This window comes from Myxococcus xanthus (assembly GCF_013116825.1).
Classification (GTDB): Bacteria; Myxococcota; Myxococcia; order Myxococcales; family Myxococcaceae; genus Myxococcus; species Myxococcus xanthus_B.
In genome coordinates this window covers 1-57,671 of the sequence record NZ_JABFNS010000022.1, presented here as the reverse complement: position 1 = coordinate 57,671, position 57,671 = coordinate 1, and the positions used below count along the sequence as shown (strand labels likewise).

The following is a 57,671-nucleotide window of genomic DNA, read 5'->3' as shown; positions in this document are numbered from 1 at the left end:
GGGGCGGGGTTCCGGACCGGCTGCAGCAGTCGGACATCATGGCGGTGGTGCTGGCCAACAAGCCGGCCATCGTGAAGTGCGTCAACGAGCAGAAGAAGAAGGACCCGTCGTTGAGCGGCAAGCTGGTGATGCGCTGGACCATCCAGACGAGTGGCAAGACGAGCGCGGTGTCGTGCCGCACGGATGAGTTCCGCACCACCTACATGGCGAGCTGCATCTCCGGGCTCATCAAGAGCTGGTCCTTCCCGCGTCACAAGCGGCAGGGTGAGCCCATCGACTTCCCGTTCACCTTCTGAAAAGTGGGGGCGTGCACTGAGGCTATCGCGACATGAACGTCGCGATGGCCTCCGCTCACGCTGTCTGCTTGCGCGAAGGGTGAATTTCGAGGCCGAGCAGCCGTCCGGGTGGCGTCGACACTCGTTGACACGTCCGGACGGGCGGGACTAAGCCTCACTTGCTCGCAGGGTTGTTGGGGCCTGTAATCAGTGGCCGGAGGCCCCCCGGGCGGCGTTCCAAACAAGAGGAAATCTCAACATGCAGCTTCGCAAGATGATGTTGGTGCTCACTGCGCTTGGCGCGATGAGCGGTCTCATGGCTGGTTGCGGTGACGACTCAACGTCCCCGGGTGCGTGCTCCAGCAATGACGAGTGCGGAGAGTCGGAAATCTGTCACCCGACTGCCCAAGTCTGCGTGCAGACCTGTAACTCTGGTTCGGACTGCCCCTCCACGGCGAAGACCTGCGCCCCGCTGGGCGGCACGGGTCCCAACGCCACCACGAACATCTGCCAGTGCTCCACGGACGTGCTCTGCAACGGCGGCACGGACTCCGAGTCCACGGGCCTGGTCTGCTCCGAACTGGACAACGTCTGCGTGACGGCTTGCACGTCCAACGCCGAGTGCACTGGCGACCGGACCTGCAACACGACCACCGGCCAGTGCGAAGAGGGTGACACCGGGCCCACGAGTTGCTCCGGTGAGGGCCGCTCCTCCTGTGGCTACGGTCTGATCTGCACCAGCAGCACCTGCTCCGAGCCGCCCGCTCCGACGTGCCAGAACTACACCGCGTACCCCAACAAGGCGGCGGATGTCGGCACCACCGGCCCCATTATCTTCAACATGAAGACCGTCAGTGCGGTGGCGGGCACGGCCGCCTGGTGTCCGGGTGGGAAGCGGCTGCGTCTGTCTGTTTCTGCGTACACCGATGCTGCGTCGCCGTTCCCGCAGACTGCTCCAGAACTGGGCGGCTTCTACTACGTGAAGACGGATGGATCGCGAATCAGCCCAGTCATCAGCAATGGGGAAAATGACTACGTCATCACTCAGAACGGTACCCGCGCTGACATCATCGTCAACCTGTGTGTTGCGGCTGACAGCACCACCACTTTGGTTGGCTACCACTTCGTGGACGGCAACTTCTTCTGCTTCCGGGCGAACTACTAGGACTTGATTGCGGACTCCCCGGAGCTTTGGGTGTGGTGCGGCGATTCGCAGCATGCTCACAGCACGGGCCACGATGAATCTTCTCCGCGCCCGACCGTTTCATCATGGGAGCGCGGATAGTTCGGCGTCTTGATAAGGAGAGAACATGCGGTACACCAAACTGATTCGGACGATGACTCTCGGGCTGGCCCTGGCTGCCCCGACGGCGATGGCCAACGATGTCGCTGTCAAGCTGAAGTGCCCGGCCGGCGCGACCCAGGTCGGTACGAAGGCTGAAGGCCTTTCCTGCGCGAAGGTTGATGCCGCGCAGGGGACCCAGATCGCGCACGGCGAGTACGTCGCGTATCACCCGAACGGGGTGATGGCGGCGCAGGGGCAGTTCGAGAATGGGTTGAAGGTGGGCGTCTGGACCTTCTTCGACGTCGCTGGAAACAAGCGGGGCACCACTGAGTTCAAGGATGGCGGCTGGGATGGCAAGCGCACCGTTTACTTCTCCAACGGCAAGCCCCAGCGCATTGAAGAGTACAAGAGCGGCAGGAAGCACGGTTTGACGCAGGAGCTGTCCAAGGACGGCAAGGTCGTCAGCAAGGCTCACTACGACCACAACCGCCTCGTCTCTGCTCAGTAGGCAGGTGACTTCATTGCGGTAACAAGGGCCTCTCCCTTTGGAGAGGCCCTTTGTTTTTGAGGCCTTCCCCAGCCGGGGCGACTCAGTTAGGAAGTTGCGTGTGAAGCCCCCCTCCCTTGCCCCTGCCTTGCCCGATATTCCCATCCGACCGGTGGGGCAGATGGGCCTGCGCGAACTCGAACGGATCCGGCTAATCCTTCGGGGAGGCTCGGTCATCGACTGGCGGAGGATGTATTTTCAGACCCGGGACGAGGTAGATGCCTTTCTGCGACTGCTTCAACTGGATTTGTCGCAGTCCTTCGATGAAGTCTGGGCGCGTCAGGTCCTCGCAGAGGCCGTCGAGTATCTCCGGAAGACGTTCAACTACCGCGTGTCCAATGTGGTGGCACAGCCGGAAGAGATTCATGACCTTTTCCTTTTTGCGTCGGGAGTAAAGGGCTCTTCCCGGCATCGGCGAATTGCATGCGTCGTCCTCAAGGTGATGCACGTCATTCAGCACATCGAAGGACGGGATTTGCTGTTCCGCCTGGCTATTTCAGAAGCCGAACTGGCGGAAGTGGTGACGGCGAAGGTCTTGAGTGTCGCCACGGAGATGCAGGCCAAGGGATTGCCTGTCGTGGAGTTTGCTCACTCCATCAAGACGCAGGACTCACTCATCACGAAGTTGCTGGCAAAGAAGGAGACGGTTGCTGCGCAGGTATATGACCGGACTCGATTCCGTGTGGTGACAAAGGGGCGCGAGGACTTGCTTCCTGTTCTCTACTACCTCACCCAGCGCCTCTTCCCCTTTCACCTCGTCGTTCCAGGGCAGACCGAGAACACGCTGCTACCGTTCAAGCAGGTGCTCGCTGAGAACCCTCATTTCGAGCAGTTCATACCCAAGCTGCAGCTCGACCGTGATTTCGAGGACCGAGAAGGTCCCGGCAAAAACATCTATTCGGGCAACTCGTATCGGGCATTGAACTTTGTGGTGGATATCCCCGTTCGAATGGATGCGTATCTTCCCACCCCCGAAGAGGACGGCCGTCAGCGCAAGGGGAGGATCGTTATTTCATTGGTTGAGTTCCAAATCGTCGACGAGGAGACGGCTCGGATTAATGAGATGGGAGAGAACTCTCACGATGCCTATAAGCGAAGGCAGAAGAAGCGAGTTCTCAAACGCCTGAGCCAAGGCCTTGTGGTCCCCAAGCGTCAAACGTGACAAGTCCCTGAACTTCGAACTGATGAAGAGGAGCACTCACGGCCGACTCTTGCCAAGCGTTCGGCCATGAGCGCCTCCATTACATCATTGATTGTAACGATAGATATGAATGTCGGTGCTGGTTGAGCCTGCTTCGTGCCAGGCCAACCATGGGCGGCTTTGGCGATCCATGTCGAACGTGGGCCGATGTGCCTGGGCACCACTCCCTGTCATGGAGCGCAAAGGCGGACCGATGGGCTCCCAGGTGGCGGCGCGTTGGCGGGAGACATAGATGGAACGCTGGGAGTTCGCGACGCCGCTCCATGCCACCGTGGGAATGCCGTTGTCGCCAATGGCGAGCGATGGCTCGGTATTGTTTGTCGAGTCGTGACTGAGGAGCACCGGCTCGGCCCACTCGCTACCTGTCCAGCTCGAGAAGTGAATCGAGCCATCTCCTGTGTTTTTATGCACTTCTTTCCATGCGACGGACGGCACTCCAACTGCTGAGGTGGCGATGCTGGGGGTGACCGCGGCTACTGACTGGGGCGCGGTGATGATGCTGCTCCCCATTGCTCCCGAATGGTTCAAGAGCACTCCAATGACACGGGTCTCATGCTGGGCATGGTAGGCGTCGTATGAGACGAATACGTTCGTGCCGTGTGCGCTGATGGTCGCGCTTCCAGTCGTGTCATAGTCCAATGGACGATGTACGTCGATGGTCGTCCAGTTCGCCGCGCCTGCGCTAAGTTCAAAAGCAACGATCCGGGGAATGCCGAATTGATGTGTTGCGTAGACGTAAATGTTCCCGGTGTTTGTTGTTGTTATGCTGGGTTCTGCGATGTACCTGTCTTCGGTTCCCGTAATGGGAAAGGCAGGTAGGTCCTCCCAGAAGGTGTTGTTCCAACGCCGCGCATATAGGTTTTCCCCGCTGCCAACGCCCGTCGCTTCCTGCCAGGCGATTAACACCCTTCCCGAGGCATCAAGATGCAGAGTGGGGTTCTCTGCATGAGTTGCAGTGCCAGCAAGTCCACTCAGGGCTTCGCCCAAGTGGACCCAGGTCGCCCCGTTCCAGCGGGCCACGTGGATGTTCTTGGCTGAGCCATCAAACTCAGACCAGGCGACGACGGGCAGGTCATCTGCATCCAGCTTGAGTACTGCATTCTCTGCTGGTGTCGAACCAGTTCTTGCACTGAGAGCCCCGCCAACGGGGAGCCAGACAGGGACTGTGAACTGCCATTCGGTGGTGGACTGCAGCACATTGCCCGCCAGGTCCAGAATGGGCTGACTGCCGGTTCCGAGCTTCACCAGGACTGTGCTGGGGGCAGGAAGGGGCGTGGTGGGCGTAATCATCAACGTCGTTCCGTCGGCGGAGAGGCTGACGCTTGTCTCAATCCGAGTGTTGCCGTGAGCGAGAACTTCCACGTTGTCTGGAGATATGCTCGCAGGGCGCATTGGCTCGCTGAACGTCGCCTCCAAGGAGGCACGCGCGCTGACCTGAGCATCGCTCGATGCAGGCGCGCGGCTTGAGACCTGAGGAGGCGTGCGATCCACGATCACCGTCCGTGCGATGCTCGTGAAGGTTGTGCCGCCTCGCGTGGCTCGCGCCACAAGTTGGAACGCTCCCTCGGGCATCCCCCGGGTGTCCCACGTATAGGTGTACGGCGGCGCCGAGACACGCGCGAGAAGTTGCGTGTCGCGGTGGAACTCGACAGTCTCGGCTGCGCCCCCCTCAATCGTTGCTTCCAACGGCAAAGCTCCGTTGGTGTAGGTGGCAGAGTCCGCTGGGGCGGGAGCCGCCCATCGCACGACCAGGTCTCCGGCCGGCACGACGGTGAGCTTGAGCGAGACTGTCCGGAAATCGTTGCCAGATGCTGCGCGGACCGTGATCGTCGTTTCTCCAGCCGCCGCGCTGGGGGAGACCTGGAGGGTCAATGTGGCGGTGGTCTCCCCAACGGGAATTGCTGTGGGCTGGGCGGTGATGCCGGGAGGCGGTTGCTCCAATGCTACGGAAATCCTGTCCGAGTATCCCTCGGCCCGAACGATAGCGACCTCAATGGGGCGACTCCCGCCCTGGAGTGCGGAGTCCTCGCTGGGGCTCAGGCTCAGTGTGAACTTCGTCGTGGGCTGTGCTCCTCCGTCCGGGGTTGGGTCGGGCTCGACCTCTGGGACGTTGATGCACGCAGTGGACAGGGTGATTGCGGTTAACAGCAAGGCGCAGGGGAGTCGGGACATGAGTCGGATGCTTGGCAAAGAGCGTTCCAGGAGCCGCGATGGTTGTTGAGGATGCCTGCGCCCGGCGAAGCAGTGGCCTCTCCGAGCAGCCCAAAGGCGAGTTGTGCAGGGCGTCGCGTTCGAGCCTCGGACGCATACCACGCCTCGTGGCAGCCCCGTCCTCGCCGGCGGATTCCAGTCTGAACGCGCGGATGCGCCCCGAAAACACGAACGCCCGCGCTCCCAGCACGAAGGCGGGGAGGCGGGCGTGGGCACCGGGGCCGTGGGGGCCTACTTCTTCTTCCGGTTCTTCTTCTTGTTCTCCTTCTCCCGCTTGCGGCGCTCCTTGATGGCGTCGCGGTCCTCGCTCTTGCCGGCGGCGGAGGGCGGCGCGTAGCCCATCAACCGGGCCTTGGCCATGGCGGCCTGGCCCATGGGCGGCGTGTAGCCGGGAGCAATCTGCGGCAGCTGCATGGGCATGCCCATGCCGGGCATGCCGCCGCTCATCATCTTCTCCATCATCTTCGGGTCGCCGCCGAACATGCTGGAGAGGTCCATGTTCTTCATCTGCGACAGCTGACCCAACTGCTTGAAGCCGGGGATGCGGCCCAGGAGGCCCGGGTTCTGCCCGATGGTGCCCATGACCTGCTGCATCATCCCGAACTTCTGGAGCAGCTCCTTGACCTCTTCGACCTTCCGGCCGCTGCCCTTGGCGATGCGGTTGATGCGGCTGTTGTTGACGGTATCCGGCCGCAAGCGCTCCTTCGCCGTCATCGAGTCGTACATCGACTCAATCTTCGTGAGCTCCTTTTCGTCCGGGTTGAGGTGCTCGGTGAGGTCGCCGAAGAGGGGGAACTTCTCCAGCAGGTCCTTGAGCGGTCCCATCTTCCGGACCATGCGGATCTGCTCGACGAAGTCCTTCATCGTGAACTGGCCGGACAGGAGCTTCTTGGCATCCTCCTCGGCCTTCTTCTCGTCGACGACCTTCTCGAAGTCCTTCATCAGGCCGACGATGTCGCCGAACCCGAGGATGCGGCCCGCGAGGCCGGCTGGGCGGAACTCCTCCAGCTTGTCCATGGACTCGCCCATGCCGAGGAACTTGATGGGCTTGCCCGTGACTTCCTTGATGGACAGCGCGGCGCCGCCGCGGGCGTCACCGTCCAGCTTGGTGAGGATGAAGCCGTCCAGCGTCAGCCGCCGGTCGAACTCCGCCGCCGTGCGCACGGCGTCCTGACCAATCATCGCGTCGCACACCAGCAGGATGTTGTCCGGCTGGACGTTGCCCTTGATGGACTCCAGTTCGGCCATCAGGGACTCGTCGATGGCGAGCCGGCCGGCGGTGTCGATGATCACCACGTCGCACTTCTGCTCGCGCGCGGCGGCGTAGCCCCGCTTGGCGAGCTCGGGCGGCTGGATGCCGGGCTCGTGGTAGACGGGGACCTTGAGCCGCTCGCCCAGGACCTTGAGCTGGTCCACGGCGGCGGGGCGGTAGATGTCAGCGGCGACGAGCAGGGGCTTGCGCCCTTCCTGGAGGAGCCGGCTGGCGAGCTTTCCGGTCGTGGTCGTCTTACCGGAGCCTTGGAGGCCCACCATCATGATGCCGGACAGCTGGCCCTTGGGCTTCAGCTTCAAGCTGGTGTCGACAGGCCCCATGAGGGCCTCCAACTCGTCGTGGCAGATCTTGATGAAGTGGTCCATCGGGCTGACCTTGCGCTTCTGGCCAGCCGTGTCGGTGATGGTCGTCTGCACCAGCTCGCCCACGGACTTCTCGCGGACGCGGGCGACAAACTTCTTCACGACGTCGAAGGCGACGTCGGCCTCGAGCAGGGAGACGCGGATGTCGCGCAGCGACTCGTCGACCAGCTCCGGGGTGAGCTCGCTCTTGCCGGCGAGGCGGTTCTTGGCGGCGCGGAAGCCCTTGGTTACGGTCTCGAGCATGGGGGGCGCTTTATAACAGGGTCAGGCGAGATGCGACGGTGGAGCACACCCGGCCGTCGAACTGTGAAGAGAAGGGGCCCGGAACCGGCCTTCCATGTGGCGAATCCGACCCGGGGCCCTGGATTCTTCAACGCTCTTGAGGGGTTGGCGCATCCCTGAGCACCCTGGCGCGGGCCTCGAGGCACCGCGGGGCGCGAAATGAGGCGCCCAGGCCTGCCAGGAGCCCCAGCGGCAAGGGAGGAGAGCCCGGGGCTGCACGAGGCCTTTGCCGGAGATAGGACAGGCCCTGTAGGGTGCTGCCCGCAGTGGGGCACGAGTGGCGGAACTGGCAGACGCAGCGGACTTAAAATCCGCTGGCCCGTAAGGGCCGTCCGGGTTCGATCCCCGGCTCGTGCATGGACTCCGGGCGGCTCCCGGAGGAGGCTCCGGGGACGCACACTTGGTTTCCGGCAAGGTCCTCATGAACGCCACCTCGCGCCGCCGTTTCCTCCTTCAGTCAGGCCTTCTCGTGGCGGCCTCGGCCATCGGGTGTCGTCGCTCGGAGGCTCCCGCGGTCATCCTGAAGCCGCAGCGCAACGTGGTGCAGACGCTCGAAGGTGTCCCCGCGACGGACGGAGCCGGCGTTCGCTTGACGCGGGTCATCGGGCAGCCCTCGCTGCGGAACCTCGACCCGTTCCTCATGCTCGACCGGTTCCACTCCGATGACCCCGGGGCCTACATCAACGGCTTCCCGAATCACCCCCACCGGGGCTTTGAGACCGTCACGGTCATGCTCGAGGGGCGAATGCGCCACCGGGACAGTCGTGGCAACAGCGGGCTCATCGCCGGAGGTGGCTCCCAGTGGATGACCGCGGGCCGTGGTCTCATCCACTCGGAGATGCCGGAGCAGGTGCAGGGGTTGATGTCCGGCTTCCAGCTCTGGCTCAACCTCCCCGCGAAGGAGAAGATGTGCCCGCCCGCCTATCAGGACCATACGCCCGAGCAACTCGCGGAGGAGCGCCTGTCTCCCTCGGGGAGCCGCGCGCGTGTCATCGCGGGCCACATGAACGGCCTCCAGGGCCCCGTGCGTGAGCGCCCCACGCAGCCGCTCTTGCTGACCCTGACGCTCGAGGACGACCGTCCTTTCGAACTCGACACACCGTCGGACCACACCGCCTTCGCCTTCGTGTCCTCGGGCGAGGTCGACTTGGGACCTGAAGACACGTCGAAGCCGGTGCGCGAGGGCTCGCTGGCATTGCTCGGCCCGGGGAGCCGGGTTCGTGTGCGCGCGAGGAATCGCCGGAGCGAGTTGCTCATCGCCGCGGCGATGCCCCTGCGTGAGCCCATCGTCCAGTACGGCCCGTTCGTCATGAACACCCGCGAGGAGATCCAGCAGGCCTTTGACGACTATCGCGCGGGAGTGCTCGACCAGGGGTGATGGTCGTCAAGCCACGGCCGACCGACCACAGAAGTCCAACACCTCCTCGAAGGGCCAGCCCTCCAGCGCGCCGAACAACTTGTGGCCGCCGAGCTTCGCTCGCGTGAGGGCGGGGCTGCTCAATCCACAAAGGAACCTGGCGGCCTGCCTCGGGTGCCCGAGCGACTCGGGGTGTTTCGCGGCCAGGGTTCGGAAGCCCGCCACGTCGAGGCCCGCGGGCAGTGCCGGCTTCCGGCGCACTGCGGGAAGCACCTGGGCCTCCCCGGTCCGGCAGAAGGTGCAGTGCCCACACGGCTGCTCCCTCCGCTGACCGAAGTGGGCGACCAGCGCATTGCTCTGGCACCCCGCATGGGTGACGAGCTTCAGCACGTCCCGGACACGCGTGACCTCCTGGGCCTCGCGCTGCTGAAACCGCTGATGGAGGAGTGCGGTGAGCGCTGCAGCGTCCTCCTGGGATCGCAGCCGAGTGAAGCGCTGACGCGGCTCGGAGACCTGGAGCGACACGAGCCCTTGTTCCTCGAGATATTCGATGGCTCGGACCACGCGCTCGCGGGGCTGTCGAAGCGAGTTCGCCACCTCGGCCGGATCGAGCGAGTACCAGGTGCGTCCTTTCTTCGCCCGGGCAAAGACGTCGCGCAGGAACTGCCCCCGCTCTCCCTGGAAGCGCCCCACGAGCGCGTCGATGGGCATGAGCGGCTGTACCTTGTAGCCCGCGTAGTACGGCGTGCCCTGCCTCAACACACCTTCGAGCTCCAGGTAGGTCAGCGCCGTGCGGAGCACGAGCGGCCGCACATCATGCCGGGTGGATAGCGCGAACATGTCGACGCTCAGTTCGGGACCCAGGCCGAGCAACTCGGTCACCAGGCCTTGAATTGCTTCCCGCGTGGGAGTGTCCCCGTGCGCGAAGTTCTCCAGGCTGGGGACGTCGTCCGGACACGCGAAGAGCTCCACCACCGATGGCGCTCCATCGCGCCCAGCCCGGCCGATTTCCTGACTGTAGCTCTCCAGGCCCTTGGGCAGGTTGTAGTGATACACGGCCCGTACATCCGCCTTGTCGATGCCCATCCCGAACGCGATGGTCGCCACGACGATGCCATTCGCGGAGGCCATCCAGGCTTCCTGCACCCGCTCTCGGACCTCGGGCTCCAGTCCCGCATGGTAGGCGCTGGCGGGGAGACCTTCGGCGGAGAGGAAGGCGGCCACGCGCTCGGCGGTCTTCTGCTGCGTGACGTAGACGATGGTGGGGCCGTGCGCTCGGGAACCGAGCCGCGCCAGGAGTAGCGCGTCGCGGGCCTCGGCGTGAACCGGGGTGGTCTCCAGCGTGAGGTTCTGCCGGTAGAAACCCGTGACGACCGCGTTCTCCTCGGGGATCCCGAAGCCCTGGCAGATGTCCCTCACGACGGAGGGCGTCGCCGTGGCGGTGAGCGCGAGGACGCGCTCGGCCGACAGCTCCCGTGCCGCCTTCGCCAGCTTCAGGTAATCCGGCCGGAAGTTGTGGCCCCACTCCGAAACACAGTGCGCCTCGTCCACCGCGAACAGGGAGATGCGCAGCTCACGGAGCAGGGCGGTGAAGCGCTCGTTGTTGAAGCGTTCAGGCGCCACGTACAAGAGCTTGAGCGAACCATCGCGCAGCGCCTGCGTGACTCCCTGTGAGTCGTCCACCGACAGCGAGGCGTCCAGCCGCGCGGCACGAATGCCCTGCCGGGCCAGGGCGTCAATCTGGTCCTTCATCAGCGCGATCAGCGGGGAGACGACCACCGTGATGCCCTCCAGCAGCAGCGCCGGAAGCTGATAGCAGAGCGATTTGCCGCCACCTGTGGGGAACACCGCGAGCGCCGCGGCTTTCGGACCGAGCAGCGCATCGAGGACCTCACGCTGGCCAGGGCGGAAGTCCGTCAGGCCGAACCGCTCGCGCAGAACGGTACCGAGTGAGCTGTGTCGTGCGCCATCTGCCCTGTGCATGAAGCTCCTCCAACTCGCGAACTCCGGCAACCCACGCCCTCCATGGGCCCAGTCCAGCGACTCCGTCCCTGCTCACCGAGGGCAGAGCGTAGCCACGAAGTCCACGAAGACGCGAACGATGCGTGCCGCTGAATTGGCCACCATCGCTCATGCGGTATCGCCGGCTCGGGGATAGGCTGCGGCGCCATGACCTACCAACGCAACCCCGTGAAGGCGCCCCGTGTGTCGGGCCTGGCGCTCAAGGCTTTCGTGAACGCGCTCGAGAGCGGCGTCGGGTCGGTGATGCTGGACAAGCTGACGCGGGACAGCGGCATCGAGCGATGGCGTGAGCTGCCGGCGGGGGATGCGCCGCCGCTCCAGTTCCCATTGCCCCAGGGCACCGCCCCCACGGAGCCGCAGACGCCCACGGAGCAGGCCGCGCGTGCCATCGCCGCGTCCGCCAGTCCACCGGAGCGTGAGAGCGTCGCGGCCTATGTCCGCGCCTACCGCGAGGGCGCCACGGACCCGGTGGCCGTGGTGAATCGAATTCATGAGTCCATCGCCCGCATGGACAGTGGGAAGCAGCGCCTGGGCTTGTTCATCGCCCGCAAGCCGGACGAGGTGCACCGGGCCGCGGAGGCATCCTCCGAGCGGCTGCGCGAGGGGCGTCCGCTGAGCGTGCTCGACGGCATTCCCGTCGTGCTGAAGGACGAGGTCGACCTGGCCGGGTTCCCCACGACGCTGGGCACGCGGTTCCGTACGCAGGTGGCCGCCGCGGACTCGACGGTGGCGGCCCGGCTCAAGGCCGCGGGCGCCATCATCCTCGGCAAGGCCAACATGAACGAGATTGGCATCAACCCCATCGGGTTGAATCCCCATCACGGCGCCGCTCGCAACCCCTGGGACACGGGCCGCATCACCGGTGGCAGCTCCAGTGCCTCCGCCGCCGCCGTGGCCGCCGGCCTGTGCCCCTTGAGCATCGGGGCCGACGGCGGCGGTTCCATCCGCATCCCCGCGGCCCTTTGCGGCATCGTGGGCCTCAAGGCGACGTGGGGCCGCATCCCGGAGACGGGCGTACCGCCGCTGTGCTGGAACGTGGGGCATGTGGGGCCCATGGGGCTCACCGTGGACGATGTCGCCGCGGCGTATGCGGTGCTCGCGGGGCCGGATGGACACGACCTCGTCTCACAGGGGCAGTCGCCGCATCACCTGTCTGGCTACGAGGACGACGGCCTGAGCGGCGTGCGGCTGGGCATCTGCTGGGACTACTTCGAGGACGCAGACACGGACGTCGTCGCCCGCTGCAAGGAAGCCGTGGCCGCGCTGTCGGCCGCGGGCGCGCGCGTGGTGGAGATTCCGCCTCCTGACCTCAACACCGTGCTGTGGACGCACAGCTGCATCATCCTGAGCGAGATGTCGGAGGTGATGCTCCCCCACGTGAAGGCGCATCCGTCGGAGTTCGGGCTCGACACGCGCACCAACCTGGCCATTGGCCGGCACTTCCGGGCCACGGACCTGGTGCATGCCCTGCGGCACCGGCATCGCCTGACGCGTGAGCTGCTGGCGCAGATGGCGGGCGTGGACGTCCTCGTCACGCCCACGACGGCCACCACGGCGCCCCTCATCCCGGAGGCGGCGCTTCCGGATGGTGAGTCGAACCTGCCTGTCGTCGATGCCCTGATGCGCTTCGTGCGCCTGGCCAACCTGACGGGCTTCCCCTCGCTGTCGGTGCCAGCAGGCTTCGACGAAGAGGGGCTCCCGGTGGGTGTCCAGCTCACAGGCCGCCCCTACGAGGAGCACCTGCTGCTGCGCCTGGGCCGCGTGGTGGAGCAGGCCTCGGAGTACCGCGTCCCGCCTGTTCATCTGCGCGCACTTCGGTGAACGCTGCGGATTGAAGGGCTGAAAAACAAGAAAAACGTGCAAGTGTGGCTCCGCGTGCTCGCGGGGCCACCCACGGGCCACGCATTCGACACAGCCCGCGTCACTCCGGGCGCCGCTCCCTGGCGTCCTCGCGCGGGCGGGAGGAATGGCTTCGTGCAACCCAGTAACTCCGCCGTCTCGCCGTTTCGTCGCTTCACCGCTCCGGCCGCGCTGATGCTCGCGGCGGCCCTCACGACTGCCTGCGGCCCCTCGGAGCCGCCCGCCCCGACGGAGGCCGAGGCGCTCGGCAGTCGCACCGACGCGCTGACCGAGCTCGTCTCCAATGGCACCTTCAGCGGCGGCACCGTGTCGCCCTGGTGGAGCGGCCCCAATACACAGTCCCGCGTGGAGAACGCCCGCCTGCGCGTGGACGTGGGGGGCGGGACGGCCAACCCCTGGGACGCGCTGATTGGCCAGGATGACATTCCGCTGGTGAATGGCCGGGCGTACACGCTGTCCTTCACCGCTTCTGCTTCGGTGACGACGACGGTCCGCGTGACGGTGCAACTGGAGAGCGCGCCGTACACCGCGCCGCTGGACCGGCAGATTACGTTGGACGGCACGTCACGGCACTTCACGTTCCCCTTCACGTCGACGCTGGCCACGCAGGCGGGACAGGTCACCTTCCAGATGGGAGGCCGCGCGACGGGGTTCAGCGCGTTCATCGATGACATCTCGCTCACCACGGAGGACGGCGGCGGGGGCGGCGGGCCGCTGGCGATGACGAGCGGCTTCTACATCGACCCGAACTCCAACCCCGCCAACTGGGTCCGGGCCAACAGCGGGGACTCGCGCGCCGCGCGCATCCAGTCCTCCATCGCGAACAACCTGGCCGCGCGCTGGTTCGCCGCTTGGAGCGGAGACATCACCACGGCGGTGTCCAGCTTCGTCTCGGCCGCGGACGCGGCGGACAAGCTGCCCGTGCTGGTGGCGTACAACATCCCTGGCCGGGACTGCGGGAGCCACTCGGGTGGAGGCGCGGGGTCGCCGGAGGCGTACCGGACGTGGATTTCGTCCTTCGCCGCCGCCATTGGCAACCGTCCCGCCGTCGTCATCATCGAGCCGGACGCCGTCGCCCAGCTCGACTGCCTGGCGAATGACGCCGAGCGGCAGACGCGCATCAGCCTGATTCGCTACGCCACCGAGCAGTTCAGGGATCGCGCGCCGAACACCTGGGCCTACCTGGACGCGGGCAACGCCCTGTGGATCAACGCGGACACCATGGCCCAGCGGCTGGAGAACATGGGCGTGCGCAACGTGCGGGGCTTCGCGCTCAACGTGTCGAACTTCTACACCACCGCGCAGTCGGCCTCGTACGCGGGCTCCGTCAACAGCTCGCTGAGCAGTCGGTACGGCTACACCAGGCCCTTCGTGGTGGACACCAGCCGCAACGGCAATGGCTCCAACGGGGAGTGGTGCAACCCCGCCGGCCGGAAGATTGGCACGCCGAACCAGGTGGGCGTGGGCGGCGTGGAGATGACCCTGTGGATCAAGGTCCCCGGGGACTCCGACGGCCAGTGCGGCGTCGCGCCCAACACACCCGCCGGCACGTTCATGCCGGACGTGGCCCTGCGGATGATTGACGGCCTCTGAGCGGCGCACGGGGGCGCCGCACGGACGTCAGTGCGGCGCCACCACCTCGGTGGAAGACACCGTCGTGGTGCGCGACACCTTGGGGAAGAACAGCCCCGCGGCGAAGGCGGCCACGGTGAAGGCGCAGATGAGCCAGAAGTTGATGCTCAGCCCGGTGCCCAGCGCGCCGCTCAGCGTCGCCAGCAGGTCCGCGGGCAGGTCCTGGCCATGGTCGGGGCTCATCAAGGCGTTGGCCGCCGAAATCGGCACCGTCGGGTCCTTGAGCAGCTGCGACACCATGACGCCGCCCATCAGCCCCACGCCGATGGCGCCGCCGATGGTGCGGAAGAACATGTTGCTGGCGGTGGCCACGCCCCGCAGCTCCCAGCCCACGCTGGTCTGCACGGCGATGAGCAGCGCGGTGGACGCGAAGCCCATGCCGATGCCGAACAGGCCCATGGCCACCTCCGGCACCAGCTTGGGCGCCTGGGGCCCCAGGAGCAGCGCCATCAGCGTCGTGCCCACCACCGTCAATCCCAGCCCGCCCACGATGAGCGGGCGGAAGCCCGTCTTGAGCAGCAGCTTCCCGGCCACGAGGGCGGCCAGCGGCCAGCCGACAATCATCGGCGTAATCATCCCGCCGGCCTCGGTGGGCGTTCCGCCCAGGACGCCCTGGACGAAGAGCGGAACGTAGGTGGTGGCCCCGAACATCGCCGCGGAGAAGAGCGCTCCCGCGATGGAGGAGATGACGATGGCCGGCACCTTGAAGATGGACATGGGGATGATGGGCTCGGCCGCCTTGCGCTCCACGGCGACGAAGGCCGCGAGCAGCACCGCCGCCACGGGCAGCCCCCACAGATTCACGCCCACACCCTGCACGCCGACGAGCAGCGCCACCACCCAGCCGGTGAGCAGCGCGGCACCCGCGTAGTCCAGCTTCTGGGGCTTCCGCTCCACGCGCTCATGGAAGTAGCTCAAGAGCAGGACGAGGCAGCCCACGCCCACCGGGACGTTGATGAAGAAGACCCAGTGCCACGTGAGGTACTTCACGATGAAGCCACCGGTGATGGGCCCGATCAGGCCCGCGATGCCCCACACCGCGCTGAACGCGCCCTGGACCTTCGCGCGCTCCTCCAGCGTGTAGATGTCCCCGATGATGGTGAGCGCCACCGGCTGCATGGCGCCCGCGCCCAGGCCCTGGAGCGTCCGGAAGCCGATGAGCATGGCCATGGACGTGGACAGGCCACTGGCGATGGAGCCCACGAGGAACAGCACGATGCCGAACAGGAGCACGGGCTTGCGACCGTAGAGGTCCGCCAGCTTCCCGTAGATGGGCACGGTGATGGTGGAGGACAGCATGTACGCGGTGAAGACCCACGCGTAGTGCTGGATGCCGCCCAGCTCGCCCACCACCGTCGGCATGGCCGTGGAAACGACAGTGGCTTCCAAGGCGGCCATGAAGAGGCTCAGGGCCAGGGCCAAGGTGGTGAGGGGACGATGAGTGGTTCGCATGAAGGCGCCGGCGCGGGAGAGGCCCTCCTTAACGGCTGCGGGCGGGTGTCGCCAGCAACAAGCGGCCTTGTGCCCCGGGTGGCCACTCCGCGTGCGGGCGCACACGGACTCGGAAACGAACGAAGGGCCAACCCCCACGTGTGGGAGCTGGCCCTGGAGGCTTCACCCGTCGATTCGGGATTACAGCCCGCGCATCAGCTGGGCCTGGGCGAAGGCCGCCATCTGCTGGGCGTTGAAGCGGCCCTCGGCGATGTCGCCCACCGTCTTCGCGCCCGTGCGGACCGTCTCCACCATGTCCGCCAGCTTGCCCACGGTGCCGGCCTTGCCGAACATCGAGGCAACGCCCCCCAGCGGACCGCCAGCGACCATGGCCAGCCCGTTGTCGATGAACTTGTCGACGAACGGCTTGGCGAGCTGGCCGATGCCGAAGGGCATCTTGTCCAGCAGGCCGCCAATCATGCTCTTGAGGGGGCCGGTGATGGCGCTCATCGCCTTGTCGACGAGGCCGGACACCTGGCTCAGCGCGCTGCCAATCTTGCCGGCGATGCCGCCGATGCTGTTCGCCAGGCCGCCTACCGCCTTGCCGATGCCGCCCAGCGCCTTGCCGATACCACCCAGCGCGCCCGCCAGACCGCCCGCCGCCTTGCCCGCCGCGTTGCCCGCACCCGCGGCGGCGCTCCGGCCAGCATTGCTCGCGCCATTCGAGCCACGGCTACCGTTCGAACCACCTGCGCCGCCAACGGACATGGGGGAACCTCTATGAAAGGGGGTGAATGTAAGGATTGTCGGGGAGCGCGGGAGAAAGTTGCGTCAAATCGGCCTAAACGCGATCAGGCCCGCCCTTGGGCACGTGCTGGCGGAGCTTCTGGCTGGTCTCCTCGTCCACCTTCACGGGCTCCTGGCCCTCATCCCCCCGGAGTGACGGCTTGTTCGCGTCGTCCTGCTTCCCTTCGAAGCCGCTGTAATAGGACTTGGGTGGGCCAATGCCCAGCTCGCCATTGGCGGCGGCGATGAAGAAGTTGGCGACGTCCTGGGTGGTCGGCGGGTTGTAGCCGGCGGCGCGCAGCTCCTCGTCCGGGGCAACGATGAGCGTCGGTTCCTTGTCCGGGTTCTGGGCGTAGTCGAGGACCAGCTCGACGTAGGCCTCCAGTTCCATATCAAGGGACTTCGCGATGCGCTGGGTGTCTGGGTCCGCGAGCAGCTCGGCGCGGACATTCTCCACGGGGCGCTTCAGGCGGGGCTTCTGCTCGGACATGTCGGGGACTCCCGGAGGGCATGGAAAGAGCGACTCTTCCGGCAGGTTAGCGTCCCCTGCAACAGGGGGCCACCTTGGACGCCCGGCCCTGCCCTGAGGCCGAGGTGAGGCGCACTGGCCGTCCCTAGCGTTGGCGTTGAACCGTCGTTCGGGGGGACCCCAACTCATGGCCAATGTCTGCGACCTCTGCCACCAGCGCCCGGCGACCACCCGAGTCACCCGCGTCATGGGGAACCGGCGGACCACCGAGTCACTGTGTGACATCTGTAGCAGCCAGCGCTCACGCTTCGGCCGCATGGGGCTGGGCACGTCGCTCTTCGACCAGTTCTTCAGTGACTTCGGAGACGAGGACTTCGGGGGGCTGACGCGTTCACTCCAGCAGCCGGTGGAGCGCTACGACATCACCGAGGCCTTCTCCGATGAGACGCGGCGCGTACTGGAAGCGGCCTTCGAGGCGGCGCGAAGCGCGGGTGCGGCTTCCATCGACACGGAGCACCTGCTGGTGGCGCTCGCGAAGGACCCGCTGGGCCGGACCGCGCTCAGTCGCATGAAGCTGGACCCGGCCCGCGTCGCCGAGCGCGCCGAGTCCGAGATGCGCCGTGGGAAGCGCCCCATGGAGCGTCCCGAGCTGTCGCCGCATGCGAAGCGCGCCCTGGAGCTCGCGTACCAGGAGGCCTACGAGCTGGGGCATTCCTACGTGGGCCCCGAGCACGTGTTGCTGGGATTGCTGCATGAAGGGGAAGGACTGGCGTCGGAGATTCTGCGTGAGCAAGGGGCCCAGCACGGCAAGGCGCGCGCGGCCGTCGCGGAAGCGCTGGCACCTTCAGCAGAGGCACGCCGGTCGCCCACGCCCACGCTGGACGAGTACTGCCGCGACCTGACGCGCCTGGCCTCGGAAGGGAAGCTGGACCCGGTGGTGGGGCGGGCCAACGAAATCGAGACCACGCTCGAAATCCTCTCGCGCCGCACCAAGAACAACCCCGTGCTCATCGGTGAGCCGGGCGTGGGCAAGACGGCCATCGTGGAGGGGATTGCCCAGCGCATCATCTCCGCCGCGGTCCCGGACACGCTTCGCGACAAGCGCGTGCTGCAACTGGACCTGTCCGGCCTGCTCGCGGGCAGCAAGTACCGCGGCGAGTTCGAGGAGCGGCTGAAGAAGGTCATGGACGAGGTGAAGGAGCACAGCGACGACATCGTCCTCTTCATCGACGAGATTCACACCATCGTCGGGGCGGGCGCGGCGGAGGGCGCCATGGATGCGGGCAACATGCTCAAGCCATCCCTGGCGCGCGGCGAGCTGCACGTCATTGGCGCGACGACGCTGGACGAGTACCGCAAGCGCATCGAGAAGGACGCGGCGCTCGAACGCCGCTTCCAGCCCGTGGTCGTCCCGGAGCCGACGGCCGAGCAGGCCATCGAGATTCTGCGAGGCCTCAAGGACCGCTACGAATCCCACCACCGCGTGCGCATCGCGGACGCGGCGCTGGTGGCGGCGGTGGAGCTGTCGGACCGCTACGTCACCGGGCGCTTCCTGCCGGACAAGGCCATTGACCTGGTGGACCAGGCGGCGGCCCGGGTGCGCTTGCGGCTCACGTTGCCACCGGAGCGGTTGGTGAACGCGGAGCATGAGGTGGTGAAGGTGAAGCGCTCGCTCGACGAGGCACGCGGCCGGAAGGCGGGGCCGCGCATCCAGGAGCTGGAGTCGAAGCTGAACGCCGCCGAGCGCGAGGTCCAGAGCGCGCAGAAGGAGCGCCGCACGCAGAAGTCCAGTGAGACGCCGGAGGTCCGCGCCGAGGACGTGGCGGAGGTGCTGTCGCGTATGACGGGCATCCCCGTGACGCAGATGACGGAGGACGAGCGCAAGAAGCTGCTGGCGCTGGAGTCGCGCCTGCACGAGCGCGTCATCGGTCAGGACGAGGCCATCCGCGTGCTGTCCCAGGCCATCCGGCGGGCGAGGGCGGGGCTCAAGGACGAGTCGCGCCCCATTGGCTCCTTCCTCTTCCTGGGCCCCACGGGCGTGGGCAAGACGGAGCTGGCGAAGACGCTGGCGGAGCTGCTCTTCGGTGACGAGAAGGCGCTCGTCCGCTTCGACATGAGTGAGTACATGGAGAAGCACACCGTGAGCCGGTTGGTGGGCGCGCCGCCGGGCTATATCGGTTACGAGGAGGGCGGCCAGCTCACCGAGGCCGTGCGGCGGCGGCCCTACTCCGTGCTCCTCTTCGACGAGGTGGAGAAGGCCCACCCCGACGTGTTCCACATGCTGCTCCAGGTGCTCGATGATGGGCGGCTCACGGACGCGCAGGGCACGGTGGTGAACTTCAAGAACACCGTCATCATCGGCACCAGCAACCTGGGCTCGCACCTCATCCAGGAGTCCACCGCGCGCAAGGAACCGCAGGAGCGCATGCGGGAGCGCGTCATGGGCGTGCTCAAGGGGCACTTCCCGCCCGAGTTCCTCAACCGCATCGACGAGACGGTGGTCTTCGAGCCGCTCAACCGCGCGCAGCTGCGCGCCATCGTGGACCTGATGCTGGAGAAGACGCGCCGCCTGCTGCACGGCCAGGGCATCGCGCTGGAGGTGACGCCCGCGGCGCTGGAAGCGCTGGTGGACAAGGGATGGGACCCCACCTTCGGCGCGCGTCCGCTGCGGCGTGAAATCCAGCGCGCCATCGAGGCGCCGCTCGCGGAGAAGCTCATCTCGGGCGACATCCATGAGAACAGCCGCGTGAGAGCGGACTTCAAGGACGGAAAATTCCGGTTCGACGAAGTGGAGGCCGCAGAAGCGGAAGGCGCGCAGGCTGAAGCGAGTGCCGTTCACTGAACCGTCACGTGTGGGGTCATCCTGGCCCCCGAACATTCGCCTTGTAGTTGGTACGGACATGCCGGAGCCTTGGCTTGATGCAGCCATCTCTTCCGGTCATGGCCTCGCTCTCCGCCCTCCTGCTGGCGGGTGGGTGCAAGCGGGAGCCCGATGCCGCGGCGGCGCAGATGCCCGCGCTGCCCGAGGTTGCCCCCAACGCGCTGCGACCCGTGGAAGCCTTCGCGGCCATCCTGGACCGGAAGGAGCGCTCCCGCGCGCTCTTCCTGGAGGCCAGCCGCGTCTTCTTCCACCCGCGGTGCGCGAACTGTCACCCGGCGGGAGACAGCCCGCTGCAAGGTGACGACGGCCAGCTTCATGACCCGCCAGTGGTGCGCGGCCCCGAGGACCAGGGCGTGGTGGGCATGGAGTGCATCAGTTGTCACCAGGACACGAACCAGGACCTGGCCCGCGTGCCCGGCGCGCCGAAGTGGCATGTCGCCCCCATCGAAATGGCGTGGGTGGGGAAGAGCCCTCGTGAGGTGTGCGAGCAGCTTAAGGACATGAAGCGCAACGGCGGCAAGACGCCCGCGCAGATGATTGAACACAACGCCCACGACGCATTGGTGGCCTGGGGATGGAACCCGGGCTTGGGGCGTGAGCCCGCTCCGGGGACGCAGGCGCAGTTCGGCGCCATCGTCGCGGCCTGGGGGGAGACGGGCTCGGAGTGCCCGAGCGAGGAGGCACGGCCGTGACGGTTCGCGTTCGCATCAACGGTGAGGAGAAGGAGCTGGACGTCGACCCGGAGATGCCGCTGCTGTGGGCGGTGCGGGACGTGCTCGGGCTCACCGGCACGAAGTACGGCTGCGGTCAGGCGCTGTGTGGCTCGTGCACCGTCCACCTCGACGGGCAGCCGGTCCGCGCGTGCGTGACACCCGTCCGCCGCGCGGAGGGGCACTCGGTGACGACCATCGAAGGGCTGTCTCCCGACGGCAACCACCCGCTGCAGAAGGCCTGGGTGGAACTGGGTGTTCCGCAGTGTGGCTTCTGCCAGGCGGGGCAGATCATGTGCGCGGCGGCGCTGCTGGCGAAGAAGCCGCGGCCGTCCGACAAGGAGATCGACCAGTCGCTCGCAGGCAACCTCTGCCGGTGTGGGACGTACACGCGAATCCGCTCGGCCGTGAAGAAGGCCGCGGGCATGTCCGAGGAGTGACGAGGCCGCCATGACGAAGCTGCTCACGTTGATTAGCCGGCGCTCGTTCCTGGAAGGGCTGAATCTCTCAGTGGGAGGGCTCGCCCTGGGGGTCTTCTCCGGGGGCCTGGCCGCGGCGGCCAGTGGTTCCTCCACGGCGAAGGGCGCTCCGGGGTTGAACCCGAACGTGTTCGTCCACGTGGCTCCGGACGGAGCGGTCACCATCGTCTGTGCCCGCTCGGAGATGGGGCAGGGCGTGCGCAGCTCGCTGCCGGTGCTCGTCGCCGATGAGATGGGCGCGGACATGGCGCGGGTGACGGTGGCCCAGGCCGACGGTGACAAGGTCTACGGCGACCAGAACACGGACGGCTCCAGCAGCGTGCGGGGTGTGTACGACGACATCCGCCGCATGGGGGCCACCGCTCGGGTGATGTTGGTGGCCGCCGCCGCCCGCCGCTGGAAGGTGAAGCCGGAGGCGTGCGAGGCCCGAGACCACGCGGTGTTCCTCCGCGACGGCAAGCGCTCGCTGGGCTTTGGCGAACTGGTGGTCGACGCGTCGAGGCTGCCCATCCCGAAGGTGAAGGACGTCAAGCTGCGGCCGAAGAGTGAGCTGCGGATGGCGGGCCGGCCCATGCCGCTGCTGGATGGCCCGGCCTATGTGACGGGAACCGCGGTGTTCGGCGCCGACATCCGTCTGCCGGGCATGCTCATCGCGGTGGTGGCGCGCCCGCCTGTCGTGGGCGGCAAGGTCGTTCGCTTCGACGCCACCCGCGCGCTCGCGGTGCCCGGGGTGAAGAAGGTGCTCGAGCTGCCCGCGCCGAAGCCGCCCTACACGTTCCAGTTCTGGGGCGGCGTCGCGGTGCTCGCGGAGAACACCTGGGCGGCGATGCGCGGGCGCGAGGCCCTGGACATCACCTGGGAGGACGGGCCGAACGCCTCCTATGACTCGACGACATACCGGGAGCAGTTGACGGCGTCGATTCGCGAGCCGGGAATGGTGGCGCGCAACGTCGGAGACATCGACGCGGCGCTCGCTTCCGCCGCCCGCGTCGTCCAGGCCGAGTACCACGTTCCCCACCAGTCCCACATCCCCATGGAGCCTCCCGTGGCCCTGGCGCGGGTGGAGAACGGGACGTGTGAGGTCTGGGCGCCCACGCAGCATCCGCAGGCCGCGCGGAGCGTGGCGGCGGCGACGGCGGAGCTGCCGGAGGAGAAGGTCCAGGTCCACGTCACGTTCCTGGGCGGAGGTTTCGGCCGCAAGTCCAAGGCGGACTTCATCGCCGAGGTGGTGTGGCTTGCGAAGGAAGCGGGCGTTCCGGTGCGCGTGCAATGGACGCGCGAGGACGACGTCCGGCACGACTACTACCACTCCGTCAGCGCGCAGCAGCTCACCGCTGGGCTGGACGCATCCGGCAAGGTCATCGCGTGGCGGCACCGCACCGCGTTCCCGCCCATCGCGTCCACCTTCGGGCAGGCCACGCGGCCCAGCCCATCGGACCTCCAGCAAGGCGTGCTCGACCTGGCGCTCTCCGTGCCAAACGTCCGGGCAGAGACCTGCGAGGCGCCTCCGCACGTGCGAATCGGCTGGCTCCGGTCCGTCTACAACATCTTCCACGCCTTCTCCGTGAACGCGTTCGTGGACGAGCTGGCGCACCTTCGTGGCTCGGACTCGCGCGACATGCTCCTGGAGGTGCTGGGGCCGCCGCGCAAGGCGTCGCTCCAGGAGTTGGGCATCACCGCGCTGCGAAACTACGGCGCGTCGGTGGAGGACCACCCCGTGGACGCGGGGCGCTTGCGCGGCGTCATCGAGCGCGTGACGGCGATGTCCGGCTGGGACGCGCGCAAGGCGAACGGCCGGGCGCTGGGGCTCGCCGCGCACCGCAGCTTCCTCAGCTACGTGGCCGTGGTGGCCTCGGTGGTCAAGGATGACCAGGGGCGCATCCGCGTCGACGAGGCGTGGGTGTCGGTGGATGCCGGGACGATTCTCAATCCGGAGCGCGTGCGCTCACAGATGGAGGGCTCGATCATCTTCGGCATGAGCATCGCGTTGCATGGCGCCGTCACCATGAAGGGCGGCGTGACGGAGCAGTCGAACTTCCGCGACCTCAAGCTGGTGCGCATCGGCGAGGCGCCGCGGAAGATTCACGTCGACATCGTCCCCAGCGAGCTGCCGTCCGGGGGCATTGGCGAGCCCGGCGTGCCTCCGGTGGCGCCCGCCATCATCAACGCCATCTTCGCGCTCACGGGCACCCGCATCCGCGAGCTGCCGGTGTCCCGCACGCTGGCTGTCTGAGTGTCACGTCCGGTGCCTGGGGTGTGCCTCCAGGCACCGGGACGGCGCGCCTCGCGTTTCGTGCGCGGGCTGCGTCAGGTGCTCCACCGCAGGCCCTCAGCACGCCCAGCGGAATGATCCACCGCAGTGCTCCCTTCCGGTTCCGACGCATCGTTCCGTCCTCATTGAGAAGGCGGAGGCGCTGGGGGCTTGAGCGGCTTCACTTTTGGTGTGGGTCATTCACAGGCCACGGAGGTCCGTCTGCTTCGTGTCGGGCAGGTTTTCTCGTGGGTACGCCAGACCCCTGCCATTGGAACAACAACCCGCCAATCTATTGGCAGGTGTGATGACAGGTGGGCGGAGCGCCTGTATCCAGGGGGCATGACGCAGAGCTCGCCAGAAGGTGTGGACGCGCGCGGCTTCCGGGATGCCATGGCCCGGTGGGCCAGCGGCGTGGCCGTGGTAGCGATACGGGACACCGACGGCCTGAGGGCGACGACGGTGAGCTCCTTCAGCTCCCTGTCGCTGGACCCGCCGCTGGTGGTGGTGGCGCTGTCGGAGGCGTCCCGCACCTTGAAGCGCGTGGAAGCCTCCGGTGTCTTCATGCTCAGCATCCTGTCCGCCGCACAACGTTCCATCTCCGTGCAGTGCGCGAAGGGTGAGCTGGATGCGCAGCTCTTCGATGCGGACGCCATCGTGCGGGACAGCCTGGTGGGGCTGTCATGCCAGGTCCATGGCCTGCACCGTCACGGTGACCACACGCTGATTGTCGGCCGCGTCACACGTGTTCATGAGGGACGTCCGCAGGAGCCCCTTCTTTATTGGGCGCGGGGCTATCGAACCGTGACCTCTCTGCCGCCGTCTGATAGCGATGGCGCCTGACCTCTCACACCGAAAGGAAACGACCATGCCGTTCACTTTGCCCGAACTGCCTTACAAGAAGGACGCCCTCGCGCCGCACATGAGCGCGGAGACGCTCGAGTTCCACCACGACAAGCACCACGCCGCCTACGTCAACAACCTGAACAAGCTCCTGGACGGCAAGCCGGAGGCGAACAAGTCGCTGGAGGAGGTCATCCTCAGCAGCGACGGTGGCGTGTTCAACAACGCCGCGCAGGTGTGGAACCACACCTTCTTCTGGAATTGCATGAAGCCCGCTGGCGGCGGCAAGCCGACGGGTGATCTCGCGGCGGCCATCGACCGTGACTTTGGCTCCTTCGAGAAGTTCAAGGAGGAGTTCTCCAACGCCGCGGCCACGCAGTTCGGCTCGGGCTGGGCCTGGCTGGTGCTGGAGGGCGGCAAGCTCAAGGTCACCAAGACGGGCAACGCGGACCTGCCGATGAAGCACGGCCAGAAGGCCCTGCTGACCATCGACGTGTGGGAGCACGCGTATTACATCGACTACCGGAACGCGCGTCCGAAGTTCATCGAGACGTTCCTGACGCACCTCGTGAACTGGGACTTCGTGGCCCAGAACTTCAAGGGCTAGGCCGCACCGCACAGCGTCCATCGCTGGCCTGGGCGGCCTCGGAGGTCATTCGAGGCCGCTCAACGCAATCCGCCCCTCAGCTCCCACGCGGAGCACCACCTGGGGCGGATTGCTGGTGGTCTGAGCCGCCAACCACCGCGCCAGGGGCGCGACCACCTGTTGCTCCACGGCGCGCTTGAGAGGCCTGGCCCCATAGCGTGCGTCGAAGCCGGTGCGCGCCAGGTGCTTCACCACGTCCTCGCCGAAGGTCACCTTCACGCCGCGGCGGCTGAGCCCCTCGCGAGAGAGGGCCGCCTCCAACGCGCGCCGGGCGAGTGATTCAATGACGTCCTCCGTGAGCGCGCGGTAGGGCACCACCCGATCCAACCGGTTCAGCAGCTCCGGCCGGAAGAAGGCCGCCGCGGCCCCCAGGTAGTGCGCCGCCCGCTCCAGGGCGCCGCGCTCCCCGAAGCCCAGCGAGCGCCCCGCGCTGTCCGCGCCCAGGTTGCTGGTGAGCAGCACCACGGTGTTGCGGAAGCTGACGGTGCGGCCAGTGGCATCCGTGAGCCGGCCTTCGCCGAGCACCTGCAACAGCAGGTCATGGACGCCCGCGTCTGCTTTTTCGATTTCGTCCAGCAGCACCACGCCGAAGGGCTGCTCGCGGACGCGCCGCGCCAGGCTGCCTTGTTGGCCTCCCGCATCTCCCACCAGCCGGGTGGCGCTGCCAGACGCGGCGTACTCCGCCATGTCGAAGCGCGCCATCCGGGCCACGTCGCCAAACAGGTACTCCGCCAGCGCGAGCGCCGACTCCGTCTTGCCCACGCCGGTGGGACCGAGCAGCAGGAAGGCGCCCAGCGGACGCGAGGGGTCCGCCAGACCCGTTTTCAGCGTGACGACGAGGTTGCGCAGGAGGAGGGTGGCCTCGTCCTGGCCCACCACGCGCTCGCGGAAGCGGCGGAGCAGGGCATCCGGGTCCAACCGGATGGCGGAGTCCACCAACTCGAGCGGGTACCCCGTCCGGGTGCAGAAGGCGCGCGTCACCGAAGCGGCGTTCACGTCTCCGGCCGCGCCGGGCTCCGTGCTGGCGGCGCGCAGCAGGGACACCGCGCCTCCGGGCGAAGGGCCCGAGCCGAAGCGCTCCGTGAGTTCGCCAGCCCGGTCCAACGCGTCGGGCGTGAAGCGCACCTTGCGAGCGCGGCCCACCCGATGCGAGGCCTGCTGAAGCGCTGTGCGTGCGGCCTGGGCCGAAAGGGGCGCCACGGCGATGTGCCGGAGCGATTGCAGGAACGCGGCGTGGGTCCGCTCCGCGCGGGCCACGTCCTCCGGTGTCGCCTCCAGGACGAGAGAGACTTCGCCACTTTCCAAGGCGGGTAGCAACTGACGCGCCACATCCAGCCCCGTGTCGCCGCTCCCCAGGGACAGCAGCTCCGGCAGGCTGTCGAGGTGCAGCACGGCCCGGCGAACACGCAGGGCCTCCACCATGTGCTTCACGCGCTCCTGCCACTGCCCCAGGTAGCGCATGCCCGCCATGATGCGGCCACCGGAGGAGCTGAAGACCTCCAACCCGTGAAGCGGCGAACCCGTGGTGGCCACCTCCGCGCGTTGCACGAGCTCATGAACCAGGGCCGTCTTGCCCACGGACGACGGGCCCACCAGGAGCACGCTGGCGCGGGTGCGCGAGGTGACGGCCTCCGCGAGCCGGGACACCTCCAGGTCCCGTTCCCAGGCGCGCTCCAGCAAACCCGCGCGTGCTTCCTCATTGAGACACCGGCTGGCTTCCGCGAGCCCCGGCGGTGGCGCCTGGCGCCGCTGCGGCTTCGCGGCATCGAGCGCGCGGGCACGCGGCGTGTCCCGGAAGCGGACGGGCACTGACAGCGTCTCTACCTGTTCCTCTCCCACGTAGGCCAGCGCGTGCAGCCGGTCGAGCGACGCGAGATAGAGCTCGTGGCGGACCATCTCCTCGACGAAGGGCTCCAGGTCCGCCGCATCGTGCAGCGTGCCCTTGACGTCCACACGGGGCACCCACACGCGCAGGGACTGGCGCGCCGGTGCTCCCTGGCGTGCGGTGCGGGCCTTCACTCCGTGCGTGAGCACGGTGAGTCGCAGGGGGACGGACAGCATCTTCCCGTGTTCGAGCGCGCGCACTGTCAGCGTCGTCTTCCGCTGGCGCAAATCGCTCCAGTGGGTCTCTTCGTCCCAGAGCTCTCCTCGCTTGAGGAGCCGCCCCACCACCGCCGCGATGTCGAGCCTCGCGGCGTGCAGCGTCGGCGCGAAGGCCGCCAGGTGCGGGTGGGTGAGGACATGCGCCGCCACGCCCAGCCCGGGATAGGTGCGCACGAAGAGGTGGACGTTCTTTTCCATGTCAGTCGTGTCCCTGGCTGGGTTCCCGGAGCACCCTCGCGGCCCACGCGAGCGCCTCCCTGGGGCGGCGTCCGCTCGCGACGTGCATGAGTTCGGTCGAGTCGTGGGGCCGTCCAGTCGTGACACCCTCGCGGCCACGCAGGATGACGTGGCTGGCCGCGCCCACTGACGCGGCGCCGCTCCTACGGGCTTCGCGTTCGCGGACGACTGCCTCGTCCCATGCGGCCATCACGCGCGGCACGTCTTCCAGACTCCCCACGTCTTCGGACAGGTGCTCCAGTCGGACCAGGACCTGGCGCGGCCCGTCGCCATGGACAAGGTCCACCAGCGCATAGCCTCGAAGGGGCGCCAGCACCTCGCGCAGGCCGATGGCCGACATCCGAACGGCGACACGCCGGAGCGTCAGGTCCTCGGACCGCTCGTCTCCGGACTGGAACCACTCGGTGCGCCCGTCGGCATGGACGGCTTCCAGGTACATCGCCGACTCCCCGAGCGCGCTGGGGAGGGAGTGGGCCACGGTCCACACCGCGGATGGCGTCGCGTCGCCGAGCCCCTCCACCAACACCGTCACGACGTCCGTCCCCCGCGCCAGGTGCGTGAGCTGATGTTCGACCCAGGCGGTCTCGTCGCGAAGGGCCAACACCCGGGGCTGTGCGCGGCGGAGCTGTTCCTCGTTCGAGACGTGCAGCAGGCGCTCCTCATACACAGGGCGATGCCGCAGGCCCAGGTGGCCCACGCGACTCGAGTGCGAAGTCAGCATCTGCTTCACGGTGGACGCAGGCGACGGCGCGTCCTGGAAGTCGCGCGGGGCCAGCTCGTAGTCGCGGATGTCCGTGGCCTCGAGTGCCAGCCGGTGCAGTCGCTCCGCCAGTTCTCCCGCCTCAGGCACCTCCTTCGACATCAACGCCTCCAGCCGCGAACGGGTCTCCTCGAGCAGGCGGGAAACCTCCGCCAGGCTCCATGCAGAGGCCGGCCGCTCGGGTGCCCACGCAGGCGTGTTGACCAGCACCTCCACCGACACGCGCAGGTCGTTGCCGTCCCGTAGCAGCTCCACGCGCGCGAGGTCGTCCGCGCTCCGCCGCACCAGGTGGTGGGCCAGGGGCAACGTGAGGCGCTTCTCCAATGCGCGCTTGAGGGGGCGGGCTCCGTAGCGCGGGTCGTAGGCCTCCTCCACCAGCAGGTCCAGCAGGCGCGGTTCGACCTCCACCAGCACGTTGCCCTGCCGGATGCCATGGCGCGACAGCAGGGCTTCGAGCGCGAGGTCCACCACCACGCGCAGCGCGGCGGGTGTGAGCGGACGGAAGGGCACCACCCGGTCCAGCCGGTTGAAGAACTCCGGGCGGAACCAGGCACGCACGGCGGAGAGGTAGTGCGCCTCCGCGCTGTCCGCGGCGCGGTGGAAGCCGGTGTGGGTGGCGGCCTCGCGCACGCCGAGGTTGCTCGTGAGCACGACGACGGACTGCCGTGCATCCACCGTGCGTCCCGCTCCGTCCGTCAACCGACCCTCACCAAGGAACTGGAGGAGGGCGTCGAACACGCGGGGATGGGCCTTCTCCACTTCGTCGAACAGCACCACGCAGAAGGGCTGGGTGCGCAGCGCGGTGGTCAGCTCGCCGTCAGGCGCGCCGGGCCGCCCGAGCAGCCGGGTGATGCTGGAGGACGTGACGAACTCCGACATGTCGAAACGGATGAGCCGCTGCTCTCCGCCGAAGAGCGTCCGCGCGAGCGCCTTCGCCGTCTCCGTCTTGCCCACGCCCGTGGGACCCACGAAGAGGTAGGTGGCCAGGGGCTTGTCGGACGGCTGGAGCGCGGACTGCAACGTGAGGATGGCGTCCACCACGGCTTCCACGGCTTCGGGCTGGCCCGCCACCTGCCGCTGCATCTCCCACGTCAGCGCTTCGCGCTTCTTCGGCTGGGCGCTGCCCAGGATGAAGTCCGGTAGGCCCGTCTGCTCCCGCATCGCGTCGATGACGTCCCCCGACGAAAAGCGCCGGGTGCCCGAGGTGCTGACGCCCTGTCGGGCCATGACCCGGCGGAGCAGACGGACGGCCTTGCCCGGGAACGCCTCGTGCGACACGAAGCGCTCCTGCAAGGAGAGCAGGGTCTCCAGCGCCAGCGGCGAGAGCCGGACCGCGCTGTCCGTGCCTTCCGCCTCCAACTCTCGCACGGTGCCGAGGAGCGCGGGCAGCGTGGCACGCGCATCCAGCGCGGGGACGTGGATGACCCGGAAGAGCGAGGCGAGGGTGGGGGCTTCTTCCCGCACGCGCTCGAAGCGCTCGGGCGTGGACTCGGCGAGCACGGTGAGCTCGCCCCGGGCCATGTGGGGCTCCAGGAACTGCGCGACGTTGGTGCGCTCATTGCGCGTGCGGCCCGCGTAGACGAGCGAGGCCAGGTCGTCCACGTAGAGCAGGTCGCCGACCTCCATCAGCTCCTTCACCACGCCCCGCGCGCGGGCCTCCCACTGGCCCACGTACATCATCCCGGCGATGAACTGGTTGCCGTCCACGCGCCACATGTCGCGACGCACGCCCGCTGCATCCTGCCGTGCCGTGAGCCGGCTCACCGCTTCATGAATCAGGGCTGTCTTGCCCGCGCCAGGGGGACCCACCAGCACCAGCGCGGAGCCTTCTCGGCCTTCGAGCGCCTCCACGAGCTCGCGAACCAGCGCCTCGCGGCCGAAGCAGCGCTCCAGCGTGCCGTCTCGGGCACCGTGGCTCAGGTTGCGCGCCACGGCCCGGAGCTCCACCAGGGTGAGGCGCCGCCGGTTGCGGCGCTGCTCCCGCTGCTCTGGCGTTTCGGGCGCGGTGTCTTCCTTCTCCGGGTTCTTCGCCCGGCGGCGTCGCGCGGGCTGAGCCGGTCGCGGCGGCGTGCGCGGGAGGACCGAGGGGGCATAGGCATCCACCTCCAGGAGCTCCAGTTGCTCCCGGCCCTGGGCCCAGTGCGTGTCCAGGGAGTCCAGGTTGTGTTCCAGACACCACGCCACCAGCCGTCGCGCGAGCGCCTGGGGCAGGTCCGCGGGCTGGTTCAGCGCGAAGCGCGCGGCGGGGAGCCGGGTGGGGGTGACGACCCAGAAGGTGTCACGGGGCCACTTCTCCAGCAGCACGGACATGGTGCCCTGGAGGACGACGCGCCGGTTCTTCTCCCGGTCCCTGCCTTCCGCATCGACGGCGACGTGCTTGAGGGCGAAGTGGGGTGGAAGTTGGTACTGCGCCACCTGGGAGGGCGACTCGCGCTCGAAGCGCTCCATGACGGCGAGCGCGAGTTCGTCTCGCAGCATGGAGAGGCTGGGCCCCGCCTTGTGCAGCGCCGGGAAGAAGGTGGGCACCCAGGCCTCGACGAGCCGGCCGCTGAGCGGGGCCACCACGAGGGGAAGCTTCAGGTCCATGTCGTCAGTCCTCGTCCCGGCTGTTGAAGACACGCCACTGCATCCAGGGCTCCAGCAGGGGCTCCAGGGCAGGCCCCTCCAGACCGAAGCGCTGCTGCACCCCGGTGCGAAGGTCCGTCAGCGTCCCCTGGCCGGAACCGCTGCCCGACAGGCGCACCTGACGGACCTCGTTTTTCGGCAACTGCTTCTGCAACGCCTCCCGGGAGGAGAGGTCGAACAGCGAGAGGGGCCGCGGCTCGAAGTACGCATGCACCATCGAAATCTGACTGCCTTCGATGAAGCGATGCAGGCCGTGCTCGCCAGCGAGCAGCAGTGCGTGGGGGCCGCCCTTGACCTGAATCGCATAGGCGACCGGTTGTATGACGAGCTTGTCGAAGGTCTCATCGTCGGCCCACCGCCATTGCGGCGGCGGAGGGGTACGATGGGCCTTCTCGCCGGGCTTGCGCTCGGGGACGGAGAGCAGGCCTCGCCGCTTCTCCATGGACGCCTTCTGGGCCCACCCCTCATAGGCCAAGGCGAGCATGCGGGCCTGCCTCCACGCGCCGCGCCCTGGCACCAGGTAGAGGGTCGCGCCATGTGACGGGGGGAAGAGGGAGGAGTAGATGCGTTGCCGGATGCGCGCGAAGGCCGCCTTCACCTGGCTCACCTCGCGGCTCAGGGACTCCACCTGATCCACGGTCCTGGACAGGTGGGCCTCGAAGAGCAGGTCCTCGATGGCCTCCGCTTGCTGCGCGCACTCCCGAAGCGACTGTTCCAGCGCTCGCGCCTCCGACGACTTGCGTGAGTTTTCTTCGGCCAGCGTCCGCTCCTCCCAGTATGCGGCGTGCCGGGAGACCTTGTCGAAGACGGCCAGGACGCGGCGCAGGGAGCGCATGGGCGCGCAGCGGCTCCAACGCTGGACCTCCGCGCGCACGGTGGCTGCTTCCTCGAGGATCCGCTCGATGGCCTCCCGGCCCCCGCCCTCGGCGGTGCCGCCCAGGGACTCGGCGCGCAGTTCGAGTCCCGTGGTTCCCGCGTCCACCGTGAGGCTCGCCGGCCCCATGCGAGGATGCGCCGCGAGCCAGTCCGCCACGGGGACCACCAGGTCGCGCTCCAGCGCGCGCTTCAACGGGCGGGCGCCATACCGCGCGTCGAAGCCTCGCAGGGCCAGCCAGTCCTGGGCGGCGGGGGTGACCTCCAGCAGGGCATCGTGGAGCGAGAGGCCTGGACGGCGGCACACGGCTTCGAGCTCACGGACCACCAGCCGGCGCAGCAGCGGGGCGGACAGCGGTGAGAAGACGACCACGTCGTCCATCCGGTTGAACATCTCCGGCCGGAAGAAGCGCTGCACCTCGGAGAGGTAGTGCGCGCGCAGGGAGGCCATGTCGGGTGCACCGCCCGACGCATCGAAGCCCACGCGGGCGCGCAGGGTGTCCGCGCCCAGGTTGCTGGTGAGGATGATGAGGGCGTTGCGGAAGTCCGTGAAGCGCCCGGAGGCATCGGTGAGGCGGCCTTCGCCCAAGACGCCCAGCAGCGCATCGTGAACGGCGGGGTGGGCCTTCTCCACCTCGTCCAGCAGCACCACGCAGAAGGGCTGCCGGCGCACCGCCGAGGTGAGGTAGCCCGGCGTCTCCCCATCTCCCATCAATCGCAGCAGTGCGTCCGGACCGGCGTACTCGCCCATGTCCAGGCGGACCATGCGCTCCTTCGCACCGAAGAGCAGCTCCGCCAGCGCCTTGGACAGCTCCGTCTTGCCCACTCCGGTGGGACCCACGAAGAGCAGCACTGCCAGCGGGCGCCGCACGTCGGACATGCCGGCCTTGAGGATTGATACCACCGAGGCCGCGCGCTCCACGGCGGCGTCCTGCCCCATCACCCGCGAGGCCAGGAAGTCGCGCACGTGTGCGGCCTCCAGCGGCTGGTCGTCCCGGAGCAGGTGCTCGGGGATGCCGGACTCCGAGGCGAACTGGCGGATGGCCTCCAGCCGGGTGACGGAGGATCGCGAGGCCTGGGCACACGACGCCAGCAGCCGGCGTACGAAGGCCACGGTGTTGCCCACCTGGGCGCCGTAGGGCAGGAAGCGGCGGCACAGGAAGCGCGCCTCGTCGAGCGCGTCGGGACGGACCTGCATCGCGGCGGCCAGGGCGTCGTCCTCGGCCACCTTGGCGACGATGCGGCCGAGCGCGTCGGGCGTGGGCTCCGCGACGCGCACCACCGAGAAGAGCCGGGCGAAGCTGGCGTTGCGCTGCTCCACCTGGGCCCAGGTCTCCTCCGTGGCCTCGGCCACGACGGCCACGTCACGTGCCGCGAGGAGCGGGAGCAGCAACTGGGCCACGTTCTGGTCACTGTGGGCGCTCTTGCCCGCGTCGAGGAGCTCCACGGCATGGCCCAGGGACAGCAGGGCCCGGGCCTCGGTGGCCTCACGGAAGGCGCGCAGCACCTGCTGCTGCCAGTCTCCGAAGAAGCCTTCGCCCGCGATGAGCCGGCTTCCGTCGAGGAAGTAGAACGGGCGGGCGCGTTCGGCCTCGGTGGCGGTGGGGGCGCGCAGCGACTGGGCGAGCGCGTGGAGCACCGACGTCTTGCCCACGCCCGAAGGCCCCACCAGGACCACCGGTTCGGCGTCCTTGGCCGCGAGCCGGGTCCGGAGCAGGGCGACCAGCGCATCCTGCTCGTAGGCCGCGTCGAGCTGCCCTTCCTGCGCGAGCCGGTGCCAGGCCACGCCAACGCTGTCCAGGGTGGGCGTAGGCGGCGGCTTCGCGGGCGGCTCACCCGGGCCCCGATGCGCGGTGCGGCGGCGTGGCTCCCAGCTGTCCAGGTCCAGCGCCTCCGTGTCTTCGTCCTCGTCGTCCTCTCGCCCGTCGTCCTCCAGGTCGGCGGACGCGTCCGGAGGGCGCGGTGGTGGACGAATGTCCCGGTGCAGCTCGCGAGGCGTGAGGTCCGACAGGGCCACGGGGGTGGCCCGCACTTCGATTTCCAGCAGGGACTCGGGGCCATCCGGGCGCAGGGCAAGGCGCTCCGCGTCGGACATTCCCTCCAGGCGATCTCCCAGCAGTTCCTGGGCCTCGGCGGGGAGTGTCTTGCCCTGGAACCAGTGGTGGCTGTTGAGGCGTGGCGCGTGGAGGCCCAGGAAGGCATTGAGCGTGGGAGCCACCACGGCGGACAGCGTCAGCGGCGCGAAGTGATTCTGCTCGGCGCCCCAGACGGGAATCGCGGGCAACTCCACCGCTTCGAGCGCCCCTCCGGTGGGGGCGATGAACTCCGGCACGCGCCGTGGGTGGACGCGGGAGAGTTGGTCGTCCAGCGCGAGCGTCAGCTCCTCGGTGGCGGCCTCCAGCGAGTCCGCGTGCACCGCGAGACGGCGCAGCGCCAGAGGCGTGAGCGTCACCCGGCCGCTGACGTGCCGCTGCAACCAGCATTGAAAACGGAAGTTCATGGGTGAGGGCTCGGGTGAAAACGGTGCCGTGCGTGACGGCATGAACTCTCGGGAGCTGACCGGACCCGCTTGCGACGCGGGCCCGGCCTGACAGTCCGTCGGATGCGTCAGGGGCCAAACGCCAGCGCACCGTCGCGGCGGGGTGGAATAGGAGAGGGGCGTTCCTGGAGGACTCGGGTGGTCGCGTTGACAGCGCCGCGGGTGCCGGGGCATCGTGTGGGGACTGATGACGCGCTCGACCCACCAGACGTGTTGCTGCTGTCCGGCATCCGCGGTGGGCGTCCGTCCGCCAGTGGCCTGAGCGCCCTGGCTGAGCTGTTTCCGGAAAGCCCACTGCCCGCGAGGGAGTGGGCTTTTGACTTTCTCGCGTGGCCCCTTGCTTCACCCCGAGGTCCCGCATGGAACGTCTCGCGCTGTTGCGCGTCAGGAACTGGATGCCGTTGGCCCTGCTGCTGGCCGTGGCGGGCTGTTCGCGCGCCTCCGGTGATGCGTCACCCGACGGGACGGTGACGTTGCTCAACGTCTCCTATGACCCCACGCGGGAGCTCTACGAGGAGCTCAACGCGGCCTTCGCGAAGCACTGGGCGGCCACGCGTGGCCAGCAGGTGTCCATCCAGCAGTCCCACGGGGGCTCCGGCAAGCAGGCCCGGTCCGTCATCGAAGGACTGCGGGCGGACGTGGTGACGTTGGCGCTGGCGTACGACGTGGACATGCTGCACGAGAAGGCGCAGCTCCTTCCGGAGGACTGGCAGGCACGGCTGCCCCACAACAGCGCGCCGTATACGTCCACCATCGTCTTCGTGGTGCGCGAGGGCAATCCCAAGGCCATCCGTGAATGGGACGACCTGGTGCGCAAGGACGTCACTGTCATCACCCCGAACCCGAAGACGTCGGGCGGCGCGCGGTGGAACTACCTGGCCGCGTGGGGGCAGGCGCTGAGAGGCGAAGGCGGCAGCGAGGCCCGGGCCCAGGCGTATGTGGAGAAGCTGTTCCGCAACGTGCCGGTGCTCGACTCGGGCGCGAGGGGCGCCACCACCACCTTCGCCGAGCGCGGCCTGGGCGACGTGCTCCTCGCGTGGGAGAGCGAGGCCTTCCTCCTCACGCGTGAGGTGGGGCAGGCGCGGTTCGAGGTCGTCGTTCCCTCGGTGAGCATCCTCGCCGAGCCGCCCGTCGCCGTGGTGGACCTCAACGTGGACCGCAAGGGCACCCGGGCCGTGGCGGAGGCGTACCTGGCGTACCTCTATTCGGAGGAGGGGCAGGAGATCGCGGCGCGGCACCACTTCCGGCCGCGCTCGGAGGTCGTGGCCGCGAAGCATGCGTCTGACTTCCCCGGTCTGATGCGCTTCACGCTGGCGGAGGTCGCGGGCGACTGGCGGCGGGCGCAGGCCACGCACTTCGCCGACGGCGGCCTCTTTGACCGCATCTACGCGCCCCGCGCGGACTGAGGACACCCGCCATGTCCCGTCCTGCTCGCCACCGGGTGCTCCCGGGGTTCCGTCTGTCGCTGGGCTTCAGCTGGTTCTACCTGGGCCTCATCGTCCTCATTCCGCTCTCCAGCCTCTTCCTGCGGACCTTCTCCCTGAGCTGGGAGGAGTTCTGGGGCACCGTGACGACGCCGCGCGCGCTCGCCGCGTACCGGCTCAGCTTCGGGGCCTCGCTGGCCGCCGCGCTCGCCAACGTCGTCTTCGGCCTGCTGGTGGCCTGGGTGCTGGTGCGCTACCGCTTCCCCGGTCGCGACGTGCTGGAGTCCCTGGTGGACCTGCCCTTCGCGCTGCCCACCGCCGTGGCCGGGCTCACGCTCACGACATTGTTCTCCGCGAAGGGGTGGTACGGCCAGTACCTTGACGCGCTGGGACTCAAGGTGGCCTACACGTCCGTGGGCGTGGCCATCGCGCTGACGTTCATCGGGTTGCCCTTCGTGGTGCGCACCGTGCAACCCGTGCTGGAGGACATCGACGTGGACGTGGAGGAGGCCGCGGCCACGCTGGGCGCCTCTCCGTGGCAGACCTTCCGGCGCGTCCTCCTTCCCGCGCTCTTCCCCGCGCTGCTCAGCGGCTTCACGCTGGCCTTCGCCCGCGCGCTGGGTGAGTACGGCTCTGTCGTCTTCATCTCCGGCAACATGCCGCTGCGCACGGAGATTGTCCCGCTGCTCATCATCACCCGGCTGGAGCAGTTCGACTACGCGGGGGCGACGGCCATCGCCATCGTCATGCTGGGGGCGTCGTTCTCACTGCTGCTGGCCGTCAACCTGCTCCATCGCTGGAGTCAGCGTCGGCTGGAAGCCCGGCCGGGAGCGTGAGCGCCATGCATCCATCCACCCTTGTCTTGCGCCGAAGCGCGCGCAGTCTGAGCGGCCCCGCGTTCGTCCGTTGGGGGCTCATCGGCGCGGCGGTGCTGCTGCTGGGCGTCTTCCTCATCGTCCCGCTGGTGGCCGTCTTCACCTTCGCCTTCCAGAAGGGCTGGGAGGCCTACGTCGCTGCCCTGACGCACCCGACGGCGCTGGCGGCCATGCGGCTGACGCTGCTGGCCGCGGTCATCGCCGTGCCCTTCAACCTCGTCTTCGGCCTGGCCGCGTCGTGGCTCATCGCGCGGTTCCAATTCCGGGGACGCTCGTTGTTGATGACGCTCATCGACCTGCCCTTCAGCGTGTCACCCGTCATCGCGGGGCTCATCTTCGTGCTGCTCTTCGGCCGGCAGGGCTGGCTGGGGCCGTGGCTCCTGGACCATGACGTCCGCGTCATCTTCGCCGTGCCCGGCATCGTCCTGGCCACGGTGTTCGTCACCTTTCCCTTCGTCGCACGCGAGGTGCTGCCCGTGATGGAGGCCCAGGGCAGCGACGAAGAAGAGGCGGCGCTGACGCTGGGCGCGAGCGGCTGGCGCACCTTCCTGACCGTCACGCTGCCGAAGGTGAAGTGGGGCGTGCTGTACGGCGTCATCCTCTGCAACGCGCGAGCAATGGGCGAGTTCGGCGCCGTGTCCGTGGTGTCCGGCCACGTGCGCGGAGTGACGACGACGCTGCCGCTGCACGCGGAGATTCTCTACAACGAGTACGACCTGGCCGGCGCGTTCGCCGTGGCGTCGCTGCTGACGCTGCTCGCGCTCGTGACGTTGGTGGTGAAGAAGTTCGTGGAGTGGAGGAGTCAGCCGTCATGAGCATCGTCGTCGAACAGCTCGCCCGCCGGTTCAACCGGGGTGGCAGTCCCGCCGTGTCCAGGGTGTCCTTCCATGCCCCTGGGGGGGCCATCACCTCGTTGCTGGGGCCGTCCGGCGCGGGCAAGTCCACGCTGCTGCGGCTCATCGCCGGGCTGGAGATTCCCGATGAGGGCCGTGTCCTCATCGATGGCGTGGACAGCACGCAGATGCCCGTGCAGCAGCGTGGCGTGGGAGTGGTCTTCCAGAGCTACGCGCTCTTCAAGCACCTCACCGTCCGCCAGAACGTGGCCTTCGGCCTGGAGGTCCGGCGCGTTCCCAAGGCGGAGCGCGAGGCCCGTGTGGAGGAGATGCTCCGCATGGTGCAACTGGAGCACCTGGGCGGCCGCTATCCCGGCCAACTCTCCGGCGGGCAGCGGCAGCGCGTGGCCTTCGCGCGCGCCCTGGCCATCCGCCCCCGCGTGCTGCTGCTGGACGAGCCCTTCGGCGCGCTGGACACGCGGGTGCGCGAGGAGCTTCGGGAGTGGCTCCATGCCCTGCACGAGCGCACGCGGTTGACGACGTTGCTGGTGACGCATGATCAGCAGGAGGCCCTGGAGATTTCCCAACACGTGGTGGTGCTGAGCGAGGGCCGCGTGGCCCAGGCGGGCTCTCCCGCGGACATCTACGACCGGCCCGCCTCCCCCTTCGTCGCCTCATTCATTGGAGGCGCCAGCGTGCTGCGTGGCCACGTCCAGGCGGGCAGGGCGGCCATGGGGGCTTTGTCCGTGACGGCTCCCGCCGCCGCGCGCGAGGGCGAACCGGTGCATGCCTTTGTCCGTCCGCATGACATCAAGCTGGCGAAGGCAGTCGCGGGCGCGGCGAGCGCATCCACCGCCACCGGCCGCGTCGAGCGGCTCAAACCGGTGGGAGGCTACGTGAAGGTGTTCCTCCGCCTACCGAGCGGGGACGAAGTCACCGTGGAGGTGCCGCGCTCGGAGTTCGATGCGCTGGGCGTGGCGGAGGGGGACTCCGTGCGCGCCGACGTCCGGTCCGCCACCGTCTTCGTGGGGGACTACTCCATTTAGGTACGAAGTCTTTGAAATCTAATATTTCAGTTAAAACTGCTTGTGTGGTGGGGGAGGGCGGCTATGTCCCAGGGGAACCCCTGGAGCGAGACATGCACAAACGACACGCATTGCGTTCGATGTTGTGGGCCGCGAGCAGTCTGGCGTTGGTTGGCGGCTGTTCCCCGGACCTGGAGCCATCCGACGCGGAAGCCCTTCCTCTGGTGTCGCAGGCGCAAGGCGAGCGGGCCTATGACCCAGGGCCGGGCTGGAGCCTGGCGTGGCAGGACGACTTCACGGGCAACAGCCTCAACTCCGCCCACTGGACGGTGCTGACGAGCAACTTCGACCCGGTCACCAACAACTGCAACTTCGGCACGGGGGAGCTGGAGTACCCCCGCGCGCAGAACGTCACCGTCGCTGGCGGCAAGCTCATCCTCACCGCGCAGCGGACGGCGGACGCGCCGTTTGACGCACGCTGCGCGGGTGACGGGCCCCGTTCGTACTACTCGGGCCGCATCCACTCGAAGGGCAAGGTGGAGCGCCGCTACGGCAAGCTGGTGGCGAGCATCAAGGTGCCGTCCGGCTATGGCATGTGGCCCGCGTTCTGGACGCTGGGCGCGAACATCTCCAACGTCGGGTGGCCCCGGAGCGGCGAAATCGACATCCTCGAGTGGCACTCCAACGACGCGTCGTGGATGAAGTCCGCCGCGCACTGGTTCGCCAATGGCGCGCAGCAGAGCTGGGGCACGGGCGCCAACCGCGGGTACAGCGTCGCGGACGGCTTCCACACGTACGAGGTGGAGTGGACGGCCAACCGGATGATCTTCCGCCTGGACGGCGAGATTCGCGGCAACGAGTTCGCCCATGACGAGGCGGCCTTCCAGCAGAACCACTACATCCTCCTGAACCTCGCCCTGGGCGGGAACTGGTACGGCCACCCGCACCCGGACGCCATCGCGCTGCCCTGGGGCCAGACGAAGACGATGGAGGTGGAGTGGGTGCGCTGGTACCAGCCGGGGAGTACGCCGCCGCCCGCGTCACTCGCCAACGCCAGCTTCGAGAACGGCATGACGGGCTGGGCCACCTGGAGCCCCAACGGCACCGAGGCCGCGGACTTCAGCGAGACGTACAACGGGGGCCGCACCGGCGCCTATCACCTGACGCACTGGACGAACGGCACGCCCTTCGAGGTCTGGACGTACCAGCCGGTGTCGGGCCTCGCGTCGGGCACGTACAAGGTCCGCGCGTGGGTGCGAAAGAACGGCGGGTTCGACCTGTCGCGTCTCCAGGCCAAGACGTGTGGCGAGTGCGCGCCCGTGTTCACCAACCTGGGGGACCATGGCGACTGGACGATGGTGGAGACGCCGCCCATCTCTGTGACGGGAGGTTACCTGGAGCTGGGCTTCCACACCCGCGCCACGTCAGGCAACTCCGCCCACTTCATCCACATGGATGACGTGGAGCTCATCCGCCTCTGATTCGCCGCGTGTTCTTGATGCGCGGTCGCTGGGCGCCGCGCGGGGCTTGACGGCTCGCGCGTGGCGCCCGGCGTGGCCAGGCACAGGGACGGCTAGAGAACGACCTTGCGGCACCGGAAGCCGGCGGCTTCGGTCACGTAGAGGTTCCGGCCGGCGGTGTCCACGGCGAGCCCCGCGGGGCCGTTGAGGGTCGCGGCCGCGGGGGCGCCGCCATCCCCCGTTGAGCTGGCGATGCCGGTGCCCGTGACCAGGCTCGCCTGCGCCGGGCCCAGCAGCACCTTGAGTACGCGGTGATTCCCGGTGTCCGCGATGTACAGGGTCCCCACCTCGTCAAGGGCCAGGCTGGTGGGGGCGTCGAGCTCGGTCTGGTCCGGGGCGGTGTTGAGGGTGTTGCCGCTGGCCTTGCCGGTGTTGACGAGGGTGTTGATGTCACCGCTGTCGAGGTCAATCACCCGGACGCAGTGGGAGCCGGTCTCCGCCACGTAGAGGTCCTTGAGGGTCAGGTAGTCGAGCGCGATGCCCGCGGGCGTATCCAGGCTCGCGGCTGTTGATGCGGCTCCGTCGCCGGTGGAGGCCTTTGTCCCATCTCCGGCCACCGTGTCGATTGCGCCAGAGGCCAGGTCAATCACCCGGACCCGGTGGTTTCCTGTGTCCGATACGTAGAGCTTTCCCGCATCTGTATTGATGGCGAGCCCGCTGGGCGTGTCGAGCTGGTGGTTCGTCGCGGGCTCCCCCTCGCCGTTGTAGCCGGCCATCCCCGTCCCCGCGAGCGTGGTGATGAGACCGGTGGCGACATCCACCTGCCGGATGCGGTGATTCAGCGTGTCCGCGATGTACAGGACGTTGCGCGTGTCGTCGAAGGCGACGTCCCGGGGGCCATTGAGGCAGGCGTTGGCGGCCTGCCCCGTGGAGTCTCCGCTGAAGCCCGCGGTCCCGGAACCGGCGAAAGCATGGATGTTGCCACCCAGCTCCAGCATGCGGATCCGATGGTTGTCCGTGTCGCTGACGTACAGCGAGCCGTCCTTCGTGACGGTCAGCCGGGAGGGGGAGTTCAGTTCCGCTGCATCCGCAGGCCCTGTGTCGCCCTGGTCGCCCGAGGTGGTGGGCGTCCCGGCGACGTGGTCGATGTCATTGCTGGAGAGATCTATGACGCGCACCACGTGATTCCCACTGTCGGCGATGTAGAGCGAGTCGGAGGAGTCGTCATGGACGACGCAGGTGGGCGCGTCGAACACCGCGCCGGCCGCGGGGCCGCCGTCCCCTCCATGGCCAGAGGTCCCGGGGGTACCCGCAATCGTCCGGATGACGTCCACCTCCTCGTCCAGCTTGATGGTCTTGCTCGGCTTCTTGGGGTCAGGCACGCGCCGGCTGCGGGTCTCCGTGGTCACAGCGCGGATGCAGTGGTTGCCCGTGTCGGCGATGTAGACGACGTTGTCCGGGCCGACGGTCAGGTGGGTGGGGTGATTGAGCTGGGCCAACGTGGCGGTGCCATCCGCGCCGGTGCCTGTGGTGACGTCACCCGCGTGCCCCGCGGTGCCTGGCGTCCCGGCGAAGTTCCGGATGGTGTCTCCCTCGACAATCCGGACGCAGTGGTTGCCACGGTCGGTGATGTAGATGCTGCGCGCGGTGTCGACGAAGACGCTGCTCGGCCCCTGAAGCCGGGCCTGGCGCGCGGGGCCGTTGTTGCCATTCGCCCCGCCATTGCCGGGGATTCCCGCCACCGTCGAGATGAGCCCGGTGCGCAGGTCCACCATCCGGATGCAGTGGTTGCCCGTGTCGGCGACATAGAGGCACCGCCTTTCGTGCGCGAAGAACACGTCCAGGGGGGCCTGGAGCTGCGCACTGCTCGCAGTCCCTCCATCACCCGCGTGGCCCGCGGCCCCCGTCCCCGCGACGGTGGAGACCAGCCCGGTGCGCAGCTCCAGCTTGCGGATCCGGTGGTTCAGGGTGTCCGCGACGTAGACGGCGCCGCCGATTTCATCCACGGCGATGCCCTGGCAACCATTCAACTCCGCGGTGAGCCGCGCGCCCGTCGCGTCCCCGGCATCACCCGCGGTGCCATCACCGGCGAAGGTCGCCATCCGTCCGGAGGCATTCACCTGGCGGATGCGGTGGGCACCCGCGTCCGCGATGAACACGTCACCCCGGACGCCCAGCGCCATCCCCGCGGGCTGGGTCAACTGGCCCGTGGTGGCTGGGACGTCCTCGCCCGTGTGGCCCGCGGTCCCATCTCCCGCGTAGGTGCGGATGCGGGAGGAGAACGCCTTCGTTGCGTAATGGATGGAGAGCGAACACGGGCTGTTCGCGGTGGGGCCATTGCCGCAGGTGCGTGGATGGCGGTGGCAGCCAATCTGCGGGGCTCCGCTCGCCGCGGGGAGCGTGACGCGCGCGGCGGCCACCGCCAGTTGGGCGGACACGTCCGCGGCGCCTCCCGCCGAACAGGCGACGAGGGCGGCGACCACCGCCACGCGTGGAAGCATCTGCGCCAGCTCGTTCTCGGTCAGGGCCGAGGGCGCCACCGAGTACACGCCAATGGGAATGGCGGGCGCGAGCGCCACGGCCGCCGCGATGCTGGCCTTGAGGTCGTCGCGAATGGTGAGCTGCTGCGCCACGTGCAAGGCCGCGGCGGGAGGCGGGGCGCTGCGCCCGCGCTCCACGCCGATGAAGGCCCAGGCGGCTTCGCAGGCGGCGAGCGCCAGCGCCTCACGCAGCGCTGGCACGGTCGGAGGGGCGTTGGCGTCCCACTGGGTGGCGGCGTCCACCACCTGCTGGAGTAGATCTGTCGGCAGTGACTCCTCCACCAGGTCGCGCGTCAGTCGCGTGCGCGCGAAGGCCGCGGCCTGCTGCATCGGGTCGCGTGAGCGGGTGCTCACGTGGACCCGGGCGCCGGTTGAAGGGTCCTCGAGGGCGCGCCGTCGCTCTTCGACCCGGAGGGTCAGCTCCTGGGCAACCCGGGCGCACGCGCGCAGCGTCGCCTGCGTGAGGAGGCGCGCGAGTCCTTGCAGATTCCCACCAGCCGCCGCCGCGGCGTGCGCCTGGGCGCCCTGCAGCGAGGTGTCCAGCAGGGAGGCGACGGCCCGTGCCCCGGAGGCGGCCGTGACGTCGAGGCTCACCGGACCTCCCGTCGTCAGCGGCGGGTTGGGGGGCACTACGGTGGCGGGGGTCACCAGCGCCGCCGCGACGTGGGGAATCAGTGCCTCGTTGGCGGCCTGGAAGGCGGCGGCCACCGCGATCTGTTCGCCCATGGGGGGCGTCGCGTTGCCATGCCAGACCTCGAGCTCGGCGGCGGCCGTGGCCACCAGCGCGATGGCGGCTTCGTCGATTTCGTCGGGAGCGGCCGCGGGGGCGAGCCCGGGCAGGGCCACGTCCGCGGGGAAGGTGAGCCCGACGTTGCCTCGTGGCCCCGCGAACTTGGCGGCCGTCTCCGAACCGCCGGTGTCCATCCGGAAGTCGTCATGCCAGCCCCGCCCCTCATAGGCTTCGACGCCTCTGTCCGTCGGGTGCGAGAAGGAGTTGCCCCAGCCGTAGGAGTAGGCCAGGAGCACGCGAGCGCCCGGGAGGGGACGTGGGATGCTGGTGGTGTCTTCGATTTCGGCGCCATGATGGCTGGCCACCAGGCCCACGCAGGTGGCGTCGCAGCCGTGCGTGAAGGAGCCGGGCTGGTACTCCGCGTCTCCTGTCAGCAGGATGAAGTGGTTGGCCGCGTGCCACTTGAGGCGGAGCGCTAGGGCATGGTTGTTGATGTTGTTGCCGCTGACCTTGATGACCCGCACGTTCTGGTGGGCCGCATGGGGAATGGTCGGGGGCAGGAGGTTGTTGGGGTCCTCGTCAGGCCAGATGTGGAGCTCGGCGTTGTCCTCGAGGTAGGTCTCCAGCGACTTCGAGGTCTCGCTGCGCTTGCTCAAGAGCCCCGTGGTCTTCCCTCGAGGAGCCGGGCTTCGCTGCGCGGGGGCCAGCACCACCAGGCTGGCCGTGGGTGGCGTTCCCGAGAGCTTCGCCTGGTGCTGGACATAGATGGTGTCGAGCGAGGCGTTATGGTCTTCATCCCAGTGGGACAGGATGACCTTCGTCGAGGGCCCCACGCAGAAGGCCGGGGCCGGGTCGGGATAGGTGAATTGATTCACCAGCGCTCCGGCGCCCAGGTCGTAATACGCCAGGAGGCGGCCCTCCATGTCGAACAGGGCCGTGCAGTTGCCTTGACCGATGTCGACCACGACCGCGAAGCGGGGGTTCTGCGCGGCGTTTCCCTGGGGAAACCACTGTTGCACCAATTGGTGCAACGAATGCTGATTCTTGACGTGCCGAGCCACGAGGATGCCTTTCCTGGGCGTCAGAAAATCCTGTGTGAGAGCCGGTCGAGCTTCTGTCCCATGAGTGAATCGCTGGCGACGGCATCCACGGAGAGGATGACGTGCTTGTCCGTGTACCGGCCCGAAAGGTCTACAAGCCCGAGTTCGGTCTGGGCCTGGGGGGGAAGGAAGATGCGGACGGGGATGCCGTTGACGTAGCTCTCCCCACCGTGCAGGCCCACGCCCAACTGGAGCCAGAGCCCTTCCTCCAACTCCACCTCGAGTTCGTCCAGATGGGCCAGTAGCGTTTCATACACGGGCGTATCCAGGACCATGTCGAACTTGCAGCGTCCCGCCCATGTGGGCCAGCGCGAATACTCGGGGAGGTCGCTCAGGTCCTCGGCGAGCGCGTCGAACCAGGCGGCATGCAATGCCTCGAGGATGAGGTGGTGGGCGACGAGCGTGGAGCCTCGCCACTGGCGTTCGATGTCGACAATCTTGGCGTAGAAGGGCACGCCCGATGGGCCCGGCCGCAGCGTGTCGTAGCTCATCGTTTCCTCTTCCTCGAAGAGGAGGACGCGGCGCCGCCGCTTGGCGATGACACGGAAGCGCTGCAAGGGCAGCAAGGGGTCGTGGTTGCTGCTGTCGCTCCAGGAGCGGGGGCGCTTGAGGTTCCGGGGCTCCGGGGGCTCTTCATCCATCTCCTGGATTACCGGCTCCGGCCCGCATCCGTTCGCACAGCGGAGGCCGTCGTTGCAGAGGCTGCAGATGATGGTCCCGCAGTCCTCGCAGGGGTCCATGGAATCCCAATGCAGCTCCTCGTCGAAGCACGCCACATACATGGGGATGCATCCTCCTGGCGGACCTCGCGAGCTTGCTCGAATCGAGAGCGGACTGCTAGCTTGCCCCGTGTCCATGCTGACCATCCGTGCCGAGCAGATGGCTGCGCTCCAACGGGCCTCGGAGCGCACGCTCATCGAGAGGCTGAGCGCGCATGTGACCCTGCGTTGGGGCGTCATGGCAGGAGGGGCCGCGCGTGAGGCCTGGATATCCGACGCAGTGCTCAGGGCGCGTGGCTACCGCCTCAAGAGCGAGCAGGACATCACCGAGTTCGTGGACCTGACCTTCGAATTCGGACGCGAGTTCGACCTGGAGGCGCGCCACGCCGCGGGCGCCGCGATTCTGAAATGCCGGCAACTGGCCGCCGCGCGTATGCGGCAACTGCGTGGCTGGGCCGCGTCGGCGCGGGGTTCCGCGGGCAAGGAGGCCTGATGCCGGAGACGAACCCATTGAGCGACCCGACGGGGACGGGGATGAGCGGCTCCGAAGCGGGCCGGACGGTTCAGCCCTGCTCGGCGCCGCGCCGCGCGCGGGTGCGCATCGTCATCCGGGACACCGCCTTCGAAATCCATGCGGGCCTGCGTTACCGGCTCGAGGTGGCCGGCGAAACCCTGCGCGGGACGCTGGGCTCGGATGGGCTGCTGGACGTGCTGGTGCCCGAGTCCGCCACGTCGGCGCGGCTCCTGGTCTGGCAGCCTCGCCAGGGAACCCGGGCGCGGGAGTGGACGTTGGAGTTGGGGGCCCTCCAGCCCACGGAGGTGGAGCAGGGGGCCTTGGACCGGTTGGAGAACCTGGGCTTTCTGGAGGAGAACACCGCGGGCCAGGAAGGAGGGGCCCTCGCGGCGTACCAGGCGGCGATGGGGCTGCCCGTGTCCACGCGGCTGGATTCGCGGACGCAGGCGCACCTGGATGCGACGTATCACGACGGCAGGCATCAACCGTCGGCGATGCCCTGGCGCCCCGGGGTGTACCTGGACGTAGGGCCGGACGAGGACGTCTGACACGCGTCGTGAGCGGGCTTACAGCACCATTCGCCAGAGCAGTCCGGCCAGCGTGGTGTAGCCCACCGCCGCGCGTTCCACGCGCCCCTCCGAGGAGATGAAGAACACGGTGGGGAAGCTGTTCACACGAAAGGCGGATTGAATGGCGTCGTCCCCGAGGAGCACCGGGTAGTCCACCTCGTGCTCCCGGGCGAAGCGCCGCACGGCCTCCTCGTCTTCGTAGGCCACGGCGACGGACACGACATGCGCGGAGTCCCCCGCGAGCTTGCGCAGCTGCGAGAGGTTGGAGGACTCCATTCCGCAGACGCCGCACCAGGGGGCCCAGAAGGCCAGCACCACCGGCTTCCCGCGGAGCGCGTCCAGCCGCACGGTGTCACCTGTCAGCGTCTGGAGGGTGAAGGCGGGCGCGGGGGTCCCCGCTCCGGGAAGGTTCCGGGCCTGCCACGCGGCCACCGCCGAGAAGAGGAGGGCGAACACGGCCAGGTCCACGCCCCAGCGCACCCATCGCCGCTCCCGGGCACGGGCCCAGGTGGACTTCAGCCTCGCCAACATCCCCGTGCCGCCCTGCATGTGCATCCTTTCGATTCGGGACAGGCCACGGCCGCCCGGAAAGGGGCGGCCGTGCCTGCGTCACATCATGTCAGCGCGGCGGCCTCGTCGGGCTGCCAGGCTGCGTCACGCAGCCGGGCGCCGTCCTGGCGCTGCGCGCGGCCCACCGCCCGCGTGACGGCGTTGCTGGCGCGCTCCAGCGTCCGGTCGATGGCCGCCAGCAGGTTGGTGTCCGAGGATTCGATGGCCAGCTCTCGACCGTGGTCCAGCCGGAGTGCCACGCGGCACACCTGGTCCACGCCGCCCTTGGGGCCGTTGGCATCCTCCAGCCGCACGACGACTTCCTTCACCCTGTAGGACAGCCGGTCCAGGGCGAAGCGCACGCGACGCTCGGCGTAGGTTCGAAGGGTCTCTGTGAGGGGGATGTTCCGGGCTCGGATTTCGACTCGCATCCAGGACGCTCCTTCTGGGGCCCACCATGGGCCCACGCCTCTATCTCTGTCGTCGTGACGCTTTTGCCGCAAATAGGAAAAGCCCCCGTGAGCGCTTCGGAAAACCGAAGGTTCACGGGGGCCGGTGGCGGGGCCGTGAGGCCCTGGAATCACGGGCCGCTGGACGTCGCGGCGCTGCCCGCGGGCTTCTTGGCCGCCGCCTTGGCGGGTGAGCTTGCCGCGCCCGCCGCCGCGGGGGCCTGCGCCTTGCTGGCCGCCTCCGGAGCCGCGGCGTCCGTGGGGGCCTTCTTCGCGGGCATGGCCCAGATGGGGGCCTCTGGCACCGCGCGGGCACCAATGCGCACCTGCTGCTCCACCATGCGCGACCACAGTGACGCCTTGTTGCCTACCAACGCGTTCTTCGCCAGCTCCAGGGTCCGTGTGTCCTGTGCGCGACGGTAGAGGCGTGGGGCCACGTCCGGCTGGGCCGGGTCGGAGTCGCTCACCTGCACCTGCTCCTGAACGCTGATGCCCTCCTCCGCGAAGGTGAGGGTGGACGTCAGCTCGAACTTGCGGCGCAGCCCGTTGGGCAACTCGAAGGTCATCTCCCGGGACAAGGGGAACCACGCGGCGCCCAGGCAGGCGCGGCTCGCGTTGGAGACGGACTCGCTGAAGAAGCGGTTGGTGCGCAGCGGCATGATGCGCGCGTGCCGACGGCAGACCTCCTCGCCGCTGGAGGTGCACGCGTCACCCTCCGCGACGAGGATTGGCGTGCCCTTCACCTTCTCCAGGCGCAGCTTGGTGTGCTTCGCCATGGCGCGCAGCGAGCCCAGGGCCTCCACGCGGAAGCCCTGCTCGGTGCTCTCTACCAGGGCCACCGGGCCCAGGGCCTCTCCGTTGGTGAAGCGCCGCGTCTGCACCCAGACCAGCCGCTGGCCCGCCTGGAGCGTCTCCAAGACGAGGTCCTCCTCGGAGAGCTTCTCCGCGGGAGGCAGGGCCTGCGAATCCGGACCGGCCTCCACGCACTCGTCCGCGGCCGGGTCCTGCCACCACACCGGGGCACCGCCGCAGTCCACGCTGGGGCGCGGGTTGGCGCCCGTGTCCTTGTCGTAGCCGTGGAGCAGCAGCGCGAACCAGGTGTCCGGCGTGGGGAACGAGCGCGCGTTGGGGCCCGCCTCGGCGAAGCACATCGACGGCTTGGGGACGGTGGCGCAGCCGGCCAGCAGCGACAGCGCGACGGCGGAGGCCTGAAGCGTTCGTTTCATGGATTCTCTCAGGCCTCGGCGAACCGGAGGTCCCAGTCGCCTGCCTCGGTCAGGGCCACATGCAGCTTCGGGGGCACCGCGCCGCTCACCAGGTGCTGCAGCAGCTCGCGGGACAGCGCCGGCATCAGCGAGCCCTGGAGAATCTGCTCCATGTTGCGCGCCCCCATCTCCGACTCCGTGCAGCGGCGCGCAAGCTCGTCCAGCAGCTCTGGCGCCAGCGTCGTCTCCACGTTGTGCGCCGTGCGCAGCCGGCTCACCAGCTTGGCCAGCTTCATTTCGGCAATCTGGCGCATCACGTCGCGCTGCACCGGGCCGAAGGGGACGACCGTCATTCGAGCCAGCAGTGCTGGCTTGAAGTGCTGGCTGAGCGCGGGGCGAATCACCGACAGCACCTCATCGGAGGTGGGCTGCGCGCCGTCCTCGAACATCCGCATCACCAGGTCCGAGGCCAGGTTGCTGGTGAGGATGAGCACGGTGTTCTTGAAGTCCACCGCGCGGCCCTCGCCGTCCGTCAGCGAGCCCTTGTCGAACACCTGGTAGAAGAGGTTCATCACCTCCAGGTCGGCCTTCTCGCACTCGTCCAGCAGCACGACGGAGTAGGGCCGCTGACGCACGGCCTCCGTCAGCAGGCCGCCTTCGCCGTAGCCCACGTAGCCCGGCGGCGAGCCGATGAGCCGGCTCACCGTGTGCTTCTCCTGGAACTCGCTCATGTTGAGCGTCGTCATGAAGCGCTCGCCGCCGTAGAGCGCGTCCGCCAGCGCCAGCGCCGTCTCCGTCTTGCCCACGCCGCTGGGGCCCACGAAGAGCATCACGCCAATGGGCGTGTCCGGGTTGCGGATGCCGGCCTGGGAGATGCGGATGATCTCCGCCACCTTCTTCAGCGCCGCCTCCTGGCCCCGCACCCGGCCGCGGAGCTTGTCCTCCAGGTTGAGCACCGACTCCAGCAGGTCGCTGCGCATCTTCCCCACGGGCACGCCCGTCCAGCCCGCCACCACCCGCGCGACGATGTCCGCGTCCACGTCCGCGTGTACCAGCGGCACCTCGCCGCGCGTGGCCGCCAGCTTCGCCGCCGCTTCGTCCACGGCCGCCTTCAGGGGCGCGGAGTCCGTGTCCGGAGCGGCCTCGCGCAGGGCCTTTCGGGCCTCCATCAGCGCCGCGACGGCCGTGCGCTCCGTCTCCCACCGCGCGTGCAGCGTGGCACGTGCATCCACCGTGGCGCTCAGCTTCGCCTCGGCGGCCTCCAGGGACGTCTGCTCGTCCGGGCCGCCCGTGCCCTCGGCGAGGTCGCGCTTGCGCGTGTCGCGCTCGCGCTCCAGCGCCGAAATCTCCTGGTCCAACTGCACCAGCTCCTCGGGCCGGGTGGACAGCTCAATCTTCACGCGGGCCGCGGACGTGTCCAGCAGGTCCACCGCCTTGTCCGGGAGCTGCCTGCCGGAGATGTACCGGCTGGACAGGCGCACCGCGGCGGTGACGGCTTCGTCGCGGATGATGACGCCGTGGGCCGCTTCGTACGTGGGGCGCAGGCCGCGCAGCATCAGCTCCGCGTCCTCCTCGCTGGGCTCCTCCACCTTGACCGGCTGGAAGCGCCGCTCCAGCGCGGCGTCCTTCTCGAAGTACTTCTTGTACTCGGCCCAGGTGGTGGCCGCGAGCGTGCGCAGCTCACCGCGCGCCAGCGCCGGCTTGAGCAGGTTGGACGCGTCCGTGCCGCCCTGCGAGCCGCCCGCGCCGATGATGGTGTGCGCCTCGTCGATGAACAGGATGATGGGGGTAGGGGAGGCCTTCACCTCGGAGATGACGGCCTTGAGGCGGTTCTCGAACTCGCCGCGCACGCCCGCGCCCGCCTGGAGCAGGCCCAGGTCCAGCCCCAGCAGCTCGACGTTCTTCAACGCGTCGGGCACCTCGCCCCGGACGATGGCCCAGGCCAGGCCCTCCACCAGCGCCGTCTTGCCCACGCCGGGCTCGCCCACCAGGATGGGGTTGTTCTTCCGGCGGCGGGAGAGGATGTCCACCATCTGCCGGATTTCGCGGTGCCGGCCGAAGATGGGGTCGATCTTCCCCTCGCGCACCCGGCCCGTGAAGGACGTGGCGAAGCGCTTGAGGGCTTCATCCCCACGGCCTCCCGCGCCACCGGCCGCGCCTCCCGCCGCGCCACTGGCGGCGGCATCCGCGGAGGCGACCTCGACATTCTCGGGCGAGGGCCGCAGCACCACGTCCAGCGAGCTCATCAGCTCGTCGCGGCTGATGGCGTCCAGCTCGGGGAACAGCTCCGCGGTGTAGCGCGCGCGCCGGCTGACGAACTGGGCGAACAGCAGGCCCGAGCGCAGCCGCGTGGCGCCCTGCTCCACGGAAGCCAGGAGCCACGCCTCCTCGAACCACTGGAACAGCGTCTCGGAGAAGACGGGCCTGCCGGAGCTGCCCGCGCGCAGGCCCTGGAGGGCGCGCTCCATGCTGGCCAGCAGGTGGCGGCGGTCCACGCCGAACTGCTGGAGGATGCGCGCGACGTCCGAGTCCTCCGGCTCCAGCATCTGCACCAGCATGTGCTCCGGGACGATTTCATAGAACCGTCCCGCGCTGGCCCGGGCCACGGCGGCCTCGAGCAGACGGGTAGAGGTGGGCGTCAGGCGACGGACGAGCGCTTTCGGATCGACGCGAATGGGAGCCCCCAAAAAGGAAAGCGGTGATGGACGGTATATCGGGCGCGCCCTGGCGGCGTAAATCCCCGCGCGCCGCGCCCGCCTGCTCTAACGACTCATTTCACGACGGGGACACTCATCTGCGTCTGCTGACTCAGGCCCAGCCACGTGTCCCGCCCGAGCTGACTCGGCTCCCGGCTGGAGAGCCGGAACTGGTGCTGCACGCCTTCGGTGAGCCCCAGCTCCAAATCGTACTCCAAGGGGTCCCTCACGAAGAGGGCCACCACCTCTCTTACCAGTGGCAGCAAGTCCCCTTCCTGCATCAGCCGCTTGTAGGCGCGCGGCGGCAGCGGCCGGATGTGGATTTGAATCTTCCCCGTCCGGTCGAAGGCCTTGCCGCCCAACAGCATGTTGCGCCCCAACTGGTGGTTGGAGTGGCCCAGCCGGGCCCGGGCGTCGATGTCCACCCAGCGGCCCACGAACTGGCGCACCGACACCCGCGCGCCCTCCAGGTCGTCGCCCAGCACGTCCTCGAGCGCGACCTCCAACTGCTCGGACGTCCTCGCCCGGCTGGCCAGCAGCGGGGCGATCCGCAGCAGGCGCCAGGTCGGCAGCGTGCCCTCCAGGGGCTTCTCGTAGGTGTCGAACCCGCCCAGCGCCAGCAGGCGCCGGGACCACTGGTCCGAGAAGGACGTGTCCGTCTCACTGGTGACGCGGTACTTCGACTCGATGCGGTACAGCAACGACAGCAGCCGGTGGTGGAACAGGTCCAGGAACTCGCGCCGCACCGGGTGGTCCGGGTCCTCCTGCGCGACCTCCTCGGCCAGGTAATGGGGCAGGGGACTCACCGCGCCCGTCAGGCCCAGGAAGCGTGTCACCACCTCGAAGAGCGGTCGCTTCGAATACGGGTCCTCCGCCCGCACCGGCACGTGGTGCAGCGTCACGGATGACACGTCGCCCGAGGGGAACCCCAGGGACGGGTCGTGCCGGAAGCGAATCATCTCCTCGTTGACGGGCCCCGCGCCGCCCACGCGGGTGGCCTGCGACGTCAGCCGCTCCAGGAACGCCACCAGGGGAAAGAAGCTCACCCGGGGCGCCAGCTCGGCCAGCTTCTGGGCCGTCTCTACAAAAGCGTCTGGGAGCCGTTCCTCGGAAGCCACGAGAACTCCGTCTGCGAGGGGTGAAGCCGGATGCTCAGCTCGTTGAAGGAGTTGATGGTGACGTGGGAGGCGAGCAGTTCCTCCAGCACGGAGCCGAAGAGGAACGAATCGCCCACGCCCATGAAGTTCTCTTCGTCCAGGTCCACGCGCGTGCGGTGCCCCCGCAGCGGCGCGCCCTCCAGGAAGCGCGTCACCGGCTTCGTCTCCACCGCGCGGATGGCGTTGATGCGCAGGCGGCTGGCGCGCGCCGCCAGGTTGTCGGTGAGCGAATGGAAGTTGTACAGGTCCATCAGCCGCCGCAGCGCGGCCGCGTCCGCCAGCGAGTGCTGGTTGATGGCCAGGTGCGACAGGAGTCGCCAGTGCAGCTCGGTGCCCAGCGGCGCGCGCGCGGGCCGGCTCACCGGGGAGATGTTCTTGAACTTCGCCTGCGTGGGGCTGGCGGAGGTGGACGCCGTCAGGTCACCCACCTGCAGCCGCGAGGGCAGCGAGCGGTTGGTGCACGTCAGGTCCATGGACAGCGCCTCCTCGGCGTTGACCTCCGGCGCGATGTTCCGCGGCGTCTCCAGGGTGATGTACGTGTCGATTCCTTCGTCCAGCGGCGAAGGCGCCCGGCGCAGCCGATAGAAGGACTGCTCGGCGTCCCCGCCCGCGGTGTGGGTGAACTCGTAGAAGGGCCGATAGACGCGCCGCTCGTTGCGCCCGGCCTTCAGGCCCGTCACCGAATCCACCGAGTACACCTCCGCGTGGTTGGGGGGCAGGTCGGACGCGCGTAGCAGGTGCTCCCGGTCCAGCGTGCGGTGGAGGATGGGGTCCGCCGGCACGCTGAAGAGGTTCACCACGGGGGCGCAATGCAGCCGGAACATCTCCCGGTGGATGCGCGCATCCAGGGGCGGCGGCCGCTCCAGGTGGAAGGCAATCTCGAAGCGGTCCTCTTTCAGCCCGGCGGCGGCGTCCAGCCCGCGCACCTCGAAGAACAGGAACTTCTCCGGCAGCGTCAGGTACTCCTGGAGGTGCCGGTAGCCCTCGCTGGCGCGCGGCCAGGGCAGCAGCTTGAAGTCCCGGTGGAAGCCCACCGGTTGGATGGCATTCGCCGGCAGCTTGATGCCGTCGCCCTGGCCAGACGCGCCGCGCACGCGCACCTGGCGGCAGTAGCGGAGCAGCCACAGCAGCACCACCGACGCGGCGGACAGGTCGGCGTGGATGAACAGGCGCAGGCCTTGCTCGCGGAACACCTCCGCGCGGCCCTGCTCCGTCGTCTGGAAATAGAGGCGCAGCACCGGCGCGGTGATGGACGACCGGTCCAGCAGCGCGTCGGTGAGCTGCACCGGCAGCAGGTCCACGTCCGTGGTGGTGCGGAAGACGCAGCTGGTGCCGTCAATCGGCTGGGACGCCACCTCCGCCCCGGCGGCCAGCCGCGAGCGGCCGCGCAGCGCGCGCAGGTGCGGGGTGAACTCGACGATGGTGGAGGCCGGCAGCGGGCGCAGGTAGTGCGGCAGCAGCAGCTCGGTGAGCCCGTGCACCAGCTCCGGCACGTCGTCGTCCACGCGCTCGCGGATGCGGGCCGCGAGGAACGCGAAGCCCTCCAGCAGCCGCTCCACGTCCGGGTCCGCGCCGCGCTCCACCAACAGGCCCGCGACGGAGGGGTTGGCCAGCCCGAAGGCCCGTCCCATCTCCCGCAGGTACGACAGCTCGCTCAGGTAATACTTGCTGAACATCCTCGCCCTCCGCCACGCACCCCTGGATTCACCCGACTCACCACAGGTCCACGCGTCCGCCCGGGTGAACCTGGGTATGGAAACGCACCATGCCTCGTCGATCCCGCGTGGCCAACTGCGCGGTGATGTCGAAGCGCAGCGCCGTCGGGTCCACCGGGTCCGCGTTGTAGTGCACCACCACGCCCTTCAGGCGCGGTTCGTACTCCTGGATGGCCTGCCGGATGGATTGCGTCATCCGCGGTATCGCCGACGGGTAGGAATGGACGATGTCGTTCAGGTCCAGGATGCCGTAGCCCGGTGAGGCCACGGACTCTCCCTTGCGCGTGTTGAGGAGGTTGCGCAGGTGCTCGGCGATGGATTCAACGACGTCGCCAGGCGGGGCGAGCGTGCCGTTGCCTTCAGCGATGCGCGACAACAAGCCTCGGGAGCCCATGGATTTCCTTCAACAACGGAGTACCCCAACCCCCGGCCGCCCGCGGAGCCCACTTGCACGGACGGCCGGTGGAGGGACGGACATCAACGCTGGGTGTCCCAGGTGTCCTCGTGCGTGACACCGCCCTGGGTGATGGTCCAGTTGATGGTGTGGAACACCAGCTGGACGGTCTCCATCGGGGGCAGGTTGGTGCTCGCCGGCACGAAGGAGTTCGGCACCGTCTGCTGGATGGCGTTGATGCGGGCCTTCTTGATGGACACCGTGTAGAACTGCTCGGTGGTGCCGTCGCCCGTCGGGTTCGGACGGAAGAACTTGAAGGTCGCGTCGATGACCTGGTTCTCACAGAGGGCCTTCATCAGCAGCGGCGACGACTTGTCGATGCGCTTGGTGATTTCGATGCCCTCGTACTGGCGGCGGCCCGTCGCCAGACCGGAGCCGGCCTCGCGAGCGGTGAAGACCTTCTGGCTGTACGCGACGCACTCGATGGAGTCCGCGCGGCCCAGGCTGGTCTGCGTGCTGTCGCCCTTGATGTCGCTGCCGTTCGCCTTCAGGTACAGGTGTACTGATTCAGCCATGACTTCAACCTCGTCGCTTTGCGCGCGTCCGCGCGCTGGTGGACCCAGGCTCACCCTGAGCCTGGGCTTGTTGGAGCCCCTAAACTAGCTGAAATGACCGACGCTGGGTGAAACGGGCTCTACTCCTTGTCCAGCTTGCCCACGAGGGACAAGGTGAACGACGCACCCATGTACTTGAAGTGGGGGCGCACCTGCAGGCTGCAGCGGTACCAGCCCGGCTGACCGTCCACGTCCTCCACCACCACGCGCGCGGCGCGCAGGGGGCGGCGCGAGCGCACGGCGGGAGCAGGGTCGTCCATGTCGGAGATGTACTGGCTGAGCCAGTGATTGAGCTCGCGCTCCAGGTCCGACTTCTCCTTCCAGCTTCCAATCTGCTCGCGCTGGAGCACTTTGATGTAGTGCGCCAGGCGGGTCATGATGAACATGTAGGGGAGCTGCGTGCCCAGGCGGTAGTTGGTCTCCGCCGCCTTGCCCTCCGGGGTGTTGCCGAAGAACCGGGGCTTCTGCGTGGAGTTGGCGCTGAAGAAGGCCGCGTTGTCGGAGTCCTTGCGGAACACCAGGCCGATGAAGCCCTCCTCGGAGAGCTCGAACTCGCGCCGCTCGGTGAGCATGACCTCGGTGGGAATCTTGGTCTGGATCTCCCCCATGGCCTCGTACTGATGCAGCGGCAGGTTCTCCACCGCGCCGCCGGACTGGGGACCGATGATGTTCGGGCTCCAGCGGAACTTGGCGAACGAGTCCGCCACGCGGCTGGTGAGCGCCACGGAGGCGTGACCCCACAGGTAGCGCTCGTGGTGGCCCACGACGTCCTCGGTGAAGTTGAAGGCCTTCACCGGCACCGTCTTCTCCCCGTAGGGCAGGCGCAGCAGGAAGCGCGGCAGCGCCAGGCCCACGTAGCGCGCGTCCTCGCTCTCACGGAACGAGTGCCACCGGGCGTACTGAGGACCCTCGAAGAGCGACTTGAGGTCCTTCAGGTCGGGCAGCTTGAGGAAGCTCTCCTCGCCAAACACTTCCGGCGCGGCATTGCCGATGAAGGGCGCGTGCGCCATGGCGGCCACGGAGGCGCACTTGCGGAGCAGCTCCATGTCCTGCGGGCCCACGTTGAAGTCGTAGTTGGCGGAGATGATGCCGTAGGGCTTGCCACCGAAGACGCCGTACTCGTTGGAGTACACGAGCTTGTACAGGCCGCTCTTGGTGACCTCGGGCGCGTCCTCGAAGTCCTTCTGCAGGTCTTCCTTGGAGGCGTTCAGCATCTCCACGCGGGTGTTCTCGCGGAAGTCGGTGCGGTCCACCATGAACTTCAGCGAGCGCCACGAGGACTCCAGCTTCTGGAACTCCTTCGCGTGGAGGATTTCGTTGACCTGGGCGGACAGGCGCTTGTCGATTTCGGCGATCATCGCGTCGACGAGCGCCTTGTCCACGCGCTCCTCGGAGCGGTTGGGCGCCAGCATCTCGGTGATGAAGGCCTGCACGCCGCGCTTGGCGACGTCGTAACCCTCGTCCTTCGGCTTCAGCTTGGCCTCGGACAGGATTTCGTCGAGCAGGGACAGCGAGGCGTCATTGGCGACGCCCGTGGACTTCTGGGTCTGGGTCTCGTTGGCCATGGTGATTCGGTTCCCCCGGAAAGGGCTACTTGGTCTCTTCGGTCAGACCCAGTTCCTTGATGAGCGCCTTGCGTCCGTCCTCGTCGGCGAGCAGGGCCTGGAGCTTCTTGCGGAACGCCGGCAGGTTGCCCAGGGGGCCCTTGAGGGCGTTGAGCGCGCTGCGCAGCTCGAGCAGCTTCTTCAGCTCCGGCACCTGATTGACGACGCTCTCGGGCGAGAAGTCATTCAGGTTCTTGAACTGGAGCGACACGTTCATCGTGGCGTTCGGGTCCGCCGAAAGCTTGTCGGCGGCGGTCAGGGTGACCTTGAGGTTCTGCTGGGCCATGACCTCGTTGAAGTTGGCCTTGTCCACGTTGATGGGCGCGCGCTGCTCCAGCGGACGGGCGTCTTCCTGACCCGTGAAGTCCCCCAGCATCAGCACCTTCAGCGGCAGCTCCACCTGCTCCTGCGCATTGCCGGTGGCGGGCTTGTAGACGATGTTGACGCGCTCGGTAGGGGCGACGGAACTCTCTTTGCTCATCTGCGGCTTTCTCCTTGAGAACTGCGTAGAAGACGCGGGCGTCGCATGAGGGAGGGCTTCGCCGCGGTACGACGGGTGTCTTTCAAGCGCCGACGCGCAGCGTGGCGGAAGAGTCCAGCAACGCTAGACGACGATACCGGTTTCGAAATTTCACTGCCACCGGTCCAGACTCCTTTTCGGCGTCGGTGCGGGTTTGCAGCCACCCCTCCAGACACGCGGCGGCGAGCGCTGGCTCCCAGGTGTCGAGCGCGTGGGCGGAGACCTCTTCGTCCAGCGCGTCATAGACGGCGCGCGCGAGCGGCAACTGGCCCGCATTGGCACACAACCGCGCCAGCTCCAGCCGGGAGATGAAGCGGGCGCGGCCGGTGCTGGCGGCGGTGACGGCGGCCTGCAACCGGGTGACAGCTTCGTGAACGCGGCCTTCCTCCAGCAACGTGCGGGCTTCGGCTTCCAGCGCCGCGCTGTCGGCATGGACAGACGGGCCCAGCGACAGGGGCCCCAGCGCCAGGGCCGTGGACACCGAGGCCACGGCGGCGGAAGGGGCGGGTGGGGGCGCGCTCGCGCGGTGGACGTGGTCGCGCAGCCAGTCCTGGGTGGCGTCGTCCGTGAGCGGCGTTCCCAGGGTGGAGATGAGCATCTCCACGCCGGTCATCCGGCGCAGCTGGGTGGCCAGTTCCTGTACCAGCGCGGAGCGAGCCCCGGCGTACGCGGCACCCAGTCCCTCCAGGGCGGTGGCGCTGTACCGGTGGAGCGTCAGCGTGAAGCGGTGGCGGGCCAGGGCCGACTCGGACTCGTCCAGCAGCTCGTCCCAGCGCTGGTTCTGCTCCAGGGTCTCCAGCTTGGTGCGCAGCAGGTCCGGCAGTGGGTGAATCTGGGTGCGGCCACTGCCATCCGCGGCGGGCGGCTGGGTCAGGTGCAGCCACAGGCCCATGCGGTTGAGGCGGTAGGAGAGCGGATCCTCGGGGCTTGCCCGGCGCAGCGCTCCCGCGGCTCCCAGCAGCGCGCCACCCACGGTGCGCAGGAAGTCGGTGATCGCCTCCACGCTGGATAGATCCGGGGCGGTGGGAAGCTCGGGGAG

At 68.4% G+C, this 57,671-nt stretch carries 42 protein-coding genes and 1 tRNA gene (1 of these 43 running past the window's edge); 21 read left to right on the top strand and 22 right to left on the bottom strand.

What is annotated here, in order from left to right; all coding sequences use genetic code 11:
- The 4 genes from gltJ to HNV26_RS08920 form a co-directional block, all read left to right on the top strand.
- Positions 1-296: the 3' end of an adventurous gliding motility protein GltJ gene (gltJ, locus tag HNV26_RS08935; protein ID WP_171441272.1), read on the top strand. It extends 1,732 nt beyond the left edge of the window; 296 of the gene's 2,028 nt are visible here — the last part of the coding sequence; the start codon falls outside the window, past its left edge; the stop codon is at positions 294-296.
- A gap of 238 nt (positions 297-534) precedes the next feature.
- The gene (locus HNV26_RS08930) at positions 535-1,440 is read left to right on the top strand and encodes a hypothetical protein (protein WP_171441271.1); all 906 of its coding nucleotides are present in this window, start codon (positions 535-537) and stop codon (positions 1,438-1,440) included.
- A 145-nt stretch (positions 1,441-1,585) separates the two neighbouring features.
- On the top strand, positions 1,586-2,068 hold the full coding sequence (locus HNV26_RS08925) for a toxin-antitoxin system YwqK family antitoxin (protein ID WP_171441270.1): 483 nt from the start codon (positions 1,586-1,588) through the stop codon (positions 2,066-2,068).
- Between the two features lie 100 nt (positions 2,069-2,168).
- Positions 2,169-3,269 (top strand): TIGR04552 family protein, encoded by a 1,101-nt coding sequence (locus tag HNV26_RS08920; RefSeq protein WP_366816816.1) that lies wholly within the window; start codon positions 2,169-2,171, stop codon positions 3,267-3,269.
- A gap of 84 nt (positions 3,270-3,353) precedes the next feature.
- Here the strand turns inward: HNV26_RS08920 and HNV26_RS08915 are convergent, their stop codons facing one another.
- Together HNV26_RS08915 and ffh are read right to left on the bottom strand one after the other, a co-directional pair.
- Positions 3,354-5,480, bottom strand: coding sequence for an Ig-like domain-containing protein (locus tag HNV26_RS08915; RefSeq protein ID WP_171441269.1), 2,127 nt, complete (start codon positions 5,478-5,480; stop codon positions 3,354-3,356).
- Between the two features lie 270 nt (positions 5,481-5,750).
- Positions 5,751-7,397, bottom strand: coding sequence for a signal recognition particle protein (ffh, locus tag HNV26_RS08910; protein WP_140864565.1), 1,647 nt, complete (start codon positions 7,395-7,397; stop codon positions 5,751-5,753).
- A 310-nt stretch (positions 7,398-7,707) separates the two neighbouring features.
- Here ffh and HNV26_RS08905 point away from each other — a divergent pair.
- Together HNV26_RS08905 and HNV26_RS08900 are read left to right on the top strand one after the other, a co-directional pair.
- Positions 7,708-7,793, top strand: a tRNA-Leu gene (locus HNV26_RS08905).
- A 64-nt stretch (positions 7,794-7,857) separates the two neighbouring features.
- Positions 7,858-8,814 (top strand): pirin family protein, encoded by a 957-nt coding sequence (locus tag HNV26_RS08900; RefSeq protein ID WP_171441268.1) that lies wholly within the window; start codon positions 7,858-7,860, stop codon positions 8,812-8,814.
- Between the two features lie 6 nt (positions 8,815-8,820).
- Here the strand turns inward: HNV26_RS08900 and HNV26_RS08895 are convergent, their stop codons facing one another.
- A complete protein-coding gene (locus tag HNV26_RS08895) occupies positions 8,821-10,776 on the bottom strand; it encodes a RecQ family ATP-dependent DNA helicase (RefSeq protein WP_253816363.1) in 1,956 nt (651 codons plus the stop codon).
- Between the two features lie 186 nt (positions 10,777-10,962).
- Here HNV26_RS08895 and HNV26_RS08890 point away from each other — a divergent pair, with 186 nt between their 5' ends.
- Both HNV26_RS08890 and HNV26_RS08885 read left to right on the top strand, forming a co-directional pair.
- Positions 10,963-12,636, top strand: a complete 1,674-nt coding sequence (locus tag HNV26_RS08890) for an amidase (RefSeq protein ID WP_171441266.1) — start codon at positions 10,963-10,965, stop codon at positions 12,634-12,636.
- 153 nt (positions 12,637-12,789) lie between these two features.
- Positions 12,790-14,268 (top strand): glycoside hydrolase family 6 protein, encoded by a 1,479-nt coding sequence (locus HNV26_RS08885; protein WP_171441265.1) that lies wholly within the window; start codon positions 12,790-12,792, stop codon positions 14,266-14,268.
- A 27-nt stretch (positions 14,269-14,295) separates the two neighbouring features.
- Here the strand turns inward: HNV26_RS08885 and HNV26_RS08880 are convergent, their stop codons facing one another.
- The 3 genes from HNV26_RS08880 to HNV26_RS08870 all read right to left on the bottom strand — a co-directional run bounded on the left by HNV26_RS08880 (position 14,296) and on the right by HNV26_RS08870 (position 17,014).
- Positions 14,296-15,759, bottom strand: a complete 1,464-nt coding sequence (locus tag HNV26_RS08880; RefSeq protein ID WP_171441264.1) for an MDR family MFS transporter — start codon at positions 15,757-15,759, stop codon at positions 14,296-14,298.
- A gap of 180 nt (positions 15,760-15,939) precedes the next feature.
- Positions 15,940-16,506, bottom strand: coding sequence for a hypothetical protein (locus HNV26_RS08875; RefSeq protein WP_171441263.1), 567 nt, complete (start codon positions 16,504-16,506; stop codon positions 15,940-15,942).
- Positions 16,507-16,579: 73 nt separating this feature from the next.
- Entirely contained in the window at positions 16,580-17,014 is a 435-nt protein-coding gene (locus HNV26_RS08870; protein WP_011554819.1) for a hypothetical protein, read from the bottom strand.
- Between the two features lie 166 nt (positions 17,015-17,180).
- Here HNV26_RS08870 and HNV26_RS08865 point away from each other — a divergent pair, with 166 nt between their 5' ends.
- The 6 genes from HNV26_RS08865 to HNV26_RS08840 all read left to right on the top strand — a co-directional run bounded on the left by HNV26_RS08865 (position 17,181) and on the right by HNV26_RS08840 (position 24,764).
- Positions 17,181-19,835 carry an ATP-dependent Clp protease ATP-binding subunit gene (locus HNV26_RS08865; protein ID WP_171441262.1) on the top strand — a complete coding sequence of 885 codons (2,655 nt, stop codon included), beginning with the start codon at positions 17,181-17,183 and terminating at the stop codon, positions 19,833-19,835.
- Between the two features lie 98 nt (positions 19,836-19,933).
- Positions 19,934-20,566, top strand: coding sequence for an Isoquinoline 1-oxidoreductase subunit (locus tag HNV26_RS08860; protein ID WP_253816362.1), 633 nt, complete (start codon positions 19,934-19,936; stop codon positions 20,564-20,566).
- Positions 20,563-21,024 (top strand): (2Fe-2S)-binding protein, encoded by a 462-nt coding sequence (locus HNV26_RS08855; protein ID WP_171441260.1) that lies wholly within the window; start codon positions 20,563-20,565, stop codon positions 21,022-21,024. Before HNV26_RS08860 ends, HNV26_RS08855 begins: the two co-directional genes overlap by 4 nt.
- Before the next feature lie 10 nt (positions 21,025-21,034).
- On the top strand, positions 21,035-23,296 hold the full coding sequence (locus tag HNV26_RS08850; RefSeq protein WP_171441259.1) for a xanthine dehydrogenase family protein molybdopterin-binding subunit: 2,262 nt from the start codon (positions 21,035-21,037) through the stop codon (positions 23,294-23,296).
- 360 nt (positions 23,297-23,656) lie between these two features.
- The gene (locus HNV26_RS08845; RefSeq protein WP_171441258.1) at positions 23,657-24,157 is read left to right on the top strand and encodes a flavin reductase family protein; all 501 of its coding nucleotides are present in this window, start codon (positions 23,657-23,659) and stop codon (positions 24,155-24,157) included.
- Between the two features lie 25 nt (positions 24,158-24,182).
- On the top strand, positions 24,183-24,764 hold the full coding sequence (locus HNV26_RS08840) for a superoxide dismutase (RefSeq protein ID WP_171441257.1): 582 nt from the start codon (positions 24,183-24,185) through the stop codon (positions 24,762-24,764).
- 45 nt (positions 24,765-24,809) lie between these two features.
- On the opposite strand, the gene HNV26_RS08835 is transcribed toward HNV26_RS08840, so the two are convergent.
- The 3 genes from HNV26_RS08835 to HNV26_RS08825 are packed head-to-tail and all read right to left on the bottom strand — an operon-like array spanning position 24,810 to position 33,901.
- A complete protein-coding gene (locus HNV26_RS08835; protein ID WP_171441256.1) occupies positions 24,810-27,104 on the bottom strand; it encodes an AAA family ATPase in 2,295 nt (764 codons plus the stop codon).
- 1 nt (position 27,105) lies between these two features.
- Positions 27,106-30,489 (bottom strand): AAA family ATPase, encoded by a 3,384-nt coding sequence (locus HNV26_RS08830; protein ID WP_171441255.1) that lies wholly within the window; start codon positions 30,487-30,489, stop codon positions 27,106-27,108.
- Positions 30,490-30,493: 4 nt separating this feature from the next.
- A complete protein-coding gene (locus tag HNV26_RS08825; RefSeq protein WP_253816361.1) occupies positions 30,494-33,901 on the bottom strand; it encodes an AAA family ATPase in 3,408 nt (1,135 codons plus the stop codon).
- A 434-nt stretch (positions 33,902-34,335) separates the two neighbouring features.
- On the opposite strand from HNV26_RS08825, the gene HNV26_RS08820 reads away from it, so the two are divergent.
- The 5 genes from HNV26_RS08820 (at position 34,336) to HNV26_RS08800 (ending at position 39,578) form a co-directional block, all read left to right on the top strand.
- Entirely contained in the window at positions 34,336-35,346 is a 1,011-nt protein-coding gene (locus HNV26_RS08820) for a sulfate ABC transporter substrate-binding protein (RefSeq protein ID WP_171441277.1), read from the top strand.
- An 11-nt stretch (positions 35,347-35,357) separates the two neighbouring features.
- Positions 35,358-36,200 carry a sulfate ABC transporter permease subunit CysT gene (gene cysT, locus HNV26_RS08815; protein WP_171441253.1) on the top strand — a complete coding sequence of 281 codons (843 nt, stop codon included), beginning with the start codon at positions 35,358-35,360 and terminating at the stop codon, positions 36,198-36,200.
- A gap of 5 nt (positions 36,201-36,205) precedes the next feature.
- Positions 36,206-37,054, top strand: a complete 849-nt coding sequence (gene cysW / locus HNV26_RS08810) for a sulfate ABC transporter permease subunit CysW (protein ID WP_171441252.1) — start codon at positions 36,206-36,208, stop codon at positions 37,052-37,054.
- Complete coding sequence (locus HNV26_RS08805) at positions 37,051-38,118, top strand: sulfate/molybdate ABC transporter ATP-binding protein (RefSeq protein WP_171441251.1); 1,068 nt, start codon at positions 37,051-37,053, stop codon at positions 38,116-38,118. Before cysW ends, HNV26_RS08805 begins: the two co-directional genes overlap by 4 nt.
- A gap of 92 nt (positions 38,119-38,210) precedes the next feature.
- Positions 38,211-39,578, top strand: a complete 1,368-nt coding sequence (locus HNV26_RS08800) for a glycoside hydrolase family 16 protein (protein ID WP_171441250.1) — start codon at positions 38,211-38,213, stop codon at positions 39,576-39,578.
- 92 nt (positions 39,579-39,670) lie between these two features.
- On the opposite strand, the gene HNV26_RS39230 is transcribed toward HNV26_RS08800, so the two are convergent.
- Both HNV26_RS39230 and HNV26_RS08790 read right to left on the bottom strand, forming a co-directional pair.
- Positions 39,671-43,888 carry a hypothetical protein gene (locus HNV26_RS39230; RefSeq protein ID WP_171441249.1) on the bottom strand — a complete coding sequence of 1,406 codons (4,218 nt, stop codon included), beginning with the start codon at positions 43,886-43,888 and terminating at the stop codon, positions 39,671-39,673.
- A 20-nt stretch (positions 43,889-43,908) separates the two neighbouring features.
- Positions 43,909-44,709, bottom strand: coding sequence for a hypothetical protein (locus HNV26_RS08790; protein ID WP_171441248.1), 801 nt, complete (start codon positions 44,707-44,709; stop codon positions 43,909-43,911).
- Between the two features lie 73 nt (positions 44,710-44,782).
- Here HNV26_RS08790 and HNV26_RS08785 point away from each other — a divergent pair, with 73 nt between their 5' ends.
- Both HNV26_RS08785 and HNV26_RS08780 read left to right on the top strand, forming a co-directional pair.
- Positions 44,783-45,139 (top strand): hypothetical protein, encoded by a 357-nt coding sequence (locus HNV26_RS08785; protein ID WP_171441247.1) that lies wholly within the window; start codon positions 44,783-44,785, stop codon positions 45,137-45,139.
- The gene (locus tag HNV26_RS08780; RefSeq protein WP_171441246.1) at positions 45,139-45,708 is read left to right on the top strand and encodes a hypothetical protein; all 570 of its coding nucleotides are present in this window, start codon (positions 45,139-45,141) and stop codon (positions 45,706-45,708) included. The genes HNV26_RS08785 and HNV26_RS08780 overlap by 1 nt, the downstream gene beginning before the upstream one ends.
- A gap of 18 nt (positions 45,709-45,726) precedes the next feature.
- Here HNV26_RS08780 and HNV26_RS08775 read toward each other — a convergent pair whose 3' ends face one another.
- The 11 genes from HNV26_RS08775 to tssA form a co-directional block, all read right to left on the bottom strand.
- Positions 45,727-46,284 (bottom strand): peroxiredoxin family protein, encoded by a 558-nt coding sequence (locus HNV26_RS08775; protein ID WP_140864521.1) that lies wholly within the window; start codon positions 46,282-46,284, stop codon positions 45,727-45,729.
- A gap of 59 nt (positions 46,285-46,343) precedes the next feature.
- Positions 46,344-46,709 carry an HPF/RaiA family ribosome-associated protein gene (locus HNV26_RS08770; RefSeq protein WP_171441245.1) on the bottom strand — a complete coding sequence of 122 codons (366 nt, stop codon included), beginning with the start codon at positions 46,707-46,709 and terminating at the stop codon, positions 46,344-46,346.
- A gap of 149 nt (positions 46,710-46,858) precedes the next feature.
- Positions 46,859-47,953, bottom strand: coding sequence for a hypothetical protein (locus tag HNV26_RS08765; protein ID WP_171441244.1), 1,095 nt, complete (start codon positions 47,951-47,953; stop codon positions 46,859-46,861).
- 8 nt (positions 47,954-47,961) lie between these two features.
- Positions 47,962-50,619 (bottom strand): type VI secretion system ATPase TssH, encoded by a 2,658-nt coding sequence (gene tssH / locus HNV26_RS08760; RefSeq protein ID WP_171441243.1) that lies wholly within the window; start codon positions 50,617-50,619, stop codon positions 47,962-47,964.
- 83 nt (positions 50,620-50,702) lie between these two features.
- The gene (tssG, locus tag HNV26_RS08755) at positions 50,703-51,746 is read right to left on the bottom strand and encodes a type VI secretion system baseplate subunit TssG (RefSeq protein WP_171441242.1); all 1,044 of its coding nucleotides are present in this window, start codon (positions 51,744-51,746) and stop codon (positions 50,703-50,705) included.
- Positions 51,710-53,461 (bottom strand): type VI secretion system baseplate subunit TssF, encoded by a 1,752-nt coding sequence (gene tssF / locus HNV26_RS08750; RefSeq protein WP_171441241.1) that lies wholly within the window; start codon positions 53,459-53,461, stop codon positions 51,710-51,712. The genes tssG and tssF overlap by 37 nt, the downstream gene beginning before the upstream one ends.
- 37 nt (positions 53,462-53,498) lie before the next feature.
- A complete protein-coding gene (gene tssE / locus HNV26_RS08745; protein WP_171441240.1) occupies positions 53,499-53,894 on the bottom strand; it encodes a type VI secretion system baseplate subunit TssE in 396 nt (131 codons plus the stop codon).
- A gap of 83 nt (positions 53,895-53,977) precedes the next feature.
- Positions 53,978-54,469: a type VI secretion system tube protein TssD gene (tssD, locus tag HNV26_RS08740; RefSeq protein ID WP_140864511.1), complete on the bottom strand. Its 492-nt coding sequence runs from the start codon at positions 54,467-54,469 to the stop codon at positions 53,978-53,980.
- A gap of 119 nt (positions 54,470-54,588) precedes the next feature.
- A complete protein-coding gene (gene tssC / locus HNV26_RS08735; protein WP_171441239.1) occupies positions 54,589-56,073 on the bottom strand; it encodes a type VI secretion system contractile sheath large subunit in 1,485 nt (494 codons plus the stop codon).
- A gap of 25 nt (positions 56,074-56,098) precedes the next feature.
- Positions 56,099-56,593, bottom strand: coding sequence for a type VI secretion system contractile sheath small subunit (gene tssB / locus HNV26_RS08730; protein WP_011554793.1), 495 nt, complete (start codon positions 56,591-56,593; stop codon positions 56,099-56,101).
- A gap of 82 nt (positions 56,594-56,675) precedes the next feature.
- A partial coding sequence (gene tssA / locus HNV26_RS08725) for a type VI secretion system protein TssA (protein WP_171452785.1) occupies positions 56,676-57,671 on the bottom strand: 996 nt, incomplete at its 5' end.

Excerpts from the sequence above, each read along its gene's own strand:
- HNV26_RS08805 (WP_171441251.1), top strand. The coding sequence starts at position 37,051 with ATGAGCATCGTCGTCGAACAGCTCGCCCGCCGGTTCAACCGGGGTGGC.
- HNV26_RS08825 (WP_253816361.1), bottom strand. The coding sequence starts at position 33,901 with ATGAACTTCCGTTTTCAATGCTGGTTGCAGCGGCACGTCAGCGGCCGG.
- HNV26_RS08900 (WP_171441268.1), top strand. The coding sequence starts at position 7,858 with ATGAACGCCACCTCGCGCCGCCGTTTCCTCCTTCAGTCAGGCCTTCTC.
- tssF (WP_171441241.1), bottom strand. The coding sequence starts at position 53,461 with ATGTTCAGCAAGTATTACCTGAGCGAGCTGTCGTACCTGCGGGAGATG.
- HNV26_RS08785 (WP_171441247.1), top strand. The coding sequence starts at position 44,783 with ATGCTGACCATCCGTGCCGAGCAGATGGCTGCGCTCCAACGGGCCTCG.
- HNV26_RS08860 (WP_253816362.1), top strand. The coding sequence starts at position 19,934 with ATGGCCTCGCTCTCCGCCCTCCTGCTGGCGGGTGGGTGCAAGCGGGAG.
- HNV26_RS08835 (WP_171441256.1), bottom strand. The coding sequence starts at position 27,104 with ATGGAAAAGAACGTCCACCTCTTCGTGCGCACCTATCCCGGGCTGGGC.
- HNV26_RS08865 (WP_171441262.1), top strand. The coding sequence starts at position 17,181 with ATGGCCAATGTCTGCGACCTCTGCCACCAGCGCCCGGCGACCACCCGA.
- HNV26_RS08850 (WP_171441259.1), top strand. The coding sequence starts at position 21,035 with ATGACGAAGCTGCTCACGTTGATTAGCCGGCGCTCGTTCCTGGAAGGG.
- HNV26_RS08915 (WP_171441269.1), bottom strand. The coding sequence starts at position 5,480 with ATGTCCCGACTCCCCTGCGCCTTGCTGTTAACCGCAATCACCCTGTCC.
- HNV26_RS08780 (WP_171441246.1), top strand. The coding sequence starts at position 45,139 with ATGCCGGAGACGAACCCATTGAGCGACCCGACGGGGACGGGGATGAGC.
- HNV26_RS08890 (WP_171441266.1), top strand. The coding sequence starts at position 10,963 with ATGACCTACCAACGCAACCCCGTGAAGGCGCCCCGTGTGTCGGGCCTG.
- HNV26_RS08770 (WP_171441245.1), bottom strand. The coding sequence starts at position 46,709 with ATGCGAGTCGAAATCCGAGCCCGGAACATCCCCCTCACAGAGACCCTT.
- cysW (WP_171441252.1), top strand. The coding sequence starts at position 36,206 with ATGCATCCATCCACCCTTGTCTTGCGCCGAAGCGCGCGCAGTCTGAGC.
- HNV26_RS08925 (WP_171441270.1), top strand. The coding sequence starts at position 1,586 with ATGCGGTACACCAAACTGATTCGGACGATGACTCTCGGGCTGGCCCTG.
- HNV26_RS08880 (WP_171441264.1), bottom strand. The coding sequence starts at position 15,759 with ATGCGAACCACTCATCGTCCCCTCACCACCTTGGCCCTGGCCCTGAGC.
- HNV26_RS08845 (WP_171441258.1), top strand. The coding sequence starts at position 23,657 with ATGACGCAGAGCTCGCCAGAAGGTGTGGACGCGCGCGGCTTCCGGGAT.
- tssD (WP_140864511.1), bottom strand. The coding sequence starts at position 54,469 with ATGGCTGAATCAGTACACCTGTACCTGAAGGCGAACGGCAGCGACATC.
- HNV26_RS08775 (WP_140864521.1), bottom strand. The coding sequence starts at position 46,284 with ATGCACATGCAGGGCGGCACGGGGATGTTGGCGAGGCTGAAGTCCACC.
- HNV26_RS08895 (WP_253816363.1), bottom strand. The coding sequence starts at position 10,776 with ATGCACAGGGCAGATGGCGCACGACACAGCTCACTCGGTACCGTTCTG.
- tssE (WP_171441240.1), bottom strand. The coding sequence starts at position 53,894 with ATGGGCTCCCGAGGCTTGTTGTCGCGCATCGCTGAAGGCAACGGCACG.
- HNV26_RS08820 (WP_171441277.1), top strand. The coding sequence starts at position 34,336 with ATGCCGTTGGCCCTGCTGCTGGCCGTGGCGGGCTGTTCGCGCGCCTCC.
- tssC (WP_171441239.1), bottom strand. The coding sequence starts at position 56,073 with ATGGCCAACGAGACCCAGACCCAGAAGTCCACGGGCGTCGCCAATGAC.
- HNV26_RS08830 (WP_171441255.1), bottom strand. The coding sequence starts at position 30,489 with ATGGACCTGAAGCTTCCCCTCGTGGTGGCCCCGCTCAGCGGCCGGCTC.
- HNV26_RS08930 (WP_171441271.1), top strand. The coding sequence starts at position 535 with ATGCAGCTTCGCAAGATGATGTTGGTGCTCACTGCGCTTGGCGCGATG.
- HNV26_RS08800 (WP_171441250.1), top strand. The coding sequence starts at position 38,211 with ATGCACAAACGACACGCATTGCGTTCGATGTTGTGGGCCGCGAGCAGT.
- HNV26_RS08765 (WP_171441244.1), bottom strand. The coding sequence starts at position 47,953 with ATGAAACGAACGCTTCAGGCCTCCGCCGTCGCGCTGTCGCTGCTGGCC.
- tssB (WP_011554793.1), bottom strand. The coding sequence starts at position 56,593 with ATGAGCAAAGAGAGTTCCGTCGCCCCTACCGAGCGCGTCAACATCGTC.
- cysT (WP_171441253.1), top strand. The coding sequence starts at position 35,358 with ATGTCCCGTCCTGCTCGCCACCGGGTGCTCCCGGGGTTCCGTCTGTCG.
- ffh (WP_140864565.1), bottom strand. The coding sequence starts at position 7,397 with ATGCTCGAGACCGTAACCAAGGGCTTCCGCGCCGCCAAGAACCGCCTC.
- HNV26_RS08870 (WP_011554819.1), bottom strand. The coding sequence starts at position 17,014 with ATGTCCGAGCAGAAGCCCCGCCTGAAGCGCCCCGTGGAGAATGTCCGC.
- HNV26_RS08875 (WP_171441263.1), bottom strand. The coding sequence starts at position 16,506 with ATGTCCGTTGGCGGCGCAGGTGGTTCGAACGGTAGCCGTGGCTCGAAT.
- HNV26_RS08840 (WP_171441257.1), top strand. The coding sequence starts at position 24,183 with ATGCCGTTCACTTTGCCCGAACTGCCTTACAAGAAGGACGCCCTCGCG.
- HNV26_RS08790 (WP_171441248.1), bottom strand. The coding sequence starts at position 44,709 with ATGTATGTGGCGTGCTTCGACGAGGAGCTGCATTGGGATTCCATGGAC.